Source organism: Fictibacillus enclensis (assembly GCF_001457035.1).
Classification (GTDB): Bacteria; Bacillota; Bacilli; order Bacillales; family Fictibacillaceae; genus Fictibacillus_C; species Fictibacillus_C enclensis.
Genome location: NZ_KQ758622.1, coordinates 57,473 through 115,143 on the forward strand (window position 1 = coordinate 57,473; position 57,671 = coordinate 115,143).

Sequence of the window (57,671 nt, forward strand, 5' to 3'; positions counted from 1 at the left end):
TGGTTTCCGGGACCGCCCTTGCGAAAAGCCCTTCTCGTGAAGCCGTTTTGAAAGCGGTTCAATTAGCGAGAAAAAATCATGTGAAGGTTATTTTTGAACTGGACTATCGCGGTTATACATGGAAATCCCTTGAAGAAACATCCGTTTACTATACGCTGGTAGCCCAACAGTCCGATGTGGTTGTAGGTACACGAGATGAATTTGATGTCATGGAAAACGTGACGGAAGGCAATAACGAAGCCACAATTAAACAGTTGTTTAATTATTCTCCGGAACTGGTTGTGATCAAGCATGGCGTCGAAGGATCTTATGCCTACACCAAAAATGGTGAAAGCTTCAGAGGGCAAGCGTATTTAACGAAAGTATTGAAAACATTTGGAGCAGGCGATTCTTATGCATCTGCCTTCTTATATGCCTTGATCTCGGGCAAGGGTATTGAAACCGCACTAAAATACGGCAGTGCCTCGGCAGCGATTGTAGTGAGCAAGCACAGTTCTTCAGAAGCGATGCCAACTGTTGCTGAAATCGAACAGTTGATTGCGGAACGAACAGAAACAGCAGATCAATTACGTTAGGGGTTTGATGGACATGGGGAAAGTGAGATTAACAACCGCTCAAGCGTTAATTAAATTTTTAAACCAGCAATATATCCATATTGATGGAAAGGAATTTCCTTTCGTGGAAGGTGTATTTGCGATTTTTGGACATGGAAACGTGCTCGGGATCGGCCAGGCCCTTGAACAGGATCCTGGACACCTGAAAGTCTTTCAGGGAAAAAATGAACAGGGAATGGCTCTTGCCGCCATGGCCTACAGCAAACAAATGCTTCGACAAAAAATCTATGCGGTGACAACCTCGGTTGGCCCAGGTTCTGCAAACCTGGTAACCGCTGCCGCAACAGCGCTTGCCAACAATATTCCTGTATTGCTTTTGCCGGCCGATACGTTCGCCACTCGTCAGCCGGATCCGGTGTTGCAGCAGGTGGAACAGGAATACAGTGCGGCAGTGACCACGAACGATGCTTTAAAGCCGGTTTCAAGATATTGGGACCGTATTACCCGGCCGGAACAGCTAATGTCCAGCCTGCTTCGTGCCTTTGAAGTCATGACCGATCCTGGAAAATCCGGTCCTGCAACGATTTGTATTGCTCAGGATGTGGAAGGCGAAGCGTATGACTATGACGAGAAATTCTTTGAAAAGCGTGTTCACTATGTGGATCGCAAGGCACCGGTGGATCGTGAGCTCCAAGGAGCAGCACAGCTGATCAAAAACAGCAAAAAGCCTGTTATTCTTGTGGGCGGTGGAGCGAAATATTCACAAGCCAAAAATATTCTCGTCGAGCTTTCTGAAAAACACAATATCCCGCTCGTAGAAACGCAAGCAGGTAAGGCAACGGTGGGGTCAGACTTCAGAAATAATCTCGGCGGAATGGGAATTACAGGTACACTCGCGGCCAATAAAGCCGCGCGCGAATCCGATTTGATTATCGGGATCGGTACAAGATATACCGATTTCGCCACATCTTCAAAAACGGCATTCGATTTTGAAAAGAGCAAGTTTTTGAACATCAACGTCAGCCGCCTGCAGGCGTATAAGCTGGATGCTTTCCAGGTTGTAGCCGATGCAAAATTGACCCTTGAGCAATTGGTACCTTTATTGGAAGGCTATGAGACCCAGTTTGGCAGGGAAATCGCCGAGCTGAAAGAGGAATGGCTGACCGAGCGAAAACGGCTGAGCGAAGTCACCTTCACCCGTGAAAACTTCGAGCCGGAAGTGAAAAACAACTTTACTCAGGACGTATTCAACGAATATGCGGATGCTCTGAATACCGAGCTTGCTCAAACAACAGCATTATTGGCTGTAAATGATACGGTCGCACCGGATAGTGTTATCATCACGTCAGCTGGATCACTTCCCGGAGATGTACAGCGGATTTGGAATCCGACTGTAGAAAATACGTATAACGTAGAGTACGGCTACTCCTGCATGGGATATGAAGTATCCGGAGCACTCGGAGCTAAACTGGCCACTCCAAATCAGGAAGTCTATTCCCTTGTGGGTGACGGAAGCTTTCTGTTGATGCACTCTGAATTCATTACCGCCATTCAATACAACCAAAAGGTGAACATTGTCCTGTTTGATAACTCCGGATGGGGTTGCATTAATAACCTGCAAATGGAAAACGGAAGCGACAGTTTCTACACTGAATTCAGAACACATAATAATGAGATTTTAAACATTGATTATGCAAAAGTAGCCGAGGGTTACGGTGCGAAGACATACAGTGTGAACACAGTAGATGGCCTGAAGGCTGCGTTGGAAGATGCAAAGCAACAAGAAGTATCAACACTCATTGATATCAAAGTATTGCCAAAAACCATGACCGACGGCTACGAAAGCTGGTGGAATGTCGGCGTAGCCGAAGTCTCTCACAAAGACAGCATCCAGAAAGCCTTTGACGCCCGAAAGCAGAAATTGGAGCTTGCTAAGCAGTATTAATAATTAAGTTTCGGATTCTTCATCGAAAAGTTGGTTGTAGTGTAAGATGCGAGACTCCTCGAAAATGAACTTCACATTTTCTCCGTGCGATGTCTCGCTGCCGAAGTGTTCCTTGTCCTGCAGGAAATGCGGGACAGGTGAGACTAGGTAGGCGTTTATGCCGGTCACAGGCTCACCGCACGCCCCGAGGAAAGCGAGCAGCCACTAACTTCAATAGCTTCGAAGAAATCAGATGAAAGGGGTGGAATAAGATGATTACAACAACACGATTGGTTCCTATGAAAGAAATGCTGGAGACAGCGAAAAAAGAACACTACGCAGTGGGACAATTCAACATCAACAGCTTTCAATGGGCGGAAGCGATGCTCGAAGCGGCGGAAGAAGAACAATCTCCTATTATCGTAGCCTCGTCCGACAGACTCGTCGATTATTTGGGTGGATTCAAAACCATAGCCACCATGATTAATAGAATCGTAGAGGAAAAGAACATCTCTGTACCGGTTGCGCTGCATCTGGACCATGGAAAAAGTGTGGAACGGTGTAAGGAAGCTATTGATGCTGGATACACATCTGTGATGATCGATGGTTCGCATTTTCCGATCGAGGAAAACATCGAGATGACGAAGCAGGTTACCGATTATGCCCGCAAGTATGGCGTTTCCGTGGAAGCGGAAGTCGGTACTGTGGGCGGTAACGAGGATGGACTGATCGGCGGCATCAACTATGCCGATCCGCAGGAATGCTTAAGGCTGGTTCAGGAAACAGGCGTTGATGCGCTGGCAGCGGCACTTGGTTCTGTTCACGGCCCTTACCAGGGAGAGCCAAAACTGGGATATGACGTAATGCTTGAGATTTCAGAGCTGACCAATGTTCCGCTCGTGCTGCATGGAGGTTCAGGCATCCCATTGCATCAAATCCATAAAGCCATTGATTTGGGCCACGCCAAAATCAACGTGAACACAGAATGTCTCCAAGCATGGACAAAGGCCGTTCGTCAGGTACTTGATAATGATAAAGAACTCTATGATGCCAAGGCCATCCTTACACCGGGGAAAGAAGCCGTGAAAGAAACGGTAAAGACCAAGATCAGGGAATTTAAGTCAGACCAGAAAGCATAAATAGAACCGGGCAGTTGTTGCCCGGTTTTTTCTTAGACATTTTTCGGAAAATGGAAGTGGTACGGTGGATACAAACAAATCAAGCGGCAGGAAGTCTTTGTTTATTGTTGTTTCTTTTTTATTATGGTTTCCGCAATTTCTTTACGTTCCGATTTTCGCTCCCTATATGGAGTCGCTTGGCGGAAAATACACGTTCATTGGAATTATTCTGAGCAGCTACGGGATCACGCAGCTTCTGCTTCGGCTGCCGATAGGTATTTTTTCGGATGTGAAAAAGGTACGGAAACCGTTTGTTATTTTCGGGATGTTAGCGAGCATGCTCAGCTGTCTTATTTTTCTTGTAACCGATCATTTGGGCTGGATTTTGGTGGCCCGTGCCCTTGCTGGGGTTGCAGCTGCGACATGGGTTGCATTTACCGTCTTGTATCCGCGTTATTTTGCCGATCATGAAGTCCATCGTGCCATGGGAAGCATTTCTTTTGTTGTTGTCCTCGCGCAGTTTTTAGGGATGGGTTTCAGCGGATACATAGCGAGCGAGTGGGGATGGAAAGCTCCTTTTTGGATTGCTGTGTGTTTCAGCATCATCGGTGTGATTCTTTCTTTTTTTATTTTTGAACAAAAGGCAGGCATCGAAAGGCAACCACTAAAGGTCAAGGAATTAGCGAGGGTGGTAAAAGAACCCTCCTTATTAAAAGTCGCCATCTTATCTATTTTGACCCATAGCATTATTTTTTCGACCATGTTTGGATTCACCTCCAACTATGCCCTGCACATTGGCTTTCACACCAGTGAGCTGACGTTTATCGTATTGGCGTTTATGATTCCGCATGCGATAGCCACTCTTTTCATGGGAAAGGTCCTTGTTCCGCTTTTGGGAGAGTGGAAAGCATTAAAAGTCGCCTATCTTCTAACCACCGTGTTTACAATTCTAATTCCACTTGTTCAGACCAGAGGATTATTCCTGATGGTTCAAGTGTTCAGCGGTTTTTCCCTGGGATTAATCTTTCCGCTATTGTTAGGAATGTCGATCCAGAACATTGTACCCGAAAAACGAGCAACCGCGATGGGTGCTTACCAGGCGCTTTATGCCATAGGAATCTTTGCAGGACCTTTTTTTGCAGGAATTATTAACTCACTGCTGGGGATTCAAGCTGGATTTTACTTTGTAGGAGTTTTGGGCGCGGTGGCTACTTTCCTTGTTACTTTTTGGGGCAGGGGGCATAACACATCGGTCGTCAAAAACCATGTGGAAAAACCTGTCCAACAATTGAAACAGCAGCCGTAGGTGGAGGGTTACAAACTTTGAAAAGGAGTGATTACAATGGACTTAAACAACTATTTATCTGGTAAAATCTCTCTGAATTACTTTATTCATCGTTTAAACCAAAATGGGGCCTCTTTTCACATTCATTACTGGGGGGTCATGCCAAATCACTATGACACTCAATGGCATAAACATTCTTTTTTTGAAGTCGTTTATGTCATTAAGGGGGAAGGAGTTTATATTGAAGATGATCTCACCTATCCTCTTCAAGAGAACACACTTTTCTTGTCCAGGCCTGAAGTTTTACATCAAATAAAAAGTAAAAAAGGATTGTCTTTATTATATGTAGCCTTCGATTTGATTGATTCAGAGTCGAGTGAGAGCTGGATTAAGATCATGGAGACAGCCAAGCAATCCTCCAACATCATTTTATATGATGTAGAGGAGACGGAAACCGCGCTGTTATGGAGATCCTTACTTTTACGTGCAACAAACCGCCATCATGAGTTTTTTGAAGAAATGCTTTCGAATACTGCCTATGGTCTGATCCTCTCCATACTGCAGGACTTTGTGCCATTATTGAATAAAAGTCATCCTAAACAGGACTATGAACAGTATTCTGCACTCCTTACTCAAGCGCAATTATATATCCATGACAATCTGTCCAATTCCTTGAGGCTTACGGAAGTAGCAAAGCATTTGCACATTTCGGGCAGACATTTATCGCGGATTTTTGTTGCGGAGTTAGGCGTGAGTTTCTCTAAATATGTTCAAGATGAGCGGATCAAGAAAGCCATGGTCCTGCTGAAAAGATCAAAGTTATCCATAAAAGAAATTTCTGAGGAAACAGGTTTTATGAATGTTCACTATTTTACCCGAGTATTTAGCGAAATGATGCAAACATCGCCGGGAAAATTCCGCTCATTGTATTTTGATAAATATACAACTACATTTTCGGAAGGCTGATTCATCCCCAAGCTCGTGGGGGTGTTTTTTTGTTACGTAAATAAAAGATGTCCTTATAGTATAAAACCATGTCTTGATAATTTAAATACGGTTATGAAAGCGTTTTATATAATGATAATCATCACATAGACGAGGGAGACATAAAGATTTCATGGCTTCCAAAAAAAGCTTATGAAAGCGGATTCTTAAAAACGTAGATTTTGGACGATGTCTTCAAAATGTACAAGAATACGTCTTCCAGGAAAGGAGCAGACAGAATTTGAAATTATCTTTTGTAACAGATAGCCTGGGCCATTTGCCTTTTGAAGAGATGCTGGATACATTGGCTGAACTGAAAGTTGATACCATCGAGATGACAACGGGAGGATGGTCACCGGCTCCCCATTTGCGTCTGGATGAATTGCTGGAAAGCGATGTGAAAAGAAGTGAGTTCCTGAGTGAGTTAGAAAAGCGGAACATCACGCTTTGTGCATTAAATTGTTCCGGAAACCCATTAGATCCGGGTGAACTTGGCAAGGAACATCGGGAAATCACGGAAAAAACAATGGAATTAGCGGGGCTGCTTGGTGTTAAGAAGGTTATTATGATGAGCGGCCTTCCAGCTGGTAGCCCTGAGGATAAGATTCCAAACTGGATTACCTATACCGTAAGCTGGCCGCCTGTATTAAAAGATATTCTGGATTATCAATGGAATGAGGTCGCCATTCCGTATTGGAGAGGGCTGGTGGAAAAAGCCGAAGCATGCGGTGTGGAGAAAATCGCCCTTGAAAATTTCAGTTCTCAATTGGTGTATAACCCGGAGACGTTATTCAGGTTACGAAATGCCGTTGGACCGATGGTGGGTTTGAATTTGGATCCAAGCCATTTGATCTGGATGGGTGCTGATCCGATTCTTGCAGCCAGAGAGCTTGGAGCAGCCATTCATCATGTTCATGGCAAGGATCTTCGGCTGGAAAGGCATCTTTCAGCGATAAATGGCGTGCTGGAAACAAAGGAAGTTACCGATGTGGCCAACAGAGCCTGGAATTATGTGGCTGTCGGCTGCGGCCAGGATTTGCAATGGTGGAAAGAATTCTTTTCGGTTGTAAGGATGATGGGATATAACGAGGAAGTTTCCCTCGAAATGGAAGATTTGACGATGTCCGTTGAAGCAGGGATAAAAACATCCATAAGTGCATTACTGCAAACGCTTAGCTTTTGAGGATAAAAACAATCATTGAGAGGAGTTTTTTACAATGTTAAATGGAGAGAAGAAGATTGCCAGGCCATTGCGCTGGGCCATGATCGGTGGCGGAAGAACAAGCCAGGTAGGCTATAAACACCGTACGGGCGCCCTAAGAGATAATACAGCTTTTCAATTGATTGCCGGAGCATTTGATATCGATGCTGAACGAGGGAAGGAATTCGGTGTAAACATTGGGGTGGATGAAAACCGCTGTTATCCGGATTATCGAACCATGTTTACGGAAGAAGCAAAAAGGGAGGATGGGATTGAAGTTGTAACCATTGCCACTCCAAACGGAACGCATTATGAAATTACTAAAGCGGCTTTAAATGCCGGACTGCATGTGATTTGCGAAAAACCACTTTTTTTTACCGTAGAAGAAGGTGAAGAAGTTAAAGAGTTGGCAGAAAAACAAGGAAAAATTGTAGGAGTCACCTATGGCTATTCCGGAAATCAGATGGTGCTGCAAATGAGGGCCATGATTGAGCAAGGAAAAATTGGCGAGATCCGTGTGGTTGATCTGCAGTACACCCACGGTTTTAATGCAACCGATCAGGGTGAAAAAACCAGTGCTGCACAAAAGTGGCGTGTGGATCCCAAAGTTGCCGGGCCAAGCTTTGTTCTGGGAGACCTTTCAACCCATACCTATTATATGTCCGAGCTGATTATGCCAGAGATGAAAATTAAAAAACTATTATGTGACCGGCAAAGCTTTGTTGGAACACGCGCACCGCTGGAAGATAATGCGTTCGTAATGATGCATTATGAAAACGGAGCGGTCGGAAGACTCTGGACATCTTCCATCAATGCAGGCTGCATGGACGGCCAAAGAATCCGCATTGTAGGTACCAAAGCAAGTCTGGAATGGTGGGACAGCAAACCTAACCAACTTAAATATGAAGTTCAGGGTGAACCTGCACAAACATTAATCCGGGCCATGCCATACATGGATGAAACATGTAATGCGGATGAGCGTTTAGGGGCACTGCATCAGGAAGGACTTTCTGAAGCATGGGCAAATATCTATCTGAAGTTTGCCGTTGCCATTGACGCCAAAAATCGCGGAGATGAGGATACCTTAAAAAGTCTGGTATATCCCGATATTGATGCCGGAATACAGGGGATCCGCTGGATCGAAAATTGTGTGCGTTCTGCAGACAATGGCGGGGTTTGGGTAGAGTTTGAAACCAAAAAACTAGTGCAGGCATAAAAAAATTGTACATGATTCCCAACAGGAAAATTGCATATTCCATTTAAACTCACCAGGTTAGCTCTAAATAAGAAATATTTTGATATGGAATTAAAACGTTTTATTAAAGGCGTTGCAAATCTATGATTCCAGCCTTCGTTTATTCAGGAATCTGGTAGAAGCGATTTTTAAAAAAAGGTAGCAAAGGGGAATCTGATATGCAAAACATTAACGTTTCAGAACAGGCGGTTCAGCTAGAACATACCAAGAAAAGAAACCCAAAGAAGTACCTAAAATTAATTACGACGGTATCCACATTCGGCGGACTCTTATTTGGATACGATACAGGTGTAATTAATGGGGCGCTTCCTTTTATGAGTAAGCATGACCAACTGAATCTTAACGCGTTTACGGAGGGATTGGTCGCAAGCTCATTGATCCTCGGCGCTGCATTTGGTTCATTACTGGGTGGCCGGTTGCAGATAAACAAGGGCGCAGAAAGGTGATCCTGTATCTCGCCATCTTGTTTCTGTTTTCAACGATTGGCTGTGTGATTGCACCCAATGCCGCCATCATGGTTGTCTTTCGCTTTTTGCTGGGTCTCGCTGTTGGAGGTGCTTCTGTAATCGTACCTTCCTATCTTGCTGAGATGTCTCCTTCCGACCGGCGGGGCATGATGGTTACCCGAAATGAATTAATGATTGTTACTGGGCAGTTTCTGGCTTATGTGTGCAATGCGGTAATTGGAAATGTCTTTGATGATACAGGGCATGTCTGGCGGTATATGCTCGTCGTTGCCACATTGCCGGCCATCGCATTATGGTTCGGAGTAGCGGTTCTGCCGGAAAGTCCCCGGTGGCTTGCATCTAAAGGGAGAATAGCTGATGCGCTAAAGGTGCTTCAGACGATTCGTGATGACAAAACAGCACAAGAAGAGTTTAAAGAGATCAAGGCCAATATGCAGGCTGAACAAAGGATAGACAAGATCACACTTAAGGATCTAAAGGTACCCTGGGTCAAACGCATAGTTTTACTGGGAGCCATCATTGGCGGAGTTTCTCAGCTGGTTGGCATTAACTCCATTATGTATTATGGAACACAAATTCTTGAGAGCTCTGGTTTTGGAACAAAAACAGCCTTAATCGCCAACGTAGCCAATGGGTTAATCGCTGTCATTGCTTGTATTGCGGGTATGTATCTGATCGGCAAAATAAACAGAAGGAAGATGCTGCTTTCCGGTTTGGCGGGCGTGACTGTTGTTCTTATTGCCATTGGGATATCTGCATTCGCTGCAGCAGGTTCATCCATATTGCCCTATCTCGTATTATCTCTCACCGTATTATATTTAGCCTTCTTTCAAGGCGCAATCGGCCCATTAAGCTGGCTCCTTATGGCTGAAATTTTCCCAGTGCGCATGCGTGGTATGGGCATGGGAATTGCCGTGCTGTTTCTATGGCTTTGCAATTTTATCGTAGGTCTTTTCTTTCCTACTTTATTAAGCGGCATCGGACTTGCCGGAACGTTCTTCCTGTTTGCCTTATTCGGATTCCTTGGAATCATATTTGTGGCAAAGAACCTGCCAGAGACAAGAGGGCTGTCATTGGAACAAATCGAGGAAAACTTTAAAATGAAAGCATAGAATCGGCGTTTTGGAAGGAGGGATCGAATTGAGTATAAAAATTTCAGGAGCTCCTTGCTGCTGGGGCGTTGATGATCCGAGGAATCCTTACCTGCCACCATGGGAGCGGGTGCTGCAAGAGGCATCACAAGCTGGTTATAAAGGGATTGAGCTGGGACCTTATGGATATATGCCTATGGATGCTGATCGCGTGCAGGCAGAACTGGAAAAGCAGGATTTGAACATTATTGCCGGAACCATTTTTGATGATTTGGTATCTGAAAGCAATCTGGTGAATTTGTTGAAGCAAACCGATGACATTTGTTCATTAATCACCAAACTTCCTCCGGCTCCAAAGGAAGAGGGCCAAAGGTTTTCTGCCCCGTATTTAGTCATTATTGATTGGGGTCATGATGAAAGGGATTATAATGCAGGCCATCTTGATCGGGCACCAAGGCTGTCTGCAGAGGATTGGAAGAAAACAATGGGCCATATACGGGAGCTGGCAGAACGGGCGTGGAATCAATATGGAGTGCGATCCGTGATCCATCCGCATGCAGGGGGCTACATCGAGTTCGAAGATGAAATCCGACAGCTTGCCGAAGATATTCCTCACGAAACCGCAGGTCTTTGCCTCGATACCGGCCATCTGTATTATTCAAAAATGGATCCACTTCAATGGCTTAAGGAGTACGCTGACCGTTTGGATTATATCCACTTTAAAGATATTAACCTCACTATCTATCATCAGGTGATGAAGGAAAAGATTCGATTTTTTGATGCTTGTGCCAAAGGTGTTATGTGTCCGATTGGACAGGGAGTTATCGATTACTCTTCCATTCATCGTGTTTTAAAAGAAATGGATTACCAGGGATATATTACGATTGAACAAGAACGTGATCCCAGGAATGCGGATTCCAGTTTGCGTGATGTAAAGCAAAGCTATGATTATTTAATGAGTGTTGGCTATTAACCATTCATTCCCCAAACTTTCTCCAGAACCATCCTCGTATTTCATCACATCATAAATAAACCACCAACCTGCTCTTATTCAAGAGACTCTGGTTGGCGGTTTTTTTCTTCAATTTAGAGTTATAGGTTATTTTACAGGTGGGTGTACATCTTGATTCGTGCAGCGCCATATTTTTTCATGGATTCTGCCAAGTCTGCTCTGAAAGTCGAAATCACTTTAGCAAATTGTTTCATATTCGCTTCCTCCATTCGGTTGATTATGAATTGATTATAATTTGTTGGGTAACTTTTGACAAAGTGTATGAAAACGGCAACAACGGGAATGTAAGCCTTTTGCATCAATCTTTTTCTTTGAGTTTCTCTTACTATCTTTAATTTTCATGGATTTTTGTTTTTGCTTTCTCCGCAAATCACGCCCTTTTACTTGTATATAGTTGATTCTAAGCTGAACAGTGGCCGAGGTACATGGGGTAAACCGTTTATATAGGTATAGATCCTGTCAGCTGCTAATGGTAAAAAGGTTATATTTTCTGAAAAATAGATTGACTGTAAGCGCTTTTAATATTATGATTAATCCAACGTATCCAAAAGTTAACCAAAAAAGAGACAACTGTTGATAAACTTCTATGGAACAGATGAAAAGGAGAGAGCTTGAAATTACCTTATTAAAGCTAAATGAAAGCGGATTCTAAAAAGAAAGAAGGCATGGTTATGGGGAATCAAAGGATATCTTGGGGAATCGCTCCTATTGGCTGGCGGAATGATGACATTCCTGAGATCGGTGCAGAAAACACATTGTCCCATTTGCTTAGCGATATTGTCGTAGCGGATTTTGAGGGAACTGAAGTTGGCGGTTTTTTCCCGGAAGCTCACGTATTGAACAAGGAACTTCAGCTTCGTAATCTAAGAATCGCCGGGCAGTGGTTCAGCAGTTATATCATTCAGGATGGAGTGGAAGCAGCAACACACGCTTTCCATAAACATTGTGAGTATTTAAAGGAAGTTCATGCAGCTGTTGCCGTTGTATCCGAGCAAACATACAGCATCCAGGGTACGGGAAAAAATGTTTTCACTGAGAAACCGAGCTTTACGGATGAAGAATGGGATCAGTTATGTCAGGGACTTAATGAGCTGGGGAAAATTGCAGCAGAATATGATTTGAAATTGGTGTATCACCATCATATGGGAACTGGGGTCCAAACTCTTGAAGAAGTGGACAGGTTAATGGAGAACACGGATTCAAACGCTGTGCATTTGCTTTATGACAGCGGTCACATTTATGTTTCTGATGGTGATTACATGACACTGTTGAATAAACATATAGACCGCATCAAACATGTTCATTTTAAAGATGTACGCCAAGCAGTCAAAGATCAATGCGACAAAGATGGACGATCCTTCTTACAATCGTTTTTGGCAGGGATGTTCACGGTACCTGGCGACGGGTGCATTGATTTTACAAAAGTATATAACAAGCTATTGGAAACCCAGTATTCAGGATGGATCGTTATTGAAGCAGAGCAGGATCCTTCCATTGCACACCCATTGGAATACGCGTTAAAAGCCCGTAAGTATATTGATGAAAAATTACTTCCATTAGAGAATGGTTCATTGGTAAAGCATTAAAAAATCGGATCCTGGGGAGGGAAGAGCATGAGTAATCAGGCGATTGAAAAACCACGTGATTACAAGAAGGCTTTAAAGAAGATTACGGTTATATCCACATTTGGGGGACTGCTCTTTGGATATGACACAGGTGTTATCAACGGAGCGCTGCCTTTCATGGCCAAATCCGATCAGTTGAATCTGACTCCGGCAGCTGAAGGTCTCGTAACGAGTTCCCTTCTGTTTGGGGCAGCATTTGGATCTGTATTTGGAGGTCGTTTGTCAGACCGTTTTGGCCGCCGGAAAATGATTCTTAACCTGGCTTTGCTGTTTTTCCTGGCAACAGTCGGCTGTGCGATTTCGCCATCTGCTGGCGTGATGATAGCCTCTCGTTTTCTACTCGGTCTTGCCGTAGGTGCTGCATCTGTAATGGTGCCAAGTTTTCTTGCTGAAATCGCGCCGGCAGAACAGCGGGGGAAAATCGTAACCCAAAATGAATTAATGATTGTCTCAGGACAACTCTTAGCCTTTGTCTTTAATGCTGCGCTTGGCAGTACCATTGGTGAGGAAGCCGCACATGTATGGCGCTATATGCTCGTTATTGCTTCACTTCCGGCTGTGGTATTATGGTTTGGAATGATGTCTGTCCCAGAGAGTCCGCGCTGGCTGGCATCCAAGGGAAAAATAGGGGATGCCCTGCGCACCCTCAAAGAAATACGCGATGCAGGTAATGCTGATACAGAACTAAAAGAAATTCAGGATAATATTGCCCAGGAATCTGAGATAAAACAGGCAACCTACAGTGATCTGAATGTGCCATGGGTCCGCCGTATTGTATTGATTGGAATTGGAATTGCAATCGTACAGCAAATTACAGGTGTGAACTCCATCATGTACTATGGGACTCAAATTCTTCAAAAATCAGGATTTTCAACCAATGCTGCCTTGATTGGAAATATTGCAAACGGTGCCATTTCCGTTATCGCTACGTTTGTAGGGATCTGGCTGCTTGGAAAAATAGGCCGTCGACCGATGCTGATTATCGGATTGGCAGGAACAACGACAGCACTTGCTTTGATTGGATTATTTTCTTCGATCCTTGGAGGGTCCGCAGCACTTCCATTCGTCGTACTTACATTGACTGTTACGTTTTTGTGCTTTCAACAAGGAGCAATTTCACCGGTAACCTGGCTGATGCTGTCCGAAATATTCCCATTACGTTTGCGGGGTCTTGGAATGGGAGTAACCGTGTTCTGCTTGTGGATTACAAATTTCCTGGTGGGGCTTTCATTCCCGATTTTGATGGACGCTGTCGGGTTATCATCCACCTTTTTCATCTTTGCGGTATTAGGAATTTGCGCCATTCTTTTTGTAAATAAAATTTTGCCGGAAACAAAAGGAAAATCACTTGAGCAGCTGGAAAGCTTTTTCCGTAATTTTGACAAAAAGGCGGAAAGAAAAGTCGCAAACAAAGTTGCCAACCAATAAGTAAAAAATTCATACTATTCTTACAACAGTTCGGGTGAACTACAAATGAGGAGGAACAACTATCATGATTTTAAGATTTGGTGTAGTAGGAACAGGAGCCATTGGAAGAGAACATATCAACAGAATTACCAATAAATTATCCGGCGGTAAAATTGTGGCCGTAACTGACGTGAACCAGGATTCTGCAAAACAAACCGTTGAAACTTATCAATTGGATGCTGTCATCTATCCAGATGACAAAGCATTGATTGCGGATGAGAATGTCGATGTGGTACTGGTTACAAGCTGGGGTCCTGCACATGAGGAAACAGTAGTAGCAGCTGTAGAAGCCGGAAAATATGTATTTTGTGAAAAGCCCTTGGCTACAACGGCTGCCGGCTGTATGAGAATCGTGGAAGCAGAAATGAAGCAAGGAAAGAAACTCGTTCAAGTCGGTTTCATGCGCCGCTATGATACGGGATATGCTCAATTGAAGCAAGTGATCGCAAACAATGAAATCGGTGAGCCTTTAATGATTCATGCTGCACACCGCAACCCGACAGTTGGTGAAAATTACGTAACGGAAACAGCTGTACAGGATACATTAATTCACGAAATCGATGTACTTCACTGGTTGGTTAATGATGATTACAAAACGGTTCAGGTTACTTTTCCGCGAAAAACCAAAAATGCACATGGCAAGCTGCAGGATCCGCAATTATTTACCATCGAAACGATTGGCGGAATCGTTATGAATGTGGAAGTGTTCGTGAATTGTAAATATGGCTACGACATTCAGTGTGAAGTTGTTGGTGAAGATGGAATCGCAAAACTGCCGGAGTTCCCAAGTGTCGTGATGAGAAAAAGTGAACAGCTAAGCACCAACATTTTAAATGATTGGAAATACCGCTTTATGGATGCCTACAATGTGGAGATCCAGGACTTTATCGATTCTATCGCGAAGTCTGGTGAACCCGAGGGACCAACATCATGGGATGGTTACATAGCCGCAGTCACCTCTGATGCGTGTGTGAAAGCGCAGCAAACCGGAGAGAAGGAACCGATCAGCCTTCAAGAACGGCCAGCGTTTTACAGCGAACACATTCTTCAAAACAATTAATAGATTAATAGAAATAGAACGGAGATGATTTCCATGCAATTATGTTTTAACCAGGCGACAACGCTTGAAAATTCGAATCTAGCAAAGGATCTGGAATTCTGCGACAAACATGGGTACGACTACATTGAAATTCGTACGATGGATAAGTTACCCGAGTATTTGAAAGACCATTCTTTGGATGAGCTCGTGGAGTATTTTCAAAACCATCATATTAAACCGCTCGCATTCAATGCGCTCGTATTTTTCAATAACCGCGATGAAGCTGGCTATAAAGAAATTATTGACGAGTTCAAACAGATGATGGAAACCGGCAAGAAGCTGGGCATCCAGTATGTGGTCGCTGTTCCGCTCGTAACTGAACAAAAGATTCTAAAGGAAGATATTAAAAACAGCTGTGTAGAAGTACTCAAAGAGCTGTCTGATATTGCGGAGCCGTATGGTATTAAAATTGCAGTTGAGTTCGTGGGACATCCGCAATGTACGGTCAATACGTTTGGACAGGCATATGATATTGTTAAAGCCGTTAATCGTGAGAATGTCGGATTGGTTTTTGACTGTTTCCACTTCCATGCCATGGGATCCTCAATGGAGGATTTGAAAAAGGCAGACGGATCAAAAATCTTCATCCTGCACATGGATGATACAGAAGATTTCCCGATCGGAATTTTAACCGATGAGGATCGTGTATGGCCTGGATTAGGTGCCATTGATCTCGATGGCATTTTATCCACCTTAAAGGAAATTGGATATGAGGGTGCAGCATCGATCGAATTATTTCGTCCAGAATACTATCAATTGAGCGCTGAAGAAGCCATCAAAATAGCGAAGGAAACGACCGTTAATTCAGTCTCCAAATACTATGAATTTGATTCTGTTACCGTTCGTTAAAATCACAATAAAATAATGAATGAAAGCTGCCACTTAATTGGGCGGCTTTTTGTGTTTTAAGTGCAGAAAGAAAAGGAAATGAGATAACAGTGCTGAAAAAAAGATGAATCGTTGGATAGGAGGAAATATTGATGAGCTTAATCAAGGGGAAACTTGGAATTGGTACGGCTCCGCTTGGAAATATGTTCCGGGACGTTCCGGAGGACGAAGCGAGACAAACGCTGGAAACGGCATGGGACTTGGGAATCCGTTATTTTGATACCGCCCCGTTATATGGAGCCGGATTAGCAGAATTGCGCGTGGGAGAGTTTTTATCCCAACATAATCGTGATGACTATTTCCTGTCAACGAAGGTGGGCAGGGTGATTGAAGATGAAACAGAGGAAAAAGAGGGCATGTTTCAATATGGCCGTAAAAATAAAGTGACGACCGATTACAGTGAAGATGCCATTAAGAGATCGGTCGAGCAAAGTCTTGAACGATTAAAGACGGATCGCCTGGACTTTGTGTATGTGCATGATGTTTCACCCGACTATCACGGTGATGATTGGGTCACACAGTTTGATATTGCGCGAAAAGGGGCATTTCGTGTACTGTCCCGGCTTCGTAAAGAAGGAGTCATTAAGAAGTGGGGGCTGGGAGTCAACCGGACGGAACCGATCGAACTGGCCATGGAGCTGGAAGAAGCTCATCCGGATATCAGCCTGCTAGCGACTCATTATACGCTCTTAAACCATGATCATGCATTGCTTAAGCTCATGCCACGGGCTCTCGAGAAAGATATGAAAATTGTTGTTGGAGCACCGTTTAACTCAGGCGTATTGGTTGGAGGAAGTCATTTCGATTATGGAGATATTCCTGAAGAAATCGCTTCAAAAGCCAACCGAATCAAACAGATCGCCGAAAAGCATGGGGTAAGCGTAAAAGCGGCTGCCCTGCAATTTTCAATGGCACATCCTGCAGTAGCCGCTGTTATTCCCGGCTCTACCCGACCGGAACATATCAAGGAGGATGTAGCGGCATCCAAGGAAGACATTCCTTCTGACTTTTGGGACGAGTTAAGGGACCAAAATCTTGTTTCTCCACGTGCCCCGCTGCCGATTGATCAAAAGGTATAAGTATCTATCAAAAAAGCTTCTCCCAATGAAGAAGGAGAAGCTTTTTTCTGTTAATCTTCCACTTTTTCAGCAAAAGCCTCTGGAATCATTGTAAAGCCTTCGACGACGGTATCCTCTTCTACTTCAATCATGAGATAACGTTTGCCGCTGAGCTCGACTTGTTTGACGTACCTTAGATCCTGCGGGCTAATTGAAATGTTGGCGACTTTTGTATTAATTTTAATGGATTTTGAATTATACTTCGGAACAACGTTGCTTGCTTTAATTTCATAGTTTTGATCATCAATTATGTTTTTAAAGGCTGATTCTACTTTTTCCGAGCTAACGTCTTCCAGGCCGCTCATTGTGAGAACCCGCTCCACATCCTTCGTGTCCAATTTTGGCTGTTCTTCTTCTTCATTTTCTTCAATCATCCGGTGAATTTCCTCGTACACATTGGAGAGGGTGGAGGTATTCAATTGATCACTGGTTACATGTTTGATGATTTCTTCAAAAACGGCTTTGTCATCCTTTGCCGTCATCGTTTCTTCCCCGTTTAATACGTCCTCTATGAAAGAATAATCTGGTTCATGTACTTTCCCTGACGAATACAGAATATGGTTCACATCTGCTGCATTGTCGGTAAAGCAAGGGAATAGGAATCCACCCATTGGTGCGTTGAGATTGATAACGGGATCCAGCACGAAGTTGTACTTGAACTCTTTTTCTACATAGTCAAAAAGCAGTTCTTTTTTTGGTTCCTGAGTGTTATTGATACTGCAAAGAATAAAGGGATGGGAGTAAACTGTATCGTTTGCACTCTCCTCCGCATCAGCCCCACGGCGTTTGCTTGGCTTGAAGTATTCTCCGCGAATAAACGTAATAACAATATCTTTCTCATATTGCCGGTTTAACAGCATTTTGCCTACGATTTGCAGCATGCGCTCTTTCCAGTCTTCCACCTCACTGCTGAGCAAGCCTTGATGCAAGATGAGCTGACTGCCGTTTTCGGCATTCCGCTGAAATTTTAGTTCAAAGAGCTTCTCATCAAGGTTGCCGCCGAGTAATTTCTTGAAGTTAATTAAAAACAGCTCTTGCTGGTCCGGATCCAGCATTTCAAACGGCTGATTCTGATGATGATAAATTTCACTTGTTTCCTTCATAATATAAACATTAAAAATGTTGGAGATCTTGAGAGAATGATTATCTTTTTTAAATTGTTTCCGAATCTGAGCAATATCTTTTTTGTTCATAAATAAAAAACACTCCTAAGCTGCCCTGATTTTCAATTGGAAGGCAGACAGGGCTGTCCACCTTGCGTTCGAATCAGCATTAATTTTAACATAAATTGCTACAGACGAAGGAAAGTGTGGAGGGGATTTTCTCCCGATGGTGACTGAAGTTTCTTTTGTGATACGATAGGATGAATAACTATTACTACTATAATAAGTGCGGTGATGAAAGAATGGAAGATAACAATAGGGACTACTCGACCAATGCCGGTTGTCCTGTAACCAATACATTGGAAATCATCGGAGGACGATGGAAAGGGGTTATTCTCTATTATTTAACCTCAGGACCGAAACGCTTTAACGAACTGCGCCGGCTGGTTCCCAAGATTACAACGCGGATGCTCACGCTTCAGCTTCGTGAACTGGAGAAGCATGGCGTCGTCCATCGGGAATTTTATGAACAGATTCCGCCAAAAGTGGAGTATTCACTGACGGAGTTCGGATTAACCTTAAATCCAATTATCTTTGCTTTACGTGATTGGGGAGAGCGTTATAAGGATGAAGTCAGAAGTGTTTCTAAAAAGAACAAGCACCAGACTGCTGAAGAAAGTACAAATAAATAAACGCAAGCATGAATTCCCTGCCAACCGTGCGGGGATTTTTTGGTGGAGAACTAGGTATAAAAAAGGGTTCTATATCACAAAAATGTGCGTACTTGTTTGGAGTGTATTTATGAATTAATATTGTCACTTATAGAGGGAATTATTGAATGGAAAGGGTGGATCGATATGATCGCTGTACAGGAAAAAAAGAAAGAAATCATAGAGGCATTTCAATTCCGACATGCTACCAAAGCGTTTGATCCAACGAAGAAAATTTCAGAGGAAGATTTTCAATTTATTTTAGAAACAGGCAGACTATCTCCAAGTTCAGTAGGTTATGAGCCGTGGAAGTTCCTGGTGGTTCAAAATCAAGAGCTCCGTGAGAAAATCAGAGCAGTCAGTTTTGGAGCGCAAGGACAGCTGCCAACTGCAAGTCACTTCGTCATTCTTCTAGCACGAAAAAACGCACGGTATGATTCAGCGTATGTCCAGCAACTGCTTAGAGATGTGAAGGAAATACCAGAAGAGACCCTTGCACAAATGAATGAGGCATATAGAAGTTTTCAGGAAAATGATTTAAATTTGTTTGAAAGTGAGCGGGCGCTATTTGACTGGGCGAGTAAACAAACCTACATTGCCCTTGGAAATATGATGACATCTGCTGCTCAAATTGGCATCGATTCTTGTCCGATAGAAGGGTTTAATCTAGAAAATGTGACCAAAATTCTTGAGAACGAAGGCTTGCTGGAAGATGGTGCATTTGGTGTATCAGTCATGGCGGCATTTGGCTACCGTGCCCAAGAACCTAATCGTGCTAAGATCAGGCAGAGTGCCGAGTCGGTTACTAAATGGATCTATTAATCCAATATCTTTTGAAAGCCTATCACGAAGATAGGCTTTTTCTTTTACTTAGTTATATTTGTATCGCCAGGCGATATAATTACTCGTCAAAAAAACATTTTATTTAACGAAATGATATAATTGAATAGGTAGATGTCTTTTTAAAAAAGTGCTTCAGTTTTGCGTATCGCTGGGCGATATATCAGGCGATAAGCAAACTTACATAATAACCGACATTTCAAATAGAAAAGGAGGCCCGATATGCGACGCGATATACAACCGAATGAACGTGCTTTCTCCTCCAAGGAAGTCGCGGAAACAGTGGGGATAGCGACTCCCACTGTGCGTAAGTATGGACAAGTCCTGGAGAGGAACGGATACGAGTTTCTAAAGGACGGCGAACGCCGAATCTTTGTTCAATCTGATATCGAAGCGCTTGTAGCGCTGCGCGATACGCCCAACTCTCTGGACGATACAGCCAAAGAGCTTGTGGAGTTGCAGAAAGAAAGATTAAAAGAATCCAATCAAACTGAACTTGCAATAAGTGATACATATGAAACATTACCCCACGATCCCAATCAACTAAAAGAAGCCTTAATGATTGTATTCAAGGAACTCGCAGCCACCCGTGAAATGAATGTTCAACTGACCAACGATATGTCCCAGCTCAAAACAACCATTTCCCGACTCCAGCAGGACCACCATATTATCAGTTCCACTATTGGAAATGCAGCACAAAAAACGAACGCTAAAATCCAAAAATTAACCGAACAGCAAACGAATCATTATGAATCATTGCTGCAGCAGGAAAAACAAAAAACTGAACAATTAAAACAAGAGATACAATCAATGAGGGACGAACAAAAAAGAGAATGGAATTCCCAAACCGATTTTAATCAACGGTTGGAAGAAGCGCTGCAACAGCGTAAAGGAAAATGGGGGAAGCTTTTTTCTCTATTCGGAAAGTAAGGGTTCTAGGCATATTACCTATTTCCCGAGAAATATCTACAAATTGTGAGTAAATGTCGGCACATATTGACTCCTTTCGAGGAGAACAGAGAAATTTATGCTTCTCATTAAGAGAAGCTTTTTCACTTCTAGGAAATAATAGTTGATATTTGTAATTTTTAACAGTACGATTATATTATCCTTAAATCTTAACGTTTATGGGAGAGTAGAAGAAATTGACTAAAGAAGACTTGAAAAAAGAAATAAAAACCGTACGTCAATCGCTATACTTGATTGCTAAAAAAAGTGAAGTTTATTCAAGCAATGAGTTAGTTGAAAAAAGCCAGGAATTAGATAAATTGATTTTTATGTATCAAACGCTTTAATGATGTCTGCCTCCTCAGGGGTGGCTTATTTTTTTTGAGAAGGCATAATAAGATGCCTAGTTGACAGGGGATAAGTAAAAACATTTATTCACAGGATCTACCAATAACTGATGCGGTTTTTGTTCCAGATGTTCATCTATAGATTTAGGAATGGTTAATTCACCTTTTTTATACACCTTTGCAGGCTTAGTAAACTCTGTTTCCAAGACTGAATCAGGACTAATAATAATTTCGTTCTCATTTAATCCAATTAACACATGATCTTCTACATCGATATTAAATTCCTCTCGCCACGCGATTGGTAATAATATAACTCGTCGTTTATTAGGAATGTAATATTTTTCTGTCTCAATGATCAATGCAGGTCCCCTCCAAGATGTTCGTGTATATGAAATACTACCTTTTATGTATTCATATAAAACTGATAAAAAGGATACAATTTACATAAATATTTTATATACCTAAAGAACCAAACTTTGTCTATTTTACAGAATTATATCTTTTTTTTCAATTGACTATTTCGCGTATATGAGTTTTAAGTAGGAAAATGGCCGCTTGTTTGATTTTATTAGATCAATTAGAAAGAGCATAAATAGCTAAAAACACAACATTTATCATATAAAAACATTAAGTTTAGAAGTCGATAAGTAAAGGGTAACATTCCGTATATTTGTAATCGGGTTAGGGGTGGAGTTATGGACAACAAGATTATTGATTTATCAAGAGCCATGATGGAAAGGGATTTATCTGATCTTGAATGGCAGCAGCTTGTAGTGGAAGCTATGGGATCAGAAGTAACCAAAGAACAATTTAGTCAGTTTTTGGATAGGAAAAGAGCTTTAAAAAGAAAACCTTTGGGGAAGTGAACGTGAAGAAATAAGAAAATTGAAAAGCAATGTAAAGAAGACCCAAAAAGGGTCTTTTTTTGTAAAATCAAATCAAGCGACGGTTACTTATAGATTTTTTTTGTTGTCCTTTGCTTCTGCTACTCGCTTAACCCAATGGAGTTTGTTATCCCAATTTGCGGCTAGATTTGCCATCCACTCTGCCGTATCGGATAGTTGACTGGGGCATACGCTATAACGCATTTCCCTACCAATGCGGTCACCGGCTACAAGTCCGGCTTTATTAAGAACGTTCAAGTGTTTGACTACCGCTTGTCGGGAGACGGTTACTATAGACGACAATATTGTGGCGGTGGCCTGGCCCCTTTCCGCAATGAGGTTAAGCAGTTCCCTGCGGGTTGGATCTGCCATGGCATTCAACACAATTTCGAAATGCTCATCTGTGGACAGCATCTTATTGCTCCGCACGCTTTCGCAAAACTTCCAGCTGATATACCCATCCTTCAACATTTCCATCAAAGAATTTACGCTGTTCTTCCTGATCCACGTTAAGGCTAGAAAAGCCACTTTCAATGACACTTAGCATGGTTCCGCTATCCTTTTCCGTCAACATGAACTCAACTAAGGTTGAATTTCCTTCCCGAGGTTCTTTGCCTGGAAATGAACTTGCCCATCGGCAGGCGAGATAATTTGGCGGATCTACTTGTTCTATGATTACCGGAAACTTCCCGTACTTGGTATCGGCCACCACACGTGATCCTTCTACCTGCACCTTGTCGGGACCTGGTGCGTCACCGACCCACCATGCAGGTTCGTTAACGATATCCCAGACGGTTTGAATCGATGCGTTTATGAAAATATTTCGTTCAATTCGGTCGTTTGCCATTTTGAGCCCTCCTAGAGGATAATGTTTCGTGCAACCATAAGGTAGCACATATTTGTTTGAGGTGCAACTAATAAGTTGCACTTCAAACAAATAAATAACCCCTTAAATCAGTTAACTGACTCTAAGGGACTTTCGTTCTGATCTTCCTTTGTAGAGGAATGTTTACCCACTGCCAACAGGAAAATCATGCCGATAATACAAGCCGTGCCCATCCATTGGTAAAATCCAAAGGGTTCTTTTAGCCAAAAGACCGTTGTGAGAACAGCGGCCAGCGGTTCAATGCTCCCCAGCAGACTGGATTCCTTGGGAGTAAGGCTTTGCAGACTTTCAATGTAAAACCAAAAGGCAATCATCGTTCCAAAGATGATCACGAAAACCAAATTTAAAAAGGTTTCAAAAGTGAAGTAGTCTATCTCCATTTGCCAGGGCGGATGGATGAAACTTAATGCAAAGCCGCCGATAATCATGGCCCAGCCCACGATCACGAGTGAATCATATTGCTTCAGCAAGGGGACAGCATATAACGTATAAAAGGCCAGCGATACTCCGGATAAAATACCCCAGACGATGGCTGGTAGCGGCACGGAAAGTTGCGAGATCGAGCCATTGGTTAATAAGAAAAAGCACCCAACCAACGCCAGCGAAACGGTAACCATATCTTTTCTTGTGAAAATTGTTTGTTTACGAAGAAGTAAAAAAATAATAATCATGACCGGTGCCAAATATTGCAGCAGAGTGGCGACCGCCGCATTTCCATATTGGATGGAAGCCATGTATGTATATTGAACCGCCAACATACCGAGCAGCCCAAAGACAAGCAAGGAAAGGGCAGTCTTTTTGTTTTTCCAAACGCCCAAAATTTGTGAACGGTCCTTTCCAGCATATTGAATTATTAACAGCAAAAAACCGGCTAGAAGTAATCGGTTTGTTACCAGCCAGTTTACATCAATTCCTTGTTGAAACAGTTTTTTTGCCACTGTGCCGCCGATTCCCCAAAATATCGCGCCGGTGATCACGAGGATTAATCCCGTTTTTCTTGTTGGTGCATTCACGATTGATTCTCCACCTTCAACTATCATAATAGTGCTATAATAACTGGGAATTGAGCTTAATAATACCCAGATTGAACGGGAAAATATAAGGATATTGAGGTGGCATCTATGCAGATGAAAAATTTTAAGATTGACCAAAACTTAAAAGAATTAACTCCTCATCGGACAGTTGTGCTGCCCATTGCGTGCTACAAAACCACGATTAACCAAAATATCCATGGCTATATTCCACTTCACTGGCATGATGAAATTCAGTTTGTTTTGATGGTAAAAGGGGAAGCAGCCTTTCAGGTAAATGAAGAAAAGAGGTTGGTTAAAGAAGGCGACGGATTATTTATTAATAGCGGGTGCCTGCACAAGGCGGAGGAAGTAAATCAACCAGGCAGTGTGTATATCTGTCTAAACGTTTCTCCTCATTTTGTGTTATCACAAGAATTGTATACGACTTATGTCTATCCCTATGTACAAGCAACGAATTTACCCTGCATCTACTTGGATCACCATGAAACATGGGCGAAGAATAGTTTAGAGGCCGTCACACAGATCCACCAATTAATTCAACAAAAACCCTCGTTTTATGAAATCACGATTACAACGCAACTGATTTCCCTCTGGCAAAACTTAATACTCAATGGATTTCACCTGGAACATGAACAAACGGAAGTGGTAAAAAGTCAGAGGATGAAAAAAATGCTCAACTGGATTCATGAACATTATGGAGAGAAGGTGAAGCTCGACAATATCGCCAAAGCGGGCCAATTGAGCCGGTCAGAATGCTGCCGTTATTTCAAAAAAATATTAAAGAAATCACCTATGAATTACGTGACAGAGTATCGTATCCAACAAAGCCTGATTCTCCTGCAGCAGCAGGAGTCGAATGTGACTGAAGTGGCCTATCAGGTTGGATTTAACAGTACCAGCTATTTCATTGATACTTTTCGAAAGTCTATTAAAATGACACCGTTAACTTATAAAAGAAAAGCTGCAAAAACTCCAAGCTGCTAAAGATCACCGGCTGTAGAAGGTAACCGGCTCCCAGGCCGATCAGCACTCCGGGAACAGCTTGGTCTATCATTAATCCATTATCTGCACCAAAATGACACATCCGTACATAATCAGATCACTCTGTTTCATCGAAAAACTTCCAAATGTATCTCCGTATTGCTGCCAGTATATAAAATGACGTATCGTCAAATTCAAGTCCTGGGAAATGAAAATTTGAGGTCTATGGAAATCAGGCCTTTATGAGTATTTACTTCAAAATTGACAGAGATAAAATTGTAAGTAACCATTAACTGAATCAGCATCGGTTTAATTCATCCATAAGGAGCTTGTTAAAATGGTAATTACATTGTCCATTTTAGTTGTTGTATTAGCGGTGCTTTGCATTTTTCTTTATAAACGGCAAAAGGATGCAAAGGCTCTTCATCAAAAACAATTGAAAAAGATAAAAAGAGAAAAAATTACGGAAATTGAAGAAATGCAGCTTCAGACGGCAGCTACTCTAGAGATCACGGAGGAAAAGCTGCTGCAGGAGAAAAACAGGGAATTGGCCAAAGCGGCAGAAGAGCAAGTAGCCCTAAGGCAATTGTTCGAAGAAAAACTGCTGCAAAAAAACAACTATATCAATCATTTGCTCCGGTATAAACGGGATAAAGGGGAAATCCTCACACATACGTTTCTCAGCATGGTGAAAGAAGAATTTATGGAGAAGGGCATGCTCGATTACGATGACATGATCATCATGGGAAATGTGTTTATACCGCATGCCACAAATGTAACAATGGAAGGCTTCAACTCCCGTCAAATTGACCATTTAATTTTAATGAGAACAGGCATCTTTATGATCGAGACCAAATACTGGGCAGGGGATGTTCTGCATGGCATTTCCAAAAGAACGGCCAAAGAGTTTTCCTTTATATTGGATAAATTGTTTGGAGATATAAAAGACGCGGATGAACGGACCATTGTCGTAAAAGGGATGAGTGATACTGACTCTGCTTCTGAAAAAGAGAACGCCCTAAAGATTACACGATACGGGGATGGAAATCCGGATCAACAAGTGAAAAAGACGGCAGGGAGCCTCTATCACTTTTTAAACCATGAAAACTTACCTTGCCTGTGGGTACAGGGTATTCTGTATTTCGGCTATCCGCAGGATCAAAACAATCGATTAACCAGTTTTGTAACGAATACAGGGGATAGAAATCCTCCATTTATCAGCTCGCAAGAAGAGTTAAAGGGATATTTGGAACAGCAGGCAAATAAAGAGCCGATCTATAGCAAAAGTGATTTAAAGGCTATGAAAGAACTGCTATTGAGGATAAATGAAATTTCGTAATAAAAAAAGCCTAACAAAATGTTACAGGATTATGTATTATTTCAATGCTATTTCCAAATGATATGGTATACTGTTAATATCCTGTGAAGATTACACGATTTATTACTTGTAAAAAGCCCCGCTCCAAATTGGAGCGGGGCTTTTTGCATAGTTTTTTTATGGATTTATCCATAAAAAAACAGCCTCTTGATCATCAAGAGACTGTTTAAAGCAATTTATGCTTTTTGAACGTTAGCAGCTTGAGCTCCACGAGCACCTTGCTCAACGTCGAAAGTTACTTTTTGGCCTTCGTCTAAAGATTTGAATCCTTCAGATTGAATAGCAGAGAAGTGTACGAATACATCGTCTCCTTCTTCGCGCTCGATGAATCCGAAACCTTTTTCTGCGTTAAACCATTTAACTGTACCTGTTTCCATGTATGTTGCCTCCTAGTGCGTTGCCACACAAATATATTACTATCCCTGCTCAAAGTATTAATTTTCTACACCGAACAAAAATAATTCTACAATCATCATACCAAAAATCGGAAGGTAATGCAAACATAATTATCAATTACCTTTCAAATGACTGACTTTAAGGTTGTGGAAAGTTGCGTTACCATCATCAGAGAATAACGAAATCCCTTCATCCTCAAATCTCGGATAAACCAGATTCGAATGTACCGCTTTCCCATCATCCACAAACACTTCGATACTCGTTTTATCTACGATTACCTTCAGATGAACCTTTTTCTTGGCTGCATCAAAGGGTGCCTTACTCTCGGTAAACTTGTTTTCTTTATCGGGATGATCTGTAAATGACCGGTTCACATAAGAATACTGATCTGCCGCATTAATTCCCACATCGATGTGACGCTTCTTATCATCTGATTCACGAAGTCTCAGGCCAATATTCTTGGCCTCTTTCCAGTTGATATCGGTCTCGAGTTGATAGACATCTGCTTTCACATCCAGTGTTTTAGAGCCGTCCACTTCAATCTTTTCATAGGTTTTTGTTTCACCTTTTAAATCTTCCAGTGCTTTCACGGGCTGGGAGGCCAAATAGTAGGCACCGCCATCTCGGGATATAAGCTTGATCTCACGGGTGACAGAATCCATGCCGTTAAAGCCTTCTTTTAAGGTTGGGGTGTTATGCGGATACGCCCAGTTGTTCATCCAGGCAAGCGCATAGCGCTTTTCGTATGGATCGCTCGCTGCACCATCTTCAAATGTCACGCCGCCGTACCAATCGAAGCCGTGATCAAGCCATTGCGGTTTTTCCTGATCGGGGGCAAAGGTGTTTCCGTCAAAGCTGCCGGTCCAGTAGGCGTATGTGTTCGGTTCGCCAATAGTGGAGCCGTTGGCACTGACGCCAAGCACCCATTTCATTGTTCCGTCATCAGCACGTATCATATAAAGGTCCGGACACTCAAGCACACCAAGATTCTCGGTGGAAAAGCCACTCGTATACGTCCAATCCTTCAGGTTGTCTGATTCGTAAAAACCGATTTTGTTTCCTTCCGCCATCGTCATGACCCATTTGTTGTGCTGCGTATCCCAGACGATTTTCGGATCGCGGAAATCCTTGGTGCCGGGGTTGGTCATGATAGGCATTTCACTGTAGGATTTAAAGGTTTTTCCGTTGTCTGTGCTGTACCAGAGAAACTGTTCCTGCTTGCCGCCGTCTTTTGAAGGCTGGGTAAGAATAGCGATCCAGGCATTTTTGCCGAAGCCAGCACTGTTTTCCTTATCGATGACGACCGATCCGGACCACGGATCACCATTCTCATTCGTGTACTTTGGAATGGCCACGCCTTCGTCCTTCCAGTGGACAAGGTCTTGAGATACAGCATGCCGCCATTCGGTTCCGTTGCCTTTCGGATAGTCCTTATTATAAAGATAGTAATAGTGATATTTTCCGTTAACGTAGATTGGGCGCTGCGGATCGTTTTTCCAATGGTCCGGTGCAGTGAAATGGTACGCAGCTCTGTGGGATTGCTCGTTTTCCTTTTTCTTTGGCGGGTTATTGGTTGGCTGTTGTATCAATGAATAAAATTCCAGAAGGCTGAGTACCACGAGAGCGATAACGGCCCACAACAGTTTTTTATTATCTATGGCCTTCATATCCATTCACCTTCCTTTCCATGAAATGAAAAAAGAAAATGCCGAGTCGGGCATTTTCTTTTTTCATTAATTAATCCGTCAGCTGACCCTGGTTCAGGATGCTGTCTTTTACAACCGAAGTATGCGGTCCTTTGATGTTCAGCTTGAAGCTTGGCGCAAACGTGGACTTATGATCTTCAAAGAACCCACGGTTGGTCATGTAGCTTGTGACGACCGCGTTGTCGCTGTTCTTTTGAGGGATAACATAGTGAGCATAATTCCACGTAATATCGTTTGGATCAAGGTCCTGGTGAAGTACGATTCCTGTTTTATTCAACGGCTTGAACGGGCCGTCCAGGGAGTTGGCAACATAGCCAAGCATGTAAATATCTTTATTATCGATACCGTCTATCGTCATCTTGGATCCGCGTGCGCTTGTGAAGAGGTACCATTTGCCGTCTTTTTCAAACACGTTGGCACGTTCGATTTCATCGGTTACGGTGTTGGAAACAATAAGTGGTTTCATCACTTTTTTTACTGTGTAATCATCATTGATTTCAATGATTCCGATGGCGCCGTTTGCTTTTTCGGCTGCATCCTTTTTCGGGCTTTGAAGCAGCTTGTTCTTTTCATCCTGGAAGAAGGCATTGCTGTTGCCGTAATAGGCCTGGTTGTAAAGCTGATTTTCGCCCTGATAGCCGGTTTCAGTGCCGGTATTGGCTTCAAACACAAGGTATTTGTGGCCATTGTCTTCCACATAATGCGGATCTCTTAGCGTATGGTTGTCGTTATAGTCACCACCGCCAAATGCTTTTTCTACCGTTTGGTACATTTTGCTGTCTCCGCCCTCGAAGATGGACTTGTAGTCTTCCACGCCATCGATATCCAAGGTGCTGCTGTCCTTTTCAGACACGTTTACTTGTGCGGTGGTCAGCGTTTGTTTGCCGTAATGCTTCGATTCGGGTGTGAACGGCTCACGATTGGTATAGAACAAGCGGATTTTGCCATCAGATGTAAAGGTGGCAGAACCGGACCATTCTTCGGACTGATACTTTAAGTAGCGATCGTTTGTTTTATACTTGTCGTTGTCATCAAACACACGGCCGGCATTTTTCCAGGCATCGAGGGAATGGTCACCTGCTTTTTTATAGAACATGTAGATGAATGTGTCATTGGCGTTCTTTGGATCACCGGCAAGCCCGAATACGATGTTGTAGCCCTTGTAATTCGCCACCGTTCCGTCAGCGTTCTGCAGCGGCCACGTATCCCACACATCCATTTTGATCAGGTTGCCGTCTTTGTCATACTTCTTGGCAGAGGGGATGTTCTTGATGGTAGAGGCATCGAATTTCGGAACTTCGAACTTGGCATCTCCATGCTGGGAGATCATGTCTTTCATGTCAGAGCGGGTAATCTGAGACGTTCCGTACGTCTCTTTGTAGTCTTTTGTTGCGGTTTCTGCGAAAGCCTCTGGCCCGCCTGCTCCAAAAAGGATAGCGGCGCTCAACGATACGGCTGAAGCCTTTACGGCCAGCTTTTGAAATCTCATTTTGTTTCCTCCTATAGTGTTTTTGCGGTAAACCTGTCATAACCGTGCGGCAGGGAACCTTGTTTATTACACATTGAATTATAGGACAGGGGCGTCAGGCTTGGATATGGCACATATTGATACGGATTTCGTCTTATATTGATATAGGAAAACCAGGCGCAAAAAAAAAGCCCCTTTTGGAGGCTTAAAGCATTTATTGCGATATCGAACGTTCCCAGGATTTCTGGAATTCATGTAGCAGCTGTTCCCGGGTCAGCTTTTTTCCTACATACATTTTCATGGCGGCGCCAAATTCATCCCGTACGCCGACAGGGAAATGAAACCAGTTGGAAGAGAGGGTTTTTCCTTCCTTATAGTGCTGCATGATCTCGGCAGCCAGTGGGCCGGGATTTGCAGGCTTAATCGTTTTAAAGGCAGGAATAAACTTGAACTTTTCCGTCATAAAGGCTTTCCCCTTGGAGGATGAAACCATCCAATTCAATAACTTTTTGGCTTCTTTTTTCTCTTCGGACGAGGCCTGTTTGTTTACCACCCAATAGTTTGGAACACTCACCACGATTGATCCAGTGGATGGCTCTTCATTAATCGGGACGGGCATCAGTCCGAGCTTCATGCCGGGTGCCAGATCATTGATCATGGGCTGAATCCAGTTTCCCTGCAGGATGATGGCCGCATTTCCATTGGCGAAACTGTTGACTTCCGCCGTATAGTCGGTGGTCAAAGGGTTTGCCGTACCATATTTCAAGGTCAGGTCCAGGAAATCCAGCACATCATTAAATGTTGGATTGTGGTCAATGCGTGCGGTTCCATTATTCAAACGTTGGATAAAAGTTGCCGGGTCTTTTTGCATGGCAAACGCGATATTCAACAGGTGGACACCCAGCTTCCAGTCTTCATAATAACCGGTCGCAAACGGGGTAATGCCCGCTTTTTTCAATTTTTGGGCGGCGGCGGTTAATTCACTCAATGTTCCGGGCTCACGGATAATGCCGGCTTTGCGGAATAACTTTTTATTGTAAATCAGTCCGTAGCCTTCGAGATTCATTGGCATTCCGTAGATTTTTCCGTTCAATTTGATGGGGTTCAAAGCATCACCGTAGGCATCTTTTACCCAGGGCTGATCAGATAAATCCACCAGGTACTTTCTCCACAGCTTTGCATTTTCGAATCCAGTGTTGGTAAAAATGTCAGGCGCTTTGCCGCTGGCCATCTCTGCTTTCAGGTCTGATAAGGTATCCGCTGCACCGCCCACCGTATGAATCACGATGTGCACATGGGGATTTTTCTTTTCATAGGTCTTGGCCATTTGCTCGAACTGCGTGGAAATTTCCACCTTCGGATTTCGGATCGTCAAGGTGACGTCCGGCTTTGAGGGTGTTGGCTTTTCCATTTCCCTGTCGTCAGGGTTTTGGCAACCCGTGAGCGAAAGGCTGATCATTCCAGTTAACAGGATCAAAGGAAGTTTTCTCATCATTCTACTCCTGTCTTTCGCTGTTCCGATATTCAAACGGCGTGACACCAACAACCTTTTTGAACAGTTTGGAAAAGTACTTTTCGTCCTGGTACCCAAGCATCGAGGAAATGGAGTAGATGCTTTCGTCCGTTTCCCTCAGCCAGTATTTGGCCTGATCTGTTTTTAATCGGGCCAGGTACTTGGACAGGGGCATGCCGGTTTCCTGCTTGAACTTTCTAGAGATATGTTCACGGCTGAAAAAGAAACGGTTTGCGAGCTTTTCCAGCGTAATGTCTTCCATATAATAATGATCCACATAGGAAATGATGTCCTGCATGCGGCGGGCGGCTTCCAAATCATCAAGCCGCTGGATGGACCGGAAATTCTGTTCCTCCATTTCTTTTTGCAGTTTAGGGAAAAGGAGGGGGAGGTGGTCCAAGGATTCGATGATCCCGCTTACCAGCCGGACGGGTATGTCCAGGTGATGGACGAGCCATTCCTCTGCTGCGAGCCATTCCCCGCGCACTGTGATCACCAATCCGGAGTTGTGCTGATGCTGAAGCTTGAAGGCATACCCGAGCCAGCGTTCCAAAAGGTGATCAGCCAGATCATCAAGATGAGCGTCAGGCTGATGCATCTGATAGAAAGAAAGAAGAGTCACCTCATAGGTTTCCGCTTCGGGAAGGTAGGGTGCAACCAATTCAAGTTCGGCCGGTTCACCCTGACAAGCTGCTGTCATCACCTGGTTCAGCCGGAGCCGTTTGGCATCTTCAGTGAAAAGAAGATTCTGTTGTTCTTCTTTCCATGCGTTGGCCGCTTTTTCAAGAGTAGCGTTAAAAGCCTCTTCTTCAATCGGCTTCAGCAAATAATCGAAGCTGTTGTTCTGGATGGCTTTTCGCATAAACGCATAATCGTCATACCCGGTGATCATTACCACTTTTCCGGGATAGGAAATGCTGTTCAACCATTCAATGAGTTCAATCCCGTTCATGCCGGGCATTTTGATGTCGGTGAAAATCAGTTCCGGCTCAGCTGTCTCAATGATCTGCCGGGCATCATCTCCATTGCTTGCTTCCAATATTTGTGTCACTCCATTGTTGTCCCATTGTCCCAGGTGTCGGATTACGTCCCGTACATTAAATTCATCATCAGCGATTAAAACTTTCATGGCCATCCTCCTTTCCATCGGTTGGTTCTGACAGGGGGATCGATAGTTTCACAGAGAAGCCTGTTCCTTGTAATGTATCAATCTCAAGGCTTGTGTTTGACCCGTAATTTAACAGGAGACGGTCGTATATATTTTTCAGACCGATATGTTCATTTGGAAAATCTCCGTCAACCGTGGAGGCGTAAATGTTCTTCCTTAACTCCTGAAGGGCTTCATCACTCAGGGTGGGGCCTTTGTTTTCCACAAAGAGGTATAAATAATCTTGTTCAAGCGTTCCGTAAATGGACAAATGGGCCTGATGCGTTTTTTCATACCCGTGTTTAAAAAAGTTTTCCACGAGCGGCTGAACAATCATGCTGGGAATGGTCAGTTGCATGATCTGATCACTGAGCTCGATTGAATAATTTAACGAGCGGCCAAACCGTTCTTGCTGCAGGATAAGGTAGGCTCTGATATAGGCTATTTCGTCCTTCACCATCACCCACTGGTTTGCCTGAATGGAGTATCTCATCATTTTCGAGAGAGACGTCAGCAGCTGATAGACTCTTGGTGCCTTGGACCGGAGGGCAACGGCTCCGATCGATTGGAGGGCATTAAAGAGAAAATGCGGATTCACCTGGGATTTTAGCGCCCTGAGCTGGTTTTTCCGGTTATCGATTTCAAGCTTATATTCACGGTCGATGTGATGATTGATCCGGTGCATCATTTCTTGAATGTGGGTCTCCAGGTGGCCGATCTCGTCTTTTCTGCTCGTATCGAAGGAGACATTCATCTTTCCGCCTTCAATGGACCGGACTTTGTCGCTAAGCTCCTGGATCGGACGGGTGATCCGGTAGGAGATGAAGCCGATCATTAACAGTCCGAGTAGTCCCACACCAAGGCCGATTAAAATGTTGGTGTAGGCTGTTTTCCTTACGTTGGAAAACAAGACATCACTAGGGGTAATCTTCACAAGCTTCCATCCATCGAGCGGTCCTGACAGGGTTTGGGAAAAGACGATATTTTTCTTTGACTTCGGGGCATTCATCTGTCTTTGTAAAGAAGCAGGAACCTCTTTGCCAATGAGGGACCGATCGCTTCCGTACGTCACATGATTGTTGTCATCCATCAACAGAACAGACGCGCCGTTTTTCTGTTCTACTTTTTCAATGATACCGGAGTACGTGCCAGGGGTGATGTCCATCGTCATGATGCCAAGGAACCGACCTGACAGAATATCTGTGATCTTATGGTGAATCGTCAGCACTGTGGTGTTATCGGATTGAGGAACAATGGCTACATTATTGTAGTTTTTCAGCGCATGTGGCGGTTCAATGATGTACTTTTGCTTAGAGTGAAGCAGGTGCTGAACGGGCTTTTCCTTTAAGACGTCCGGTCTGTGTTTCCTTGTGCTGACAATCGCGTTGTAAACGGTGAACGACTCCTGATCTCTGGCGATGTAAAAACGTAGCTGGCGGATTTCCTTTCGCATCAGGTAAAAGGTCTCCAGGCTTTTTTCCATGGAGGACTGATCCAGGTAAATGGAATCTTTGAATCCATGCTGAAATATCCTGAATAAATCAGGATTGCGGTACAGGATATACGGCAGATCCACCAGGTCACTAAAGTACTGCTGAAGTTCCTCCGCGTTTTTCTGCATTTGTGCCCGGCTGTTTTGCAGTTCGTGCCGCTCCACGTTATTTTTGGTTACGCCATAGAGGATGACGACCGTTAAGAAGTAAGGAATAAGAATAAAAAGAACGAGCATCAGCAGCAGGCGGCTCCGAATGGTTGTCATGCATGCCCTCCTTTCATATAAAGGCGGGGTTTGTTTTCTGTATGTAAGTCCAACATATACTTCGTTACTATGAAAAGATTTACGCTGATACATAATTTACCCATTTTATAAATCAATAATTCTCTAAGTAAATTGGTGATCTGATGAGCAAAAAGGGGTCGGCGGAAAAACTAAACAGGCTGCTTCCTTAAAGGAAACAGCCTTCTAGTAGTATTAAACACTCGAATCGGGCATCGTCTTCGATTTAAGCTTCATATTTACAAACATGATACTAACCACGATAAACAACAACCCTACGACCAAATTCAGGGTAATACTTTCATGCAGCAAAAACGAACTGCAAAGGATGGCGATGAGCGGAATCAGGAAGGTGAAGGACCCGACCTTGCTCGCTTCGCCCGAACCGACCAGCGTAAAGAAGGCCAGCCAGCCAAAAGCAATCACAAAGGTAGAAATGAAGAGTAGATTTACGATAAATGGAGTCTCCCATTTGATCATTGACCAACTTTCAAACCCGGTGCCCGCGCCTAACAGGAAGATTCCCCCGATAAGCAACTGTATGGTAACCATCCAAATAGCATCCACCCGGTCACCGGTCTTCTTCACATAAACAGTACCAAGTCCCCAGCCGATGGCGGAGCCAAGCGCTAGTATAATGCCGATTGCGGAAATGTCTCCTGTAAATCCGCTGGCGCTGATGATCGCCACACCTGCAAATCCGAGAAATAACCCGATAATTTTTAAACCGTACATCGATTCCCCAAGCCAAATCCAGCAGAAGATCCCAAGCAGCACAGGCTCAACGAAAACTATGGCGGAGAATAAACCTGCCGGGGCGTACCCGAGGCCTAATGTCTGAAGTCCGTAAAAAAGGATGATGTTAAAAAAAGCGGAAATGAAATAAAAGTGCCACGTTTCTTTAAAACGAAGCTTCTTCAACCGTGGAAGTGCAAAGAGAAGTAAAATAAGGCCGCCCAAAATCGTTCTGATTCCTGCAAACAATAATGGAGGTGTGTAGTTAAGTGCCATCTTGGATAATGGCCAATTGATCCCCCATAATATCACAAGGAATGTAAGCAGAAAGGCGGTTTGAACTCGTGAAAGTTGTTTCATCGTTGTGCCTCCTCGACGTATACGTAAAACATATTACGCCTATCAAAATAAATAACAAGTTAAATGCTCGATCCTCGATGGCCTTCAACATTTCCCGAGAAATATCTACAGATTTTTCATGGATATCGACAGAATTAGAACAGGACCGTTCTGTTCTGCCGTAAAGTTATCCGACATACATTAGTACAAATAGCAACGCATCAATAAGGAGGGCTAAGAATGGACATTATCAATGATTTTGCTCCGTATGTTGGGTTAGCCGTCATTTTGTATGCCATCCGTCAGACATCCAAGGTATCAAACCGCTATATCCCGATTGTGGCGATTGTGCTTGGTGTGCTGTATTCCTTCTGGGAATCAGGCGTATCGCCACATACGACATTGATCGGATTAAAGTACGCATTGCTTGGCATTGGAACAGTCGCCGGTGTAAAATATTTCATAGAGTCATCGGCTAAAAAATAACATTCACGAAACCGCACATAAGTCGCCGGGGATTTCCCTGCGGCTTTTTTATATGTTGTGGGCAGCGTCGGGCTTCATCTCCTTTGTAAAATTTTTGCCGAAACAAGGAGAAGAGGCGAGGGTTTTCGAATTTAATACTATAGGTACTATCACCTAGACAGAATTTGGGGATGAGGGTTATAAGGCTGAAAGTACGGGAATATCCAAAGTATGGTATGCCCGTGAGTAGCCGAATATGAAGGGGGATTCTAATGAGTGTAAACAAAGCCAGGTATGACAGTTATCGTTCTGAACTTGATGCGGTAATTAAGAATATAGAGCACGTAATTGTAGGAAAGAAGCAGATTTCCGAGCTGAGTCTTGTTGCCCTGCTTGCCGGCGGGCATGTGCTGCTCGAAGACGTACCGGGTGTTGGTAAGACGATGATGGTGCGTGCGATCGCAAAATCCCTCGGCCTTCAGTTTAACCGGATTCAGTTTACCCCGGATCTGTTGCCTTCTGATATTACTGGTGTTTCTATCTTTAATCAAAAAGAAATGAATTTTGAATTTCGGCCCGGCCCGTTGATGGGCAATGTGGTTCTGGCCGATGAAATCAACCGTACCTCACCAAAGACACAGTCCGCCTTGCTTGAGTCCATGGAAGAAAAAAGCGTAACCATTGATGGCCACACTCATATCCTTCCCAACCCTTTTTTTGTTATGGCTACCCAGAACCCGATTGAATATGAAGGAACCTATCCGCTTCCTGAAGCCCAATTGGACCGTTTTCTCCTGAAGCTCAACATGGGCTATCCCACTCCAGACGAAGAAATGTCCATACTCAACCTGATGATTCATGACCATCCCATTGATAACCTGAAGCCCGTTGTTACATCCGGGCAGCTGCAGGAGATGAAACAAAAAGTAACGGAAGTCTATGTGGACGACACCGTTAAAAAATACATTATTGATCTTGTCAATCGTACACGGAACCACCGCTCCATTTACCTCGGAGCAAGCCCGCGCGGATCGCTTGCGCTCATGAAGGCTTCCCAGGCGCTGGCGTTTATTATGGACCGCGATTTTGTGGTGCCGGACGATGTGAAATATCTCGCACCATACGTACTGACCCACCGGATCCTTTTAAAACCGGAAGCGCGGTTTGAAGGGGAGTCAGCAGAGTCTGTCGTTATCGAACTCTTAAACCGTGTTCCTGTACCGATTCAGAAAGGTCATCATGCCAGATGAAACGATTAACATGGAAACTGGGCAGCAAGTACAAGACTCTACTTGGTCTGACCGGCATCATGATCCTGCTTGGACTGCTTTTTTCATACGCCATGTTCCAGGGAGGATTTGTAAGCTGGTTTCTGTTTTACAGCATGCTTCCGTTTGTGGCGTATACCATTACCATGGTATTCTATCCGCTTCATAAAATTGAAATCACCCGGACACTGAATAAAGATCTTATGATGGCGGGTGAGGAACTGGTGGTCACGATTGAACTGAAACGCAAGACGCCATTTCCGTTGTTCTATCTGATCATTCATGATGAAATTCCCGCCCCTTTATATAATGAAGCCCTGCATGACGGGGAGGAGGACCAGATTCATTCCCGCGTGCTGTTTTTTCCGTTGTTTAAAAAGAAGCTGGTCTATCTATACCGAATTAAGCCGGTACCAAGAGGCATATTTGAGCTGAACAGCATTTCGCTCCGGACCGGGGATGTTTTCGGTTTTGTTCAAAAGGAAATCAAGGTCCATCTTAGCGACCGGGTTTTTATCTATCCGCGCTACCAGGAAATTGAGCATCTGGAGATAGATAGACACCTCCAAAACGGGGTTCAAAAGTCAGGGAGAAATTCAATGACCGATTATACGTCAAGCGTGAGCGTAAGGGATTATGTGCAAGGTGACCGTCTGTCCTGGCTGCATTGGAAGGCAAGTGCACGCTCCAATAAATTGGTCACAAAAGTGTTTGAACACCAGCGCAACAACGATTATGTCATCGTGCTCGATCAGTCCGTGCCGAGCTATAAAAATAACGACTCTCTATTTGAAAAGGCGGTGTCGTTTACTGCCTCCATCACCCACTATTCGGTGCAAAAAGGAGCATCACTCGGCCTTCACAGCAGCCGCAGCAAGCAGAGGGTGCCGATGAATACCGGTACTGACCATGAATGGCGGATTTTTCATGAGCTGGCAGGGATCCAGCCCCATCTTGTGGAGCCTTTTTACGAATGGCTCCGGCGCGAGTTTAAGGATGGCCGGCTGGAGAGCCGGACGGTTGTGGTCATCTCTCCGCTGCTGGATGATGTGATGATGAAGACACTGGAATTGGTTTCGGCCCGCCAGGCGAATGTGATTTTCTTTTACATGTCACCGAATGACAGACTTCATCCGCAGGAATTAACCTATATTCACCGGTTAAACAATGGTTTAATTCCGACCACAGCCATTTATGGGCCTTACTTCAATGAGGCGTTAAAGGCAGGTGCAAATCGTGCAAGCATTTAAAGAAAAACGGCCGCCCGCGCTTTATTCTCTTGTGCTTTATTTTCTCGGTTTCATGCTGCTGTGGGAGTGGCTCCGGCCGCTGAACCAGATTTCATCAACTGAAGACACCCACGTCTTTGTGGTGTTTACGGCGTTTTTGTTTTTGATCACCTATTTTCAATTGCCGTTGTGGATCTCATTTCCCATTAAATTCGTTGCCCTTTTGTATGCACTTCATTCTCTCTACTATCCGGATCTGTTTCTTTCCTTTCAATGGGTTCCACATCTGCTGGGAGATATCCAGGCCAACATGGCGATGATCTGGAGCCGGAGCTGGACCGAATTGTCCTCGATCACACGGTCACTGCTGTTCCTCGTTTTGCTTTGGCTTGTAAGCTATCTGATGAATTACTGGCTCATGCAGACAAAGCGGATTTTTTTGTTTTTGTTCATGACCGTTTTTTACATTACCGTTCTTGATACGTTCACTCCGTATGATGCGAAGGTGGCAATTGTCCGGACCGTATTTATCGGACTTATTCTCGTCGGAATTCTCCGGATCATGAAGATTGTGGAGAAAGAAGGCTTTTCCCTGATGAAAGGCCGGTTTCCGGTGATGTGGATGGTGCCGCTGACAGTAGTGATCGCTCTGTCGTCCACATTGGGGCTGCTCGCTCCAAAAGCGTCTCCGCAATGGCCGGATCCTGTACCATTTCTTTCTGCGTTGAACAACTCGGATGAGGACATTCCGGGAAATGGCAACTCGTTTGGCCGGATCGGCTACGGCACCAACGACAGCCGGCTCGGCGGTCCATTCAAGTTTAATTATGATGAAGTGTTTACGGCAAAGGTGAAAGAGCGCCATTATTGGCGGGTGGAGACGAAGGATATGTATACCGGAAAAGGATGGGAGAGTTCCGAGCGGGATGAACCGCTGTTTCTGAACCGGGACCATGTGGAATACAACGCATTGGGCTCTAACCTGATTGAACCGGGCGGGGCGGAAATGGAAAAGCAAAAAGCCTCCATTAAAATGACCAAACGGTATCCGTTTATTGTTTCCCCCGGGGTGATTACTTCGCTCCGTGCAAGGGAAGATGTGAATTTTCTGATGCATCCCCAAACCGGAAAAATCAATACGTTCAGCCAGAACCGTTCGACCGAACTGAAAAGCTATCAGATGGATTATGAACTGCCGCAGTATGACGAAAAAAGGCTGCGCGAAAGCGGGGGAGATTACCCGAGATATGTTTCCGGCCTTTACCTCCAGCTGCCGGCAGAACTGCCAAAACGAGTAAAGAAGCTGGCTGCCAAGGTGACCAGTAAACTCGACAATCCGTACGACAAGGCAAAAGCTGTGGAAAATTATTTTGCCCTCAATAACTTTGGCTACGATACGGTAAACGTGCGGGCTCCAAAAAGAGATGAGGATTACGTTGACCAATTTTTGTTCAAAGCGCAAAAGGGGTACTGCGATAACTTTTCTTCCGCTATGGTGGTAATGCTGCGGTCCGTCGGCATTCCGGCCCGCTGGGTGAAAGGATTTACGTACGGTGAATACCAGGAAACGAACAAAGATTACAAAACCTACAAAATCACTAATGCCAATGCCCACTCCTGGCCCGAAGTATATTTTTCAGGAGTAGGCTGGGTCCCATTTGAACCGACACGCGGTTTTTCCAACCCGAGTTCTTTTGAAGAGGAAATTCAAAGCGCTGCCGCTCCTGCTGCTCCTGCAGTTCCAAAAGACAAGAAAAAGAACGAGATGAAACCGGAACAAAAAGAGCGGGGTTCGGATAAAGCGGCAAAGAAAAGCGATTCCGGCGTGAACATCGCCGGTTTTGTGACGCTGTTCCTTGTGTTGGCCGCTGTGCTGATCGTTGCTTTGTTCCGTAAAAAATGGCTGAGACAGTATTACATCTGGAAGTTCCGACGGCAAAAAGGCACGGGAACTTTTGCGCAAGCCTATCACCGTCTTTTGTATCTGACTCAGCTGTACGGCTTAAAGCGCGACCCGGCTTTCACCCTGAGGGAATATGCCGCCTATGTTGACCGTTCTCTTGATACGAAAGATATGAAAGTCCTGACATCTGCGTATGAATCGCTGCAATACGGAAGACGGGACAGCACGGATTACTGGAACGATACGAACCGAAAATTGTGGGAAAATTTAATTAAAAGGCTGCGGGGTTGACCGCCTGACAAGCCATTGTTAGAATGTGCTTAAGATATTATGCCGTATATATGATTCACCTTCGTATATCCTCGATAATAAGGATCGAGAGTCTCTACCGGGCCGCCGTAAATGGCCTGACTATGAAGGCAGGGTTCTTGATGTATAAGCCGGAATTCTGCCTTTGTTTTTTTTGTTGAAAAAACAGAGTCGGGATTCCGGTTTTTTTATAGGCAAAAGGATATACGGGGGTAAATATTGCAAATACTACGGAAAGATCAATAGATGGGGTGACAGAATGAATTTAGCCAATGAGATGATTGTCGTTTTAGATTTTGGGGGCCAATACAATCAGCTGATCGCAAGACGTATTCGTGATCTTGGCGTATACAGCGAACTGCTTCCGCACACAACTACAGCAGAAGAAATCAAAAAGCTGAATCCGAAGGGAATCATTTTCTCCGGCGGACCGAACAGCGTTTATGCAGAAAACTCGCCTTCCGCGGATGAAGCGATTTTTGACCTGGGAATTCCGGTACTCGGAATTTGCTACGGCATGCAGCTGATGAGCCACCACTTTGGCGGAAAAGTTGAACGCGCCAATCACCGTGAGTACGGAAAAGCAGAAATTACGATTGTGAACCAGTCCAAACTGTATCAGGACCTTCCGGAACAGCAGGTCGTGTGGATGAGCCACAGTGACCTTGTTCTTGCGCCACCGCAAGGATTCGTTACTGATGTAACAAGCGTTTCTTGCCCGGTTGCCGGGATGAGCGATGTTTCCCGCCATTTGTATGGCGTGCAGTTCCACCCGGAAGTGCGCCACAGCGAATACGGCAACGAACTGCTCCGCAACTTCATCTTCTCGATCTGTGAGTGCGAAGGTAACTGGACGATGGAAAACTGGATTGAGGACGAGCTTCAAAAAATTCGTGAACAGGTTGGCGACAAGCGTGTTCTCTGTGCGCTTTCCGGCGGTGTGGATTCTTCCGTTGTTGCGGTATTGATTCATAAAGCAATCGGCGACCAGCTGACTTGTATTTTTGTGGATCACGGACTTCTTCGAAAAGGAGAAGCCGACAGTGTGATGAAAACGTTCAGTGAAGGTTTCCACATGAACGTCATCAAGGTCGATGCCAAGGACCGTTTCCTGGGCAAGCTGAAAGGTGTTTCCGACCCTGAGAAAAAACGTAAAATCATTGGTAATGAATTCATTTATGTATTTGATGAAGAAGCAAGCAAACTTAAAGGTGTCGACTATCTTGCCCAAGGAACGCTTTACACCGATATCGTGGAAAGCGGAACAGCTACAGCACAAACGATCAAGTCTCACCACAATGTTGGCGGGCTTCCTGAAGATATGCAATTTACATTGATCGAACCATTGAATACCCTCTTTAAAGACGAAGTCCGCAAAGTAGGAACAGAGCTTGGAATTCCTGATGCGATTGTTTGGCGCCAGCCATTCCCAGGACCTGGTCTTGGCATCCGTGTTCTTGGTGAAATAACGGATGAGAAGCTTGAAATCGTGCGTGAATCCGATTTTATTTTGCGTGACGAGATCGCCAAAGCAGGTCTTGAGCGTGATGTATGGCAGTACTTTACTGTTCTTCCGGACATTCGCAGCGTAGGCGTTATGGGTGATATGAGAACGTACGATTACACGATCGGTATCCGTGCCGTTACATCCGTTGACGGAATGACGTCCGATTGGGCGCGTATTCCGTATGAAGTGCTAGAGAAAATTTCCACACGCATTGTGAACGAAGTAGACCACATCAACCGCGTGGTGTATGACATTACGTCCAAGCCACCGGCAACAATCGAGTGGGAATAACAGCAAAATACGAACGTTAGATAATATTACCAGAAAAATATTCGGAAATAGATTGACGAAACGTGTAGCAATTTGTATAATTTCCATGTATACAGTATAAAAGTCACAGGATCAAAGCTTTTGACCGCTTTAACCGTGAGTGCTTAAGTCATTCGTATAAATTTGGGAATATGGCCCAAAAGTTTCTACCAGGCTGCCGTAAATGGCCTGACTACGAAGGTACATGGAATTGTATATGTGATTTGCAGCAGCTGCAGCAGATTTATCATATCTTTTTCCGTTCCCTTTGTATGTTAGCTCAAGGCAGAAATAAACGCCTTGAGCTTTTTTTGTTTTTTCATATTAGAGAAATCAGGGGGATGAACATGAAGAATTACTTCAACTTCGACAAGCATGGTACCACGTACCGGAAAGAATTTATCGCAGGACTGACAACGTTCCTGTCCATGGCGTATATCCTTTTTATCAACCCGTCCGTGTTGGGTGAAACGGGCATGGACAAGGGTGCCGTATTTACCGCAACAGCTCTGGCTGCGGCATACGGAACGTTATTTATGGGGCTTGTGGCCAAATACCCGATCGCACTTGCGCCGGGAATGGGACTAAACGCGTTCTTTACGTTTTCCGTTGTGCTTGGCATGGGGATTCCTTGGCAGACCGCCCTTTCAGGTGTTTTGTTATCCGGACTTATTTTTATTGCGATCACCATTTTTAAAATTCGTGAAACGATCATCAACGCGATTCCGGTTGAACTAAAATACGCAACCGCATGCGGAATCGGTTTGTTTATTGCTTTTATCGGTTTAAAGAGTGCAGGGATTGTCGTATCCAATGAAGCAACATTTGTAGGGCTTGGCCACTTGACGAAGCCGGATACACTGCTTGCGATTTTCGGATTCATCGTAACGATTTTGATGGTTGTCCGCGGTGTGCGCGGCGGGATTTTTTACGGAATGGTTATTACGGCGGTTGTCGGCATGATCTTCGGACTGATCGATACACCTTCCAAAATTGTTGGTTCTGTTCCGAGCCTTGCGCCAACGTTTGGCGAAGCGTTCACGAACTTCGATAAAGTCTTTACACCGCATATCATTGTCGTTGTGTTAACATTCTTCTTCGTTGATTTCTTTGATACGGCTGGAACGATCATGGCAGTAGCGAGCCAGGCCGGAATCATGAAAGAAAACAAGCTTCCGCGTGCAGGACGCGCGTTGTTAGCGGATTCATCGGCAATCGTGGTTGGTGCAACTCTTGGTACATCATCCACCACCGCTTACATCGAGTCAGCCTCCGGTGTTGCAGCGGGCGGACGTACAGGTTTTACTTCTGTCGTAACGGGTTTGTTCCTATTATTAGCGTTGTTTTTCTCACCACTGTTGGTAGTAGTCACCCCAGCTGTAACCGCTCCGGCCTTGATCGTTGTCGGTGTGCTCATGGTTGGTGTGCTTGGCAAGATTGAATGGGAAAAGCTTGAGATAGCCGTACCGGCATTCCTGACGATCATCGCAATGCCGCTCACGTACTCAATTGCCACAGGGATAGCGCTCGGGTTTGTCATGTACCCGGTAACGATGCTCGTGAAGGGCCGCGCCAAAGAAATTCACCCGATCATGTATGTATTGTTTGTCATCTTCGTTTGTTACTTTGCTTTCTTGGTGGAGTAGGAAGATAAGTGAGGAGCCCGGACAGCTGTCCGGGTTTTTTTTTGTTATGCTGGTGTTTATTACGAAAATGACTTGAATGGTGAGTAAATGAGTTATTTCCGTGAGTAATAGCCTTAAAACGGTGAGTAAAGGATCCATTTCTGAGAGTAAATCTTCAAAAATGGTGAGTAACTAACCAAAATCCGTGAGTAAACCTTTCTAATAAGCAATGTGCTCCAAAAATCATCTGGAAAACACTGTATTAAAAAACAGGAAATAGGGAAATAGTCACATAGTAGCTGGATTGCTCTTCTGACCTACACTTTTCCAGCTTTTTTTCTTACAATATAGAGTAGGAACTAACTAAAACTATTAAACTAGGGGACGGAAAATAAATGGATTATCGCCTTCAAGCAACACAGCAAACACCCGCGTATATTATGTACTTGCTCGACATCAGTGCCTCGATGAACCAGTTGATGGATGCGGGGAACCACCAGGAAAAAAGACGGATCGATGTCGTGACGAGCGCGCTGAACTCAGCCATCCGTCAGATGGTGTTCCGGTCAACAAAAGGAAGCCGGCTGAGCCCCCGCTATAAGGTTTCGATTCTGGCCTACAGTGACAATGTTTTTGATGTACTCGGCGGCATTAAGAGCATTGATGAGCTTGCCCGCATGAAGCCGCTCGATAATGTGCAGACCCAGCGTCTGACAAATACGGCCAAGGCATTTTCCGCTGCGGAAAAAATTCTGCTTCTGGAACTGGACAAGATGCAGGATTGTCCGGCACCATTAATTTGCCACATGACTGACGGTGCTTATACAGGAGAGGATCCTGAGCCGATTGTGCAGCGGATCATGAATCTTACCGTGCCGGATGGCAAAGTGCTTGTGGAAAATATTTTTATATCGGACGAAATTTTGTCCAAGCCTATTGAGAATTCGAAAAAATGGCCGGGGATCATGTATGAAACCGTGCTGGATGAAGACTACGGCAACAAGCTGAAGCGTCTGTCGAGCCCGCTGCCGGAAAGCTACCGTGAAATGATGATCGAAACCGGCTATAAAATTGAACCGGGAGCGCTGATGATGCTGCCGGGAACGAATGCCGATCTGGTTTCTCTTGGCTTTCAGATGTCTGCTGCCACACCTGTACGATAAAAAATCCAACCGGTTTGAGGTGAGTTCATGTACACGTTCTACAGTGACCAAAAGAAAGAAACGCCGGTATCATCTGTGTACCGGGATCCTTTTTCGATACGATATGGGTATGCCCGGGCGAACGAGACTCAGGAAGCGGACGATTTCGGACAGGATTTTCTCGCATTTGAAGTGAAGGAGAGAAGCCTTGTGTTTGCCGTGTGCGACGGGGTCAGCCTGTCGTTTTGCGGAGATTTGGCTGCACGCTTTTTATCCGAAGAGCTTCTTCAATGGCTGGGAAGCCAGACGCCTGAAGAGTTAAAGGACGAGTCCTTAATCAAAGAAAAACTGACAGAACACCTGGGGGAGCTGACGGCCAAAGGGACAGAGGCGATCAGAAGGCACCGGCTGCCGGGATCGATGCCGCCCATCCTGAGGGAAGTGCTGGAGGAGAAGCGGACAAACGGCAGTGAGACGATGTTTTTGTGCGGTCGGATCGACATGGCCGATGATATCACGCATAAGGCTCACGTTTTTCTCGCTTCATCCGGAGATTTGCGGCTCAGGCTCTGGGGTGAGGCTGAAGAGATTTCTAATCCGCACATCACTTCGGATACGAAAAAGCGCTGGTCCACTAAAGACGGCATCATCGGCGGGAAGATTCAAATCGCAACGGGAAGCACGCTTAAAGACACACGGCGGATTGCGGTTTATTCGGATGGATTTTCAACGATCGACGGTTTGAACACATTGCCTTCGACCGATCAGCTGCAGATTCTTGTGAAAAAGTCGCTGCAGTCCCCATTAAGTGATGATCTTTCCTTTTTGGATATCGCCTGGTAGGAGGAAGAAGGATGGAAGACATTATTTTGACGTTTATACATAATGAGCAGGAGCGGGATTTGCGCCTGCCCAATCATCTGGAAAGCAAAAAAATCGCCGAGGCGCTACACGAGTGGCTCGGTTTTGAACGGGGCTGGGGAGAGGAGCCCTATGACCTGGAGTACTCGTTTAACCAGAAGAACTGGTTCCGGCTGGAGAAAAAGAAATCGCTGAGCGAGGCAGGTATCTGGGACGGAGCATTTATGCGATTTTGCCGGGAAGGACAGTCGTCTCTCCCAAAAGAAGATGACTTTGTTGCCGATGACGATACAGAAGAGGATCAGGCTCAGGTTCAGGCCGAAAGCGGCTATGCCTGGAAGATTATTGAATAGGAGGGAACGGGATGAGAAAATCGCCGTATTTTAAACGGGCACCGCGGCTTAAGCTGGCCATGCCGTCAGGAAGAATGGTCGTCCACCGCCCGAAAGCGGAACCGAGCGAACCGAAGTTTTCGTTCGAGTCGATGATCATACCCATCTTTCTGACACTCGCCACGGTCGGGATCATGTACTACATCTCAAAAACGATGTACAACAGCGCGAGCTATGCCATTTTTATGATGGCGATGAGTATACCGATGCTTGGCTCATACCTTGCGACAATCGTGATCCATTTCAGGAAAAAGAAAACGTACCGGCTGGAAGTGGAACAGCTGCACAACGAATATTACGAACAGATCAAAAAGCATCATGCCGAAATTGAAGATTTGAAAAACAGGCAGTCCCAGTTTTTGCGGGACAAAGATCCGAACCCTAAGGATTGTGTACGCAGGATTGCCGACCGCAAAAGCTCGCTCTGGGAACGGGCGTATAACTCTGAAGACTTTATGGATTTGAGGTTCGGCCTTGGCTCCCGACCGTTTCAGATGGAGATCGAGGTGCCGGCGCAGGATGGGTATGACGTGAACCCGCTGATTGCAGAGGCGCAAAAGCTGCAGACCGACTACCTGGAGCTTCAGAATGTGCCAGTCTCCATTCCGCTGCAGGAAAAGCGCGTGGTTGGATTGGTCGGGGACCGCGGAGATATCCTTGAGATGGCCCGTGTGCTGGCGCTTCAGCTCGTCACGCACCAGTCGCCGGAAGAGGTCAAGCTGGTTACCGCTTATACGGAAAATGAGAGTGAGCAGTGGGGCTGGATGAAGTGGCTTCCGCACGTGTGGGATGAAGACCGCGAACGCCGCTATGCAGCAGAAGGAAAGCTCATGGCCCAAAAGCTGTTTGAGCGGCTCTACAGCAAGCTCAATATCCGCCGTCTCGAGCAGGAGGGAAAAGACAACACTGATGTTATCCACATTCCCGAGTATGTGTTCTTTTTGCCAAGCCTGGCGCTGTTGGAGGATGATTCCCTCCTGCCGCTCATTTTAAAGCAAGGGGACGCGATCGGTGCGTCTGCCGTGCTGATGGCTCCGACAAAGGAAGCCCTTCCGATGGAGTGCGAGCTTATTGTGGAAGTGCGGGACGGTGTGGCCCAGCTCTATGAAACCTTCTCAAATGACGAGGATGAAGTGGTTTATTTTACCGGTTCCGAAAAAATTGCCATTGATCATTTCTCGCTCATTGAAGCGCAGAACATGTCACGGATGATTGCACCGCTCAGGGTGAAGCAGTCTTCGGCCGGCGTGATTCCAAAAGTGCTTTCCTTCCTTGATATGTACGGTGTAAAAAAAGTGGAAGAGCTTGATGTGATCAACAAATGGAACGAAAACCGCTATCCGGACACACTGCCGGTTCCGATCGGTGTAAGAGAAGGGCGTAAACCGGTTTATTTGAACATACACGACAAGATTGAAAAGAAGGGGCATGGGCCACACGGATTAATGGCGGGTACGACCGGTTCCGGTAAGAGTGAGGTCATCCAGTCGATGATCCTTTCGCTTGCGGCCACTTACCATCCGCATGACATGGCATTCATGCTGATCGACTATAAAGGCGGCGGAATGTCCAACACGTTTCAGGGACTGCCGCATGTGGTGGCGACCATCACGAACCTGGAGGATCCGAACCTGATCAACCGGGCCAAAATATCGCTTCGCGCCGAGCTTGAACGTCGGCAGAAGCTGTTCAACCGTGCGGGCAACATCCAGCATATTGATGAATACTTCAAGTCCGAGTGGAAGACGAAGGAACCGCTGCCTCACTTGTTCATTATCATTGATGAATTTGCCCAGCTGAAAAAGGACCAGCCAGAGTTCATGGACGAGCTTATTTCCATTGCGGCGATCGGACGTACGCTTGGGGTCCATCTTCTGCTGGCCACCCAAAAGCCGGCCGGAGTGGTGGACGATAAAATCTGGAGTAACTCACGGTTCCGAGTTTGTCTGCGCGTGCAGGATGACAATGACAGCCGGGAGATGATCAAGATTCCGAACGCCTCGAGCATCAATGTGCCGGGCCGTGCCTATTTTCAGGTCGGAAATAATGAAGTACTCGAATACTTCCAGTCCGCGTGGAGCGGTGCCGGCTATCATCCGGAAAACGACGAGGAAAACAATATCGTCACCATTTCAGAAGTGAAGCTCGATGGGACGGATGAAGTGCAGAAGAAAATTAAAACCGACAGCAAAACGGCGGAAAAGCAGATTCAGGTGCTCATCCGTTATATGAAGGAAGAAGCAAAAAAGAACGGGGTTCAGCCGCTTCCGGGTCCATGGCTGCAGCCGCTTCCGGAAAACTTGCCAATCACCCATCTGGTCGAAACAGACAAGTGGACGTCAAATACTTGGAATGAGGAAGGCAAATGGATGGAACCTGCCGCCGGTATGATTGATGACGTGGAAAATCAGGATCAATATCCGCTCCATATTGATTTGAAGGAAGGGCACCTGATGGCATTTGGCATGCCGGGAACAGGGAAGACAACGTTTCTGCAGTCGGTGCTGCTGTCGCTGTTCCATCATCACGGTCCGCGTGATCTGTACACCTATATTATTGACTTCAGCCGGCGGATGAAGGACTTTTCCCGTTTTCCGCAGGTGGGCGGTGTGGTGCATGAAGAAGATACCGAAAAAATACAGCGGCTGTTCCGTTATTTCTTGAAGGAACTGCAGGTGCGCAAAGAGCTTTTTTCCAATGAAGGCGTTAGTTCTCTGGAAACGTACCGCAGCATCACGAAGAAATCGCTGCCGGTGCTATTGCTCTGCATTGATGGCTATCACCGGTTCCGTTCCACGTTTGAGTTTGAAAATGAGAAGCTCGAAACCATCCTGCGAGAAGGAGCCACATACGGCATCCTCGTGTTTGTGACGGCGAACCAGACCAATGACATGTACGAACGCTATCGAAGCAATTTCACGTCCATGGTGGCGTTCGAGCTTGCGGATCCGACCGACTATTACTATGCGGTCGGACGGCCGAACTTTGAAGCCGTCAACCTTCCGGAGGGCCGGGGCTTTGTGAAGGGCCACAATCCGCCGCATATTTTTCAGGCGATGCTTCCTTACAATGGCGGCAGCGAGCTTGAGAAGGTATCCTTTATCCGCGAACTATCAGGAAAAATGATGGAGGAAGCGAAGAACGAGCGGGCCAAGCCGATCCAGATGCTGCCGAGCGAAATTTCGCTCAACCAGCTGCTTGATGAGTTTCCGCCTGCCGATACTAAGCTTTTGCCGTACGGTATTGATGTGGAAGATCTCGATATTCAGTCGCTGGATCTGGATGACGCGGACCATGTCTTTGTGACGGGGCGTGTGGAATCCGGCAAAACGTCACTGCTGCAGTCCCTGACCTTGTCAATGATGTACCAGTACCGACCGGATCAGATCGATCTCTATTTGATTGAAATGGAGCCGCAATCCAAGGGAATCATGAGCATGGCCAGCTTTCCGCATGTTAAAGGGTATGCCACTGATTTTATGCAGGCGAAGGAGCTGTTTAACGACATCGCCGCTAAAATGGACGAGCGCAAGACCGACAGCCTTTCCTTTGGGTGGGGAAGCGGCCAGGAAGACAATGCGTACTCGCCAGTCGTCATTGTGATCGATGATGCAGAAAATTTCATGCAGCAGATGAACATGGATTTTGAAATCAAGGATCACTTGGAAAAGCTGACGAGAGAAGCACGGCAGAAGAACATTCACTTTATGATGGCCGGTTCGCTTACGAGCATGAACAGTTATATGCATGATGCGTGGTTCATGAACATCAAGAAAAAGTTTGCCGGATTCCTGCTGGGCTCTACCTTAAGCAACGACCTGTACTTCTTTAACATGCGTCTTCCGCACGCGGAGACGGATAAGGAGCTTCCTGCAGGTGACGGCTATATTATTAAAGGAAAGCATACGAGGATCAAGGCGGCCCTTCCGTTTATCTCGGCCGAAGAACAGCACCAATGGGAGTCTATAGTCCGTGAGAAAAACCAAGTTTTAGAAATGTAGGAGTGGTCAGGCAGGTACATGTGTACCAAATTGCATAGGAAAAAAGGATGAAAAAGGGTTTCGGATGTTTCTAACTGGGTAAATGTATTGTATATTTGCCTCATAATGGAAAAAAAGGAGATGAAATGAATGTCAGTAAGAATCCTCGTAACACCAGAAGAACTAGAAGCTATCGCACAAAAATTCAGAAGCGGATCCGACAACAGCCGCCAGCAAACACAACAGCTTTACCAGGCACTTCAATCACTTGAAGGGAAATGGGATGGAGCAACGAAAAAACGCTTCTTCGACCAATTCGAACAATCTCGCCGCCATATGGAGGCTTATGTACAGTTACTTGACAACATCGACCAAGAGCTTCGCCAAATCGCAACTCGTTTCCGCACAGTCGACGCACAATAAGGAATCGGTTGATTTAAAGCAAACCAGAAAGACTAGTCAATTCCTTTGGCTGGTCTTTTGTTTTGGGAGTTTCCTGGACATTCATTTGGATGGGATGGGAGCGATTCTGCTCTTTGGACCGGCCTATTATATTGCCGCCTTCGTATACAAATGGAATAGACTGCTCGCAAGGCTTGCCATGATTGTCGTTTCATTCCTCTTTTTTCTTTTGCTCGGATTGGCCATCGATGGCATGGGCAAGACCGCCTGAGAGATAAAAGGGTGTGTATTATTGAGCGCGGGTTTTGTAAAATAATACAGAAAGCAATAGATTCATGGTTTATCATTGTCGAAAAAAGAGAATGTATATCATTGGCAATTACATAGCCTAATGGTCTCAGGGATAGGAGTTTGGCATTATGAGTTTTCAGCCGGAAGTTGGCGAAAGCATTCGCCTGTTTGGAAGGAGATATACGTTCCCCAAGCACCCCGCCGTTGTGGGAATTGATATTCCTTACGGACAGGAAGGGCGCCAGGGTACGGTCTACCAGATCAAAGAAGAGAATACGAGAAATAAAGCGGCACTGAAGGTGTTCAGGGACCGGTTTAAAAATAAGAATCAGGTCCGCCTATCCGAACAGCTTAAAAACTATTCTTCCTTTTACGGGCTGTCTGCCTGTCTGCGTTCGGTGATCGAGGAAGACGAGCATGCGAGGCAGGTCGGCCAGTATGACGACTTGAACTATGCCTTGATCATGCCATGGATCGATGGTCCTACATGGGCCGACATTCTGATGGGTGAGCAGGCACTGTCCAAAGATACCTGTCTTCGTATTGCCTGCTTGATGGCTTTTCTTTTAAAAGAGCTGGAAGAGGCAGGCGTGGCTCATTGTGACCTGTCATCAAGCAACGTGATGCTGCCGTTTCTTGGGGAAAGTGCCCGGCCCATTTTTGCCGATATTGAACTGATTGATATCGAGGAGCTATACGCACCCGAATTGGACGAGCCCAAAGCCCTGCCGGGTGGATCGCCCGGATATGCGGCCAATTATGTGAAGGTTGGCATCTGGTCAAAGGAGGCCGACCGTTTTGCGGGAGCGGTTTTAATCGCGGAAATGGCATCCTGGCACGATAAGGAAGTACGCAGTCTGAAGGCAGATGACTTCAGTTATTTTGATACCGATGAGATGCAAAGCGACAGTGAACGCTATAAAAAGCTTAAAGGTGTTGTTGGAAAGACCTTGGGTGAAAAGGGTGAGGCGCTGTTCGAACAAGCTTGGAAGAGTGAGAGTTTGCAAGAATGTCCTTCATTTTCACAGTGGTACGAGGTTTTTCCCGAGAGTGTGAAAAGCTTTGTGATGAACAGCCATGAACGATATATGGCTTCGAAAAAACCTTCCGTGCCGCTCGGTGCCATGAGCCTGGACACCCTTCTGCAAATTGCCGCAGGGTTTGAAGGACTGGGCAATAAAAAAGCGGCGCACAGTGAGTACCAATACATCATGCAGCAGTTTCCTGAACAGAAGTCGGTCGTCGAAGAGCTGCAGATGCTTCTGAGTGATGAGGAAGAAAGCCGCCGGCCGGAGCTCGTACCGTTGCATTATCTCGAGGCTGCCCAGCATTTTGAAAAACTCCGGGATTGGAATACCGCCCTTATTTTTTATACGCGATGCACCCAGCTGCCTTCGGTTGACTTTACGACCAAGGAAGAGCTGTCGATCATTATCGAGGAAATTCAAAATCAGATCAGGGCAGAGGCGGAGCAGCAGTCCACTGCGGAAAAGCTGAAGCTGATCGCCAAGGAACGGGAACAGACAACAGCCGCCGCACTGGCTGAGCCGCTTGAAGCACATAGAACGGAAAAGCAGAAATTCAACGCAAAGGTGTTCTTTTCCCGCCATTGGAAATGGATGGCCGGAACCGTTGCTGCGGTCTGCCTTGGCATCGGACTTTATTACCTGTACGAGGCAGCTCAGGAAAAGAAATGGAACGATTACATAAAGCAGGGAACCGAAGCGTTCTCTGAACGGAGATACAGCGAGGCTGAACAGTATATTCAAAAGGCGATCGATAAAAAGCCGACTGAAGATCTTTACACGAAAATGGCCACGATCTATATCAGCCAGGGGCAGAACCAGCAGGCCATTCAGTACATGAATGACTTGAAATTCAAGAAGGAACTGTCTTCAAAGAATACCGAGGCCAACTATCTGATGGGCCGCGCCTACTTTTTGGAGAAGGATTACAACGACGCCATTCCTTATTACCAGGGAGCATACAAGGATAAAAAGAACAAATACCACCAGGACGCCATCCGTGACCTGGTTGTCAGCTATGCGTCCATTAACCAGCTGAAAAAAGCAAATGCGCTGGTGGAGCAGCTGCAAGGGAAGGACAATCAGTCCAAGGCGTTTGTGGCCTATCTAAAAGGTGATCTCGCCACCAGACAGGGGAAGAGCTCGGAGGCAGCAGATTTCTTTGAACAATCGGTGGATTTGGATCCAGGAAACAAAAAGTACGCCAAGAAGCTTGTTGAAGCTTACATCACCAACAATAAGACGAACCAAACGGATGATGCCACAAAGGTAAAAACGTACGAAAATGCGATTACGCTGGCGAACGGACTGCTTCGTGATGATTATACGAATATCGATTACCTGAACATGACCGGCCAGCTCTACTATGAATACGGATTATATGCTGAAGATAGAAAGCAAAAGGCGAAAAGCCAAAATTTATATAGAGAAGCCTTGAACTCGTACAACCAGGTGATTGACCTGGGAATTCAGGAGAAAACAACGATTCTCAATATTGGCATCCTGTACGAAAAAGTCGGGGACAAGAAAAAGGCAGAAAAAACGTACAAGCAAGTCATCAAGCTGAATCCGATTTACGGCCACGCCTATTTTATATACGGAATGTTTCAGATAAAAGAAAAGAACTACAAACAGGCATTGCCGCTGCTGAAAAAAGTGATTCAAATCAACGATGACGCAACCGATGTGAGCCTCGCGAAACAGCGCATCAAAGAAATGGAATCGAAAAAGGTTTTGATCTAGGGAGGGACAACCATGGCAGATCAGGAAAAAGAAAGTTTTTTAAGCCCGAAGGCGAAGAAGGTAATGCTCACATCTTCTGCCGCCTTACTTGTGGCGCTTGCCGGTACGGGAACGTATTACTGGCAAACCCAAAAGACGGAGACCGCCAGCGTGGAAACCGCAAAATCAGAAAAGAACAAGGGCAAACCAGCCAAGGACATCACACTCAATACCGATGACAACCAGGTCAAAGACGACAGGGATAACCAGCCAAAAAGAAGAGTAACCGAAATCTCCCCGGACAACACCGGTGACGACTTCGCCCTGAAAGACGACACCGACAGCCCGGTATACCTTGTGGATGCATCCAACCCGGATGAGCCAATTACTCAATTGTTTGTGGATCAGGATAAGGTTGTGATCCCAACACCGCCACCGCCGGAAATTCCTAATGCGGATCCAACGATTCCAGGATTGAATCCTGGGAATGAAGTGGATCCAGACAACCAGGGAGATGAGACGGTTCCTCCGGGGGATAATACAACTAACCCAGATGACGGAACGACTCTTCCTGATGATGGGTCACCCCAGCCTGGTGATGGAACAACCCCTACTGACAATGGAGATCCGACAGATCCAGGAACGCCAACTGATCCAGGCACTCCGACAGATCCGGGAACGCCAACTGATCCAGGCACCCCGACAGATCCGGGAACGCCAACTGATCCAGGCACCCCGACAGATCCAGGGACGCCAACTGACCCTGGCACCCCGACAGACCCAGGAACGCCAACTGATCCGGGCAACCCGGATAATCCAGGGGGAGAAGACCCGGGCAGCCAAATTCCGGATGTGGCCCTTGTTGTTCCTGAGTCGTTATACGACCGTCTAACCAGCTATAGTGCGAACAACGACTTTTATAATGTGATGTACTATGGAAAAAAGGAAATCAAACCAGAAAGCGAAAAGTATGCTGACCTTGTTGCAATGGTGATCGATGCCGCAGCAGAGGCCAAAGCAAAAGCGTTCGAAGATCACTTCATGACATCAGAAAGCTTAACCAGCTTTCAGATGATCTCATCTCTTAATGATGAAGGAAATGAAGAGCTTGCAAAAATGAAAGAAGAGATCAGGTCAGAACTTTTCTCCAAGTTTGCCGAACGGGAAATCTCTATATATAAGAGCAAGCCAGTTGATCCAGAAAATCCCGGTGAAGGAAACCAAGAGCCGGATCAGCCGCAGCCGATGGATGCTGAAAAAGCTCAGCAGGTTCTATACTACGTCGGTAAGTACAATGTCCAAAACCCTGGCAAGGACTTGAATCCGAACGAGTATAGTGAAGTTGACCGTGTAGTGATGGAAGCTGCTCTAAAGGAACAAACCGATAACTTGGCGGCTGCTTTAAACAAGTTTCAAATGCTCGCTCAATTCTCTCCGACATATGGCGAAAGTGCCAAAAACCTTAAGGATGGACTAATGGCAAAGCAGGTTGAAAAAGCGAGAGCTGGCTTAGATCCAAGGGAACCTGGACAATATGAACCCCTCCCAGAGGGTAAAGAACTTGAAACCCTCAAACAATTGCTAGAGGAAGGAAAATATGCCCAAGTCATTGAACAAGGCAGCCTATTAATCGGGACTAATTTGCCAATAGGACACCTCAAGAAAGTGATGGGGGATGCGGCACAGGGACTTTTAGAGCAAACAGATCTTCTTGCCAGCAACCCTGTAACCTATATAGATAAGAAAGATCAGATCATCAACAATTACCGGATACTCACAGAGGTATCCAATGTTCCGGAAGATGAAGATCAAAAAGCAGAGTCACATTTAAATGCCTACCTCTTGATGCTTCAGGCGATGAACACGGCATCTAAAGAAGGTGCTTCCATTGATGATTTGAGCGAAGCCGTCATCGTGGCATCCGAATCCGTTGGGAGATGGGAGACAGGTGCATCTGCCGGCAAGTTGAATGAGTTGGCAACACAACTGTTATCATCCGCTAAAGATTTGGAGGACGTGAAAAAAGAAGAAAACGTCTATGAGCTGTTGAGCACAACACCTCATGTAAGTGATGATGTGACGAAAACAGCCTTTGACCGCAAAAAGGCCTTGGCCTATTCAAGAAAAGCTTCAGATTTATTAACTGCAGGACAATATGAGGAATCCATTTTCTATGCCAGCGAATCCAACCAGTTGTACAGCAAGGAAGGGCTAAACAAAGATACACTTGGAGCTGCTGCGAATGCCTTATTTGAACAGCATCCATCAGGAAGCTTTGATGACTTGGTAAAAGTCTATCGCACGATTGCCAGCGCTACCGGCATGCCGGATGATCAAAAGAGTAAAGCTGTGGCAAGACAGGAAGCGATCGACAATTACAAAAAAGCGAAGACTTTCACGGAGAGTGACCGTGAAAAAGCGGTGTATTACTTTGATAAGGCGGCTGACAGCCAATGGATGGCTCCTTTAGTGGACGCTCAACTCCAAGAGCAGGCCACTCGATTGCTGAGTGAAGCGAACACTCTAAAGGCAACAGGCAAAGACAAGGATCTTGAAATGGCCGTTCGATACTATAAAACACTGCTCGTCACAAAGCACGTGAATCAAAGCACACGAGACAAGGCGCAAAGTGCGATTGATGAACTGAAGAAGAAATCAACGCCAGCATCCGATTCCGATGTGGAAAAAGATAAAATGCCTCAGGAGAAACCAGTAAAACGTTCTGAGCCGAAGAAAGAAGTAGAGAAACCGCAAGCGGAGGATCAAAAGGAAACCTCTGAAACACCAAAAGCGGAGCCTTCTCCATCTGAAACATCTCAAACAGAGACACCAAAAGAAGAGGTATCAGAGGAAGAAGCACCAGCTGCAGATGCAACAGATAGCACTCCGGTAGAAGAGGAAGCCCCTCTCCCAGAGTCAGAACAAGCGGTACCGCAAATATAGCAAAAAGAAGCAGGACCACGAAGGTCCTGCTTCTTTTTGTTTTTATGTATTAGTCACAGAGATCAAAATCGCAGCAATCCAGGCTTTTTGACTTTTTGCCTGACTGCTTTTTTCGGTTTTTTGCTTTTTTGGAATAGAGATAATACGTGCCAGCGCTGATGACCGACCCTGAACCGATCAGGGAAACACCAGCGATCACGTTTCCAACCGCAAGCACCTGAAAACCGGCAACCAGTAAGCTCAATAGTGCAACAAGCTGAAGAATAAACATTCCAACCATCCTTTCCTACGAAAGTTAACTGAGTGCTTGGCTCAGCCAATCTGCCATAAACCATATGAAAAAGCACTGCCCGACTCCGCTCATGGCTCCGGTCACTACCCTTAATGTATTGGTGATTTCCCGCCATTTCCATTTTTGGGACAGGCCATCTGCCAGCATGGGAACCTGAAGAAGGAGCGCGATCGCAAGGCTGTGCAGCTGCGGAACAAAATAGAGGAAAGGAAGCAACAGGTAAGAGCTATAAAGTGCGGTGCACCGTGCATACAGGGCCATCGGTTTTCCGTTGATTTTCAAGCAGCGTTCGGGCTTCCGGTGGCACGGGACGATAGCGAGCAGTTCTTTCTTACTCATCTGCCGGTCGCTGTTGAATTTGCTGGATTCGTTCCAGGATTCTGCGTTTTCTGTAGAGCATCATGCCCGTTTCAGCCACTTCATCAATAGTGGACTTGTTGATAAACGCCCCGAAAACAATCCCTGCTACAGGAACCATTTGAAACAATTTTTTCCACCCGAAGTTGTCCCGGTAGGCAGCGATGACTTCCCGCCAGCCCTGAAGCTGGGAGATGGCCTGGCGGTTCCGCTCGCCATCCGTCATGGATAGTTCTTCTAAAATCACCCGTTTCCCTACATAATCCGAAGAAGCGAATTGCAGGCATTTGATGATGAAAATCCGTTCCTCTTTGCTGTTGGGATTATAGCCGTAGGAGATCGCAATTTCCTGAAGGGTTTTCAGTGACA

The 57,671-nt window shown here is 45.2% G+C and carries 49 protein-coding genes, 1 pseudogene and 2 riboswitches (2 of these 52 running past the window's edge); of the genes and pseudogenes, 35 read left to right on the top strand and 15 right to left on the bottom strand.

What is annotated here, in order from left to right; all coding sequences use genetic code 11:
- From iolC to AS030_RS21340, 14 genes and pseudogenes are all read left to right on the top strand, one after another.
- On the top strand, nt 1-575 hold the 3' portion of the coding sequence (iolC, locus tag AS030_RS21270; RefSeq protein WP_061975506.1) for a 5-dehydro-2-deoxygluconokinase. It extends 424 nt beyond the left edge of the window; the window shows 575 of its 999 coding nt (coding positions 425-999); its start codon lies off the left edge, out of view; it ends in the stop codon at nt 573-575.
- A gap of 13 nt (nt 576-588) precedes the next feature.
- Complete coding sequence (gene iolD, locus AS030_RS21275) at nt 589-2,499, top strand: 3D-(3,5/4)-trihydroxycyclohexane-1,2-dione acylhydrolase (decyclizing) (RefSeq protein ID WP_061975508.1); 1,911 nt, start codon at nt 589-591, stop codon at nt 2,497-2,499.
- Between the two features lie 251 nt (nt 2,500-2,750).
- Nucleotides 2,751-3,617 carry a class II fructose-1,6-bisphosphate aldolase gene (gene fba, locus AS030_RS21280; RefSeq protein WP_061975510.1) on the top strand — a complete coding sequence of 289 codons (867 nt, stop codon included), beginning with the start codon at nt 2,751-2,753 and terminating at the stop codon, nt 3,615-3,617.
- A 64-nt stretch (nt 3,618-3,681) separates the two neighbouring features.
- A complete protein-coding gene (locus AS030_RS21285) occupies nt 3,682-4,902 on the top strand; it encodes an MFS transporter (RefSeq protein WP_061975512.1) in 1,221 nt (406 codons plus the stop codon).
- Nucleotides 4,903-4,938: 36 nt separating this feature from the next.
- Nucleotides 4,939-5,847 (top strand): AraC family transcriptional regulator, encoded by a 909-nt coding sequence (locus AS030_RS21290; protein WP_061975514.1) that lies wholly within the window; start codon nt 4,939-4,941, stop codon nt 5,845-5,847.
- Between the two features lie 259 nt (nt 5,848-6,106).
- The gene (locus AS030_RS21295; RefSeq protein WP_061975516.1) at nt 6,107-7,048 is read left to right on the top strand and encodes a sugar phosphate isomerase/epimerase family protein; all 942 of its coding nucleotides are present in this window, start codon (nt 6,107-6,109) and stop codon (nt 7,046-7,048) included.
- A 34-nt stretch (nt 7,049-7,082) separates the two neighbouring features.
- Entirely contained in the window at nt 7,083-8,282 is a 1,200-nt protein-coding gene (locus AS030_RS21300; protein ID WP_061975518.1) for a Gfo/Idh/MocA family protein, read from the top strand.
- A 197-nt stretch (nt 8,283-8,479) separates the two neighbouring features.
- Nucleotides 8,480-9,900: pseudogene (locus tag AS030_RS21305) on the top strand (sugar porter family MFS transporter).
- A gap of 28 nt (nt 9,901-9,928) precedes the next feature.
- Nucleotides 9,929-10,852 (top strand): TIM barrel protein, encoded by a 924-nt coding sequence (locus tag AS030_RS21310; RefSeq protein WP_061975519.1) that lies wholly within the window; start codon nt 9,929-9,931, stop codon nt 10,850-10,852.
- A gap of 710 nt (nt 10,853-11,562) precedes the next feature.
- Nucleotides 11,563-12,477 (top strand): myo-inosose-2 dehydratase, encoded by a 915-nt coding sequence (gene iolE, locus AS030_RS21320; RefSeq protein WP_061975604.1) that lies wholly within the window; start codon nt 11,563-11,565, stop codon nt 12,475-12,477.
- Between the two features lie 27 nt (nt 12,478-12,504).
- Nucleotides 12,505-13,944, top strand: coding sequence for a sugar porter family MFS transporter (locus tag AS030_RS21325; protein WP_061975523.1), 1,440 nt, complete (start codon nt 12,505-12,507; stop codon nt 13,942-13,944).
- A 64-nt stretch (nt 13,945-14,008) separates the two neighbouring features.
- Entirely contained in the window at nt 14,009-15,043 is a 1,035-nt protein-coding gene (iolG, locus tag AS030_RS21330) for a bifunctional inositol 2-dehydrogenase/D-chiro-inositol 1-dehydrogenase (protein ID WP_061975526.1), read from the top strand.
- 33 nt (nt 15,044-15,076) lie between these two features.
- Nucleotides 15,077-15,931 carry a 2-keto-myo-inositol isomerase gene (gene iolI, locus AS030_RS21335; protein ID WP_061975528.1) on the top strand — a complete coding sequence of 285 codons (855 nt, stop codon included), beginning with the start codon at nt 15,077-15,079 and terminating at the stop codon, nt 15,929-15,931.
- A gap of 128 nt (nt 15,932-16,059) precedes the next feature.
- Complete coding sequence (locus tag AS030_RS21340) at nt 16,060-17,049, top strand: aldo/keto reductase (RefSeq protein WP_141687140.1); 990 nt, start codon at nt 16,060-16,062, stop codon at nt 17,047-17,049.
- A gap of 50 nt (nt 17,050-17,099) precedes the next feature.
- Here AS030_RS21340 and AS030_RS21345 read toward each other — a convergent pair whose 3' ends face one another.
- Nucleotides 17,100-18,281 (bottom strand): DUF4317 domain-containing protein, encoded by a 1,182-nt coding sequence (locus AS030_RS21345; protein WP_061975532.1) that lies wholly within the window; start codon nt 18,279-18,281, stop codon nt 17,100-17,102.
- Nucleotides 18,282-18,493: 212 nt separating this feature from the next.
- Here AS030_RS21345 and AS030_RS21350 point away from each other — a divergent pair, with 212 nt between their 5' ends.
- The 4 genes from AS030_RS21350 to AS030_RS23255 all read left to right on the top strand — a co-directional run bounded on the left by AS030_RS21350 (nt 18,494) and on the right by AS030_RS23255 (nt 21,036).
- A complete protein-coding gene (locus tag AS030_RS21350) occupies nt 18,494-18,883 on the top strand; it encodes a winged helix-turn-helix transcriptional regulator (RefSeq protein WP_061975534.1) in 390 nt (129 codons plus the stop codon).
- Nucleotides 18,884-19,048: 165 nt separating this feature from the next.
- Nucleotides 19,049-19,723 carry an NAD(P)H-dependent oxidoreductase gene (locus AS030_RS21355; RefSeq protein ID WP_061975536.1) on the top strand — a complete coding sequence of 225 codons (675 nt, stop codon included), beginning with the start codon at nt 19,049-19,051 and terminating at the stop codon, nt 19,721-19,723.
- Between the two features lie 240 nt (nt 19,724-19,963).
- Complete coding sequence (locus AS030_RS21360; protein WP_061975538.1) at nt 19,964-20,671, top strand: hypothetical protein; 708 nt, start codon at nt 19,964-19,966, stop codon at nt 20,669-20,671.
- 215 nt (nt 20,672-20,886) lie between these two features.
- On the top strand, nt 20,887-21,036 hold the full coding sequence (locus tag AS030_RS23255) for an aspartyl-phosphate phosphatase Spo0E family protein (protein WP_082635927.1): 150 nt from the start codon (nt 20,887-20,889) through the stop codon (nt 21,034-21,036).
- A gap of 56 nt (nt 21,037-21,092) precedes the next feature.
- Here AS030_RS23255 and AS030_RS21365 read toward each other — a convergent pair whose 3' ends face one another.
- The gene (locus AS030_RS21365; RefSeq protein WP_061975540.1) at nt 21,093-21,395 is read right to left on the bottom strand and encodes a hypothetical protein; all 303 of its coding nucleotides are present in this window, start codon (nt 21,393-21,395) and stop codon (nt 21,093-21,095) included.
- A 336-nt stretch (nt 21,396-21,731) separates the two neighbouring features.
- Between AS030_RS21365 and AS030_RS23865 the strand changes: the two genes are divergently transcribed.
- Complete coding sequence (locus tag AS030_RS23865; protein ID WP_240482462.1) at nt 21,732-21,902, top strand: anti-repressor SinI family protein; 171 nt, start codon at nt 21,732-21,734, stop codon at nt 21,900-21,902.
- Between the two features lie 87 nt (nt 21,903-21,989).
- Here AS030_RS23865 and AS030_RS21370 read toward each other — a convergent pair whose 3' ends face one another.
- The 3 genes from AS030_RS21370 to AS030_RS21380 form a co-directional block, all read right to left on the bottom strand.
- A complete protein-coding gene (locus AS030_RS21370; protein ID WP_061975542.1) occupies nt 21,990-22,334 on the bottom strand; it encodes an ArsR/SmtB family transcription factor in 345 nt (114 codons plus the stop codon).
- A 1-nt stretch (nt 22,335) separates the two neighbouring features.
- Nucleotides 22,336-22,767, bottom strand: a complete 432-nt coding sequence (locus AS030_RS21375; protein ID WP_061975544.1) for an SRPBCC domain-containing protein — start codon at nt 22,765-22,767, stop codon at nt 22,336-22,338.
- 107 nt (nt 22,768-22,874) lie between these two features.
- Nucleotides 22,875-23,846 (bottom strand): DMT family transporter, encoded by a 972-nt coding sequence (locus tag AS030_RS21380; protein ID WP_420889666.1) that lies wholly within the window; start codon nt 23,844-23,846, stop codon nt 22,875-22,877.
- A gap of 81 nt (nt 23,847-23,927) precedes the next feature.
- Between AS030_RS21380 and AS030_RS21385 the strand changes: the two genes are divergently transcribed.
- A complete protein-coding gene (locus AS030_RS21385; protein WP_061975548.1) occupies nt 23,928-24,824 on the top strand; it encodes an AraC family transcriptional regulator in 897 nt (298 codons plus the stop codon).
- A gap of 334 nt (nt 24,825-25,158) precedes the next feature.
- Nucleotides 25,159-26,160, top strand: a complete 1,002-nt coding sequence (locus AS030_RS21390; RefSeq protein ID WP_061975550.1) for a nuclease-related domain-containing protein — start codon at nt 25,159-25,161, stop codon at nt 26,158-26,160.
- Between the two features lie 215 nt (nt 26,161-26,375).
- Here AS030_RS21390 and AS030_RS21395 read toward each other — a convergent pair whose 3' ends face one another.
- From AS030_RS21395 to AS030_RS21425, 7 genes are all read right to left on the bottom strand, one after another.
- A complete protein-coding gene (locus tag AS030_RS21395; RefSeq protein WP_061975552.1) occupies nt 26,376-26,576 on the bottom strand; it encodes a cold-shock protein in 201 nt (66 codons plus the stop codon).
- 132 nt (nt 26,577-26,708) lie between these two features.
- Nucleotides 26,709-28,262, bottom strand: a complete 1,554-nt coding sequence (locus AS030_RS21400; RefSeq protein WP_061975606.1) for a glycoside hydrolase family 32 protein — start codon at nt 28,260-28,262, stop codon at nt 26,709-26,711.
- Between the two features lie 70 nt (nt 28,263-28,332).
- On the bottom strand, nt 28,333-29,790 hold the full coding sequence (locus AS030_RS21405) for a glycoside hydrolase family 68 protein (RefSeq protein WP_061975554.1): 1,458 nt from the start codon (nt 29,788-29,790) through the stop codon (nt 28,333-28,335).
- A 193-nt stretch (nt 29,791-29,983) separates the two neighbouring features.
- Nucleotides 29,984-31,264: an ABC transporter substrate-binding protein gene (locus AS030_RS21410; protein WP_061975555.1), complete on the bottom strand. Its 1,281-nt coding sequence runs from the start codon at nt 31,262-31,264 to the stop codon at nt 29,984-29,986.
- A gap of 1 nt (nt 31,265) precedes the next feature.
- The gene (locus tag AS030_RS21415) at nt 31,266-32,411 is read right to left on the bottom strand and encodes a response regulator (RefSeq protein WP_061975557.1); all 1,146 of its coding nucleotides are present in this window, start codon (nt 32,409-32,411) and stop codon (nt 31,266-31,268) included.
- The gene (locus AS030_RS21420; RefSeq protein ID WP_061975559.1) at nt 32,392-34,188 is read right to left on the bottom strand and encodes a sensor histidine kinase; all 1,797 of its coding nucleotides are present in this window, start codon (nt 34,186-34,188) and stop codon (nt 32,392-32,394) included. The genes AS030_RS21415 and AS030_RS21420 overlap by 20 nt, the downstream gene beginning before the upstream one ends.
- 213 nt (nt 34,189-34,401) lie before the next feature.
- Complete coding sequence (locus AS030_RS21425; RefSeq protein ID WP_061975561.1) at nt 34,402-35,301, bottom strand: DMT family transporter; 900 nt, start codon at nt 35,299-35,301, stop codon at nt 34,402-34,404.
- 219 nt (nt 35,302-35,520) lie between these two features.
- Between AS030_RS21425 and AS030_RS21430 the strand changes: the two genes are divergently transcribed.
- The 14 genes from AS030_RS21430 (at nt 35,521) to AS030_RS24095 (ending at nt 56,653) form a co-directional block, all read left to right on the top strand.
- The gene (locus tag AS030_RS21430; protein ID WP_061975564.1) at nt 35,521-35,766 is read left to right on the top strand and encodes a phage holin family protein; all 246 of its coding nucleotides are present in this window, start codon (nt 35,521-35,523) and stop codon (nt 35,764-35,766) included.
- 251 nt (nt 35,767-36,017) lie between these two features.
- The gene (locus tag AS030_RS21435; RefSeq protein ID WP_061975566.1) at nt 36,018-36,995 is read left to right on the top strand and encodes an AAA family ATPase; all 978 of its coding nucleotides are present in this window, start codon (nt 36,018-36,020) and stop codon (nt 36,993-36,995) included.
- Entirely contained in the window at nt 36,992-38,263 is a 1,272-nt protein-coding gene (locus tag AS030_RS21440; RefSeq protein ID WP_061975568.1) for a DUF58 domain-containing protein, read from the top strand. The genes AS030_RS21435 and AS030_RS21440 overlap by 4 nt, the downstream gene beginning before the upstream one ends.
- Entirely contained in the window at nt 38,250-40,436 is a 2,187-nt protein-coding gene (locus tag AS030_RS21445) for a DUF4129 domain-containing transglutaminase family protein (protein WP_061975570.1), read from the top strand. The genes AS030_RS21440 and AS030_RS21445 overlap by 14 nt, the downstream gene beginning before the upstream one ends.
- A gap of 41 nt (nt 40,437-40,477) precedes the next feature.
- Nucleotides 40,478-40,579: riboswitch (purine riboswitch) on the top strand.
- A 134-nt stretch (nt 40,580-40,713) separates the two neighbouring features.
- Nucleotides 40,714-42,252, top strand: coding sequence for a glutamine-hydrolyzing GMP synthase (gene guaA, locus AS030_RS21450; protein WP_061975573.1), 1,539 nt, complete (start codon nt 40,714-40,716; stop codon nt 42,250-42,252).
- A gap of 132 nt (nt 42,253-42,384) precedes the next feature.
- A riboswitch (purine riboswitch) is annotated at nt 42,385-42,486 on the top strand.
- 131 nt (nt 42,487-42,617) lie between these two features.
- Nucleotides 42,618-43,916 (top strand): NCS2 family permease, encoded by a 1,299-nt coding sequence (locus AS030_RS21455; protein WP_061975575.1) that lies wholly within the window; start codon nt 42,618-42,620, stop codon nt 43,914-43,916.
- Between the two features lie 374 nt (nt 43,917-44,290).
- Nucleotides 44,291-45,058, top strand: coding sequence for a vWA domain-containing protein (locus AS030_RS21460; RefSeq protein ID WP_061975577.1), 768 nt, complete (start codon nt 44,291-44,293; stop codon nt 45,056-45,058).
- 27 nt (nt 45,059-45,085) lie between these two features.
- Entirely contained in the window at nt 45,086-45,880 is a 795-nt protein-coding gene (locus tag AS030_RS21465) for a hypothetical protein (protein ID WP_061975579.1), read from the top strand.
- An 11-nt stretch (nt 45,881-45,891) separates the two neighbouring features.
- Nucleotides 45,892-46,251 (top strand): EsaB/YukD family protein, encoded by a 360-nt coding sequence (locus AS030_RS21470; protein ID WP_061975581.1) that lies wholly within the window; start codon nt 45,892-45,894, stop codon nt 46,249-46,251.
- 11 nt (nt 46,252-46,262) lie between these two features.
- Entirely contained in the window at nt 46,263-50,291 is a 4,029-nt protein-coding gene (gene essC / locus AS030_RS21475; protein ID WP_061975584.1) for a type VII secretion protein EssC, read from the top strand.
- Between the two features lie 129 nt (nt 50,292-50,420).
- Nucleotides 50,421-50,693, top strand: a complete 273-nt coding sequence (locus tag AS030_RS21480; protein ID WP_061975586.1) for a WXG100 family type VII secretion target — start codon at nt 50,421-50,423, stop codon at nt 50,691-50,693.
- A 94-nt stretch (nt 50,694-50,787) separates the two neighbouring features.
- Nucleotides 50,788-50,943 (top strand): hypothetical protein, encoded by a 156-nt coding sequence (locus AS030_RS23870; RefSeq protein ID WP_156412604.1) that lies wholly within the window; start codon nt 50,788-50,790, stop codon nt 50,941-50,943.
- A 148-nt stretch (nt 50,944-51,091) separates the two neighbouring features.
- Nucleotides 51,092-53,731, top strand: coding sequence for a tetratricopeptide repeat protein (locus AS030_RS21485; protein WP_061975588.1), 2,640 nt, complete (start codon nt 51,092-51,094; stop codon nt 53,729-53,731).
- 12 nt (nt 53,732-53,743) lie between these two features.
- A complete protein-coding gene (locus AS030_RS24095) occupies nt 53,744-56,653 on the top strand; it encodes a hypothetical protein (RefSeq protein WP_218061148.1) in 2,910 nt (969 codons plus the stop codon).
- 49 nt (nt 56,654-56,702) lie between these two features.
- Here the strand turns inward: AS030_RS24095 and AS030_RS21495 are convergent, their stop codons facing one another.
- The 3 genes in view from AS030_RS21495 to AS030_RS21505 are tightly spaced (at most 24 nt apart) and all read right to left on the bottom strand, a layout consistent with a single transcriptional unit that may run on beyond the window.
- Nucleotides 56,703-56,924 carry a hypothetical protein gene (locus AS030_RS21495; RefSeq protein WP_061975590.1) on the bottom strand — a complete coding sequence of 74 codons (222 nt, stop codon included), beginning with the start codon at nt 56,922-56,924 and terminating at the stop codon, nt 56,703-56,705.
- 24 nt (nt 56,925-56,948) lie between these two features.
- Nucleotides 56,949-57,284: a DUF2085 domain-containing protein gene (locus tag AS030_RS21500; RefSeq protein ID WP_074440643.1), complete on the bottom strand. Its 336-nt coding sequence runs from the start codon at nt 57,282-57,284 to the stop codon at nt 56,949-56,951.
- On the bottom strand, nt 57,277-57,671 hold the final stretch of the coding sequence (locus AS030_RS21505; RefSeq protein ID WP_061975594.1) for an EcsC family protein. Its footprint extends 430 nt past the window's final position; the window shows 395 of its 825 coding nt (coding positions 431-825); its start codon lies beyond the right edge, outside the window; the stop codon is at nt 57,277-57,279. The genes AS030_RS21500 and AS030_RS21505 overlap by 8 nt, the downstream gene beginning before the upstream one ends.

Excerpts from the sequence above, each read along its gene's own strand:
- iolD (WP_061975508.1), top strand. The coding sequence starts at position 589 with ATGGGGAAAGTGAGATTAACAACCGCTCAAGCGTTAATTAAATTTTTA.
- fba (WP_061975510.1), top strand. The coding sequence starts at position 2,751 with ATGATTACAACAACACGATTGGTTCCTATGAAAGAAATGCTGGAGACA.
- AS030_RS21290 (WP_061975514.1), top strand. The coding sequence starts at position 4,939 with ATGGACTTAAACAACTATTTATCTGGTAAAATCTCTCTGAATTACTTT.
- AS030_RS21300 (WP_061975518.1), top strand. The coding sequence starts at position 7,083 with ATGTTAAATGGAGAGAAGAAGATTGCCAGGCCATTGCGCTGGGCCATG.
- iolE (WP_061975604.1), top strand. The coding sequence starts at position 11,563 with ATGGGGAATCAAAGGATATCTTGGGGAATCGCTCCTATTGGCTGGCGG.
- AS030_RS21325 (WP_061975523.1), top strand. The coding sequence starts at position 12,505 with ATGAGTAATCAGGCGATTGAAAAACCACGTGATTACAAGAAGGCTTTA.
- iolG (WP_061975526.1), top strand. The coding sequence starts at position 14,009 with ATGATTTTAAGATTTGGTGTAGTAGGAACAGGAGCCATTGGAAGAGAA.
- iolI (WP_061975528.1), top strand. The coding sequence starts at position 15,077 with ATGCAATTATGTTTTAACCAGGCGACAACGCTTGAAAATTCGAATCTA.
- AS030_RS21345 (WP_061975532.1), bottom strand. The coding sequence starts at position 18,281 with ATGAACAAAAAAGATATTGCTCAGATTCGGAAACAATTTAAAAAAGAT.
- AS030_RS21350 (WP_061975534.1), top strand. The coding sequence starts at position 18,494 with ATGGAAGATAACAATAGGGACTACTCGACCAATGCCGGTTGTCCTGTA.
- AS030_RS21355 (WP_061975536.1), top strand. The coding sequence starts at position 19,049 with ATGATCGCTGTACAGGAAAAAAAGAAAGAAATCATAGAGGCATTTCAA.
- AS030_RS21360 (WP_061975538.1), top strand. The coding sequence starts at position 19,964 with ATGCGACGCGATATACAACCGAATGAACGTGCTTTCTCCTCCAAGGAA.
- AS030_RS23865 (WP_240482462.1), top strand. The coding sequence starts at position 21,732 with ATGGACAACAAGATTATTGATTTATCAAGAGCCATGATGGAAAGGGAT.
- AS030_RS21370 (WP_061975542.1), bottom strand. The coding sequence starts at position 22,334 with ATGCTGTCCACAGATGAGCATTTCGAAATTGTGTTGAATGCCATGGCA.
- AS030_RS21375 (WP_061975544.1), bottom strand. The coding sequence starts at position 22,767 with ATGGCAAACGACCGAATTGAACGAAATATTTTCATAAACGCATCGATT.
- AS030_RS21380 (WP_420889666.1), bottom strand. The coding sequence starts at position 23,846 with ATGATAGTTGAAGGTGGAGAATCAATCGTGAATGCACCAACAAGAAAA.
- AS030_RS21385 (WP_061975548.1), top strand. The coding sequence starts at position 23,928 with ATGCAGATGAAAAATTTTAAGATTGACCAAAACTTAAAAGAATTAACT.
- AS030_RS21390 (WP_061975550.1), top strand. The coding sequence starts at position 25,159 with ATGGTAATTACATTGTCCATTTTAGTTGTTGTATTAGCGGTGCTTTGC.
- AS030_RS21395 (WP_061975552.1), bottom strand. The coding sequence starts at position 26,576 with ATGGAAACAGGTACAGTTAAATGGTTTAACGCAGAAAAAGGTTTCGGA.
- AS030_RS21400 (WP_061975606.1), bottom strand. The coding sequence starts at position 28,262 with ATGAAGGCCATAGATAATAAAAAACTGTTGTGGGCCGTTATCGCTCTC.
- AS030_RS21405 (WP_061975554.1), bottom strand. The coding sequence starts at position 29,790 with ATGAGATTTCAAAAGCTGGCCGTAAAGGCTTCAGCCGTATCGTTGAGC.
- AS030_RS21410 (WP_061975555.1), bottom strand. The coding sequence starts at position 31,264 with ATGATGAGAAAACTTCCTTTGATCCTGTTAACTGGAATGATCAGCCTT.
- AS030_RS21415 (WP_061975557.1), bottom strand. The coding sequence starts at position 32,411 with ATGAAAGTTTTAATCGCTGATGATGAATTTAATGTACGGGACGTAATC.
- AS030_RS21420 (WP_061975559.1), bottom strand. The coding sequence starts at position 34,188 with ATGACAACCATTCGGAGCCGCCTGCTGCTGATGCTCGTTCTTTTTATT.
- AS030_RS21425 (WP_061975561.1), bottom strand. The coding sequence starts at position 35,301 with ATGAAACAACTTTCACGAGTTCAAACCGCCTTTCTGCTTACATTCCTT.
- AS030_RS21430 (WP_061975564.1), top strand. The coding sequence starts at position 35,521 with ATGGACATTATCAATGATTTTGCTCCGTATGTTGGGTTAGCCGTCATT.
- AS030_RS21435 (WP_061975566.1), top strand. The coding sequence starts at position 36,018 with ATGAGTGTAAACAAAGCCAGGTATGACAGTTATCGTTCTGAACTTGAT.
- AS030_RS21440 (WP_061975568.1), top strand. The coding sequence starts at position 36,992 with ATGAAACGATTAACATGGAAACTGGGCAGCAAGTACAAGACTCTACTT.
- guaA (WP_061975573.1), top strand. The coding sequence starts at position 40,714 with ATGAATTTAGCCAATGAGATGATTGTCGTTTTAGATTTTGGGGGCCAA.
- AS030_RS21455 (WP_061975575.1), top strand. The coding sequence starts at position 42,618 with ATGAAGAATTACTTCAACTTCGACAAGCATGGTACCACGTACCGGAAA.
- AS030_RS21460 (WP_061975577.1), top strand. The coding sequence starts at position 44,291 with ATGGATTATCGCCTTCAAGCAACACAGCAAACACCCGCGTATATTATG.
- AS030_RS21465 (WP_061975579.1), top strand. The coding sequence starts at position 45,086 with ATGTACACGTTCTACAGTGACCAAAAGAAAGAAACGCCGGTATCATCT.
- AS030_RS21470 (WP_061975581.1), top strand. The coding sequence starts at position 45,892 with ATGGAAGACATTATTTTGACGTTTATACATAATGAGCAGGAGCGGGAT.
- essC (WP_061975584.1), top strand. The coding sequence starts at position 46,263 with ATGAGAAAATCGCCGTATTTTAAACGGGCACCGCGGCTTAAGCTGGCC.
- AS030_RS21480 (WP_061975586.1), top strand. The coding sequence starts at position 50,421 with ATGTCAGTAAGAATCCTCGTAACACCAGAAGAACTAGAAGCTATCGCA.
- AS030_RS23870 (WP_156412604.1), top strand. The coding sequence starts at position 50,788 with ATGGGAGCGATTCTGCTCTTTGGACCGGCCTATTATATTGCCGCCTTC.
- AS030_RS21485 (WP_061975588.1), top strand. The coding sequence starts at position 51,092 with ATGAGTTTTCAGCCGGAAGTTGGCGAAAGCATTCGCCTGTTTGGAAGG.
- AS030_RS24095 (WP_218061148.1), top strand. The coding sequence starts at position 53,744 with ATGGCAGATCAGGAAAAAGAAAGTTTTTTAAGCCCGAAGGCGAAGAAG.
- AS030_RS21495 (WP_061975590.1), bottom strand. The coding sequence starts at position 56,924 with ATGTTTATTCTTCAGCTTGTTGCACTATTGAGCTTACTGGTTGCCGGT.
- AS030_RS21500 (WP_074440643.1), bottom strand. The coding sequence starts at position 57,284 with ATGAGTAAGAAAGAACTGCTCGCTATCGTCCCGTGCCACCGGAAGCCC.